General features: G+C 45.4%; 55 protein-coding genes and 1 pseudogene (2 of these 56 cut by a window edge). 39 read left to right on the top strand and 17 right to left on the bottom strand.

Features of this window, described 5'->3' with window-relative positions:
- The 5 genes from murC to lpxC all read left to right on the top strand — a co-directional run.
- A protein-coding gene (gene murC / locus OH458_RS03760; protein ID WP_038190823.1) for a UDP-N-acetylmuramate--L-alanine ligase crosses the window boundary here: on the top strand, positions 1–148 show its 3' end. The gene continues 1,313 nt to the left of window position 1, outside the view; 148 of the gene's 1,461 nt are visible here — the last part of the coding sequence; its start codon lies off the left edge, out of view; its stop codon occupies positions 146–148.
- 185 nt (positions 149–333) lie between these two features.
- Positions 334–1,116: a cell division protein FtsQ/DivIB gene (locus OH458_RS03755; protein WP_038139674.1), complete on the top strand. Its 783-nt coding sequence runs from the start codon at positions 334–336 to the stop codon at positions 1,114–1,116.
- Positions 1,109–2,371: a cell division protein FtsA gene (ftsA, locus tag OH458_RS03750; RefSeq protein ID WP_005476324.1), complete on the top strand. Its 1,263-nt coding sequence runs from the start codon at positions 1,109–1,111 to the stop codon at positions 2,369–2,371. The genes OH458_RS03755 and ftsA overlap by 8 nt, the downstream gene beginning before the upstream one ends.
- Positions 2,372–2,401: 30 nt before the next feature.
- Positions 2,402–3,634, top strand: a complete 1,233-nt coding sequence (ftsZ, locus tag OH458_RS03745; RefSeq protein ID WP_269977311.1) for a cell division protein FtsZ — start codon at positions 2,402–2,404, stop codon at positions 3,632–3,634.
- Between the two features lie 101 nt (positions 3,635–3,735).
- Positions 3,736–4,653, top strand: a complete 918-nt coding sequence (gene lpxC / locus OH458_RS03740; protein ID WP_269977310.1) for a UDP-3-O-acyl-N-acetylglucosamine deacetylase — start codon at positions 3,736–3,738, stop codon at positions 4,651–4,653.
- 51 nt (positions 4,654–4,704) lie between these two features.
- Here lpxC and OH458_RS03735 read toward each other — a convergent pair whose 3' ends face one another.
- The gene (locus tag OH458_RS03735) at positions 4,705–5,169 is read right to left on the bottom strand and encodes a DUF721 domain-containing protein (RefSeq protein WP_039476696.1); all 465 of its coding nucleotides are present in this window, start codon (positions 5,167–5,169) and stop codon (positions 4,705–4,707) included.
- A gap of 341 nt (positions 5,170–5,510) precedes the next feature.
- On the opposite strand from OH458_RS03735, the gene secA reads away from it, so the two are divergent.
- The 6 genes from secA to OH458_RS03705 all read left to right on the top strand — a co-directional run bounded on the left by secA (position 5,511) and on the right by OH458_RS03705 (position 15,571).
- Positions 5,511–8,240, top strand: a complete 2,730-nt coding sequence (gene secA, locus OH458_RS03730; protein WP_269977309.1) for a preprotein translocase subunit SecA — start codon at positions 5,511–5,513, stop codon at positions 8,238–8,240.
- Positions 8,241–8,396: 156 nt separating this feature from the next.
- Positions 8,397–8,816, top strand: a complete 420-nt coding sequence (mutT, locus tag OH458_RS03725; RefSeq protein ID WP_269977308.1) for an 8-oxo-dGTP diphosphatase MutT — start codon at positions 8,397–8,399, stop codon at positions 8,814–8,816.
- 72 nt (positions 8,817–8,888) lie between these two features.
- Entirely contained in the window at positions 8,889–9,698 is an 810-nt protein-coding gene (gene dapB, locus OH458_RS03720; RefSeq protein ID WP_005473506.1) for a 4-hydroxy-tetrahydrodipicolinate reductase, read from the top strand.
- Positions 9,699–10,222: 524 nt separating this feature from the next.
- Positions 10,223–11,362: a glutamine-hydrolyzing carbamoyl-phosphate synthase small subunit gene (gene carA / locus OH458_RS03715; protein WP_269977307.1), complete on the top strand. Its 1,140-nt coding sequence runs from the start codon at positions 10,223–10,225 to the stop codon at positions 11,360–11,362.
- Positions 11,363–11,378: 16 nt separating this feature from the next.
- Entirely contained in the window at positions 11,379–14,612 is a 3,234-nt protein-coding gene (carB, locus tag OH458_RS03710) for a carbamoyl-phosphate synthase large subunit (RefSeq protein WP_005473508.1), read from the top strand.
- A gap of 179 nt (positions 14,613–14,791) precedes the next feature.
- Positions 14,792–15,571 (top strand): TSUP family transporter, encoded by a 780-nt coding sequence (locus OH458_RS03705; RefSeq protein ID WP_269977306.1) that lies wholly within the window; start codon positions 14,792–14,794, stop codon positions 15,569–15,571.
- Here the strand turns inward: OH458_RS03705 and OH458_RS03700 are convergent.
- Together OH458_RS03700 and grcA are read right to left on the bottom strand one after the other, a co-directional pair.
- Positions 15,507–16,367 carry a LysR family transcriptional regulator gene (locus tag OH458_RS03700; protein WP_269977305.1) on the bottom strand — a complete coding sequence of 287 codons (861 nt, stop codon included), beginning with the start codon at positions 16,365–16,367 and terminating at the stop codon, positions 15,507–15,509. The two genes, OH458_RS03705 and OH458_RS03700, sit on opposite strands and share 65 nt — an antisense overlap.
- Positions 16,368–16,505: 138 nt before the next feature.
- Complete coding sequence (gene grcA / locus OH458_RS03695; protein ID WP_005473448.1) at positions 16,506–16,883, bottom strand: autonomous glycyl radical cofactor GrcA; 378 nt, start codon at positions 16,881–16,883, stop codon at positions 16,506–16,508.
- Between the two features lie 323 nt (positions 16,884–17,206).
- On the opposite strand from grcA, the gene nfo reads away from it, so the two are divergent.
- The 3 genes from nfo to OH458_RS03680 all read left to right on the top strand — a co-directional run bounded on the left by nfo (position 17,207) and on the right by OH458_RS03680 (position 19,678).
- Positions 17,207–18,100: a deoxyribonuclease IV gene (gene nfo, locus OH458_RS03690; RefSeq protein ID WP_269977304.1), complete on the top strand. Its 894-nt coding sequence runs from the start codon at positions 17,207–17,209 to the stop codon at positions 18,098–18,100.
- Positions 18,101–18,346: 246 nt separating this feature from the next.
- A complete protein-coding gene (gene ung / locus OH458_RS03685; RefSeq protein ID WP_269977303.1) occupies positions 18,347–19,036 on the top strand; it encodes a uracil-DNA glycosylase in 690 nt (229 codons plus the stop codon).
- A gap of 90 nt (positions 19,037–19,126) precedes the next feature.
- Positions 19,127–19,678, top strand: a complete 552-nt coding sequence (locus OH458_RS03680; protein ID WP_269977302.1) for a hemerythrin domain-containing protein — start codon at positions 19,127–19,129, stop codon at positions 19,676–19,678.
- Positions 19,679–19,717: 39 nt separating this feature from the next.
- On the opposite strand, the gene OH458_RS03675 is transcribed toward OH458_RS03680, so the two are convergent.
- Entirely contained in the window at positions 19,718–19,900 is a 183-nt protein-coding gene (locus tag OH458_RS03675; RefSeq protein WP_038139648.1) for a DUF3545 family protein, read from the bottom strand.
- A gap of 706 nt (positions 19,901–20,606) precedes the next feature.
- Here OH458_RS03675 and OH458_RS03670 point away from each other — a divergent pair.
- The 10 genes from OH458_RS03670 to deoD all read left to right on the top strand — a co-directional run bounded on the left by OH458_RS03670 (position 20,607) and on the right by deoD (position 30,546).
- Positions 20,607–22,037, top strand: coding sequence for an alanine/glycine:cation symporter family protein (locus tag OH458_RS03670; RefSeq protein ID WP_038139645.1), 1,431 nt, complete (start codon positions 20,607–20,609; stop codon positions 22,035–22,037).
- 112 nt (positions 22,038–22,149) lie between these two features.
- Entirely contained in the window at positions 22,150–22,923 is a 774-nt protein-coding gene (gene yaaA, locus OH458_RS03665; protein WP_269977301.1) for a peroxide stress protein YaaA, read from the top strand.
- A gap of 14 nt (positions 22,924–22,937) precedes the next feature.
- Positions 22,938–23,081 (top strand): DUF5363 family protein, encoded by a 144-nt coding sequence (locus OH458_RS03660; RefSeq protein ID WP_269977300.1) that lies wholly within the window; start codon positions 22,938–22,940, stop codon positions 23,079–23,081.
- A 2-nt stretch (positions 23,082–23,083) separates the two neighbouring features.
- Positions 23,084–23,857 carry a TatD family hydrolase gene (locus tag OH458_RS03655; RefSeq protein WP_269977299.1) on the top strand — a complete coding sequence of 258 codons (774 nt, stop codon included), beginning with the start codon at positions 23,084–23,086 and terminating at the stop codon, positions 23,855–23,857.
- A gap of 204 nt (positions 23,858–24,061) precedes the next feature.
- Entirely contained in the window at positions 24,062–25,324 is a 1,263-nt protein-coding gene (locus OH458_RS03650) for a NupC/NupG family nucleoside CNT transporter (RefSeq protein WP_269977298.1), read from the top strand.
- Positions 25,325–25,626: 302 nt separating this feature from the next.
- Positions 25,627–25,797, top strand: coding sequence for a XapX domain-containing protein (locus tag OH458_RS03645; RefSeq protein WP_005473572.1), 171 nt, complete (start codon positions 25,627–25,629; stop codon positions 25,795–25,797).
- Between the two features lie 262 nt (positions 25,798–26,059).
- Positions 26,060–26,836 carry a deoxyribose-phosphate aldolase gene (gene deoC, locus OH458_RS03640; protein WP_005473560.1) on the top strand — a complete coding sequence of 259 codons (777 nt, stop codon included), beginning with the start codon at positions 26,060–26,062 and terminating at the stop codon, positions 26,834–26,836.
- A gap of 223 nt (positions 26,837–27,059) precedes the next feature.
- Complete coding sequence (gene deoA, locus OH458_RS03635) at positions 27,060–28,388, top strand: thymidine phosphorylase (RefSeq protein WP_269977297.1); 1,329 nt, start codon at positions 27,060–27,062, stop codon at positions 28,386–28,388.
- A 127-nt stretch (positions 28,389–28,515) separates the two neighbouring features.
- Complete coding sequence (locus tag OH458_RS03630; protein WP_038139636.1) at positions 28,516–29,736, top strand: phosphopentomutase; 1,221 nt, start codon at positions 28,516–28,518, stop codon at positions 29,734–29,736.
- 90 nt (positions 29,737–29,826) lie between these two features.
- Positions 29,827–30,546, top strand: coding sequence for a purine-nucleoside phosphorylase (deoD, locus tag OH458_RS03625; protein WP_005473519.1), 720 nt, complete (start codon positions 29,827–29,829; stop codon positions 30,544–30,546).
- Positions 30,547–30,634: 88 nt separating this feature from the next.
- Here deoD and OH458_RS03620 read toward each other — a convergent pair whose 3' ends face one another.
- On the bottom strand, positions 30,635–31,240 hold the full coding sequence (locus tag OH458_RS03620; RefSeq protein WP_005473490.1) for a YtjB family periplasmic protein: 606 nt from the start codon (positions 31,238–31,240) through the stop codon (positions 30,635–30,637).
- A gap of 104 nt (positions 31,241–31,344) precedes the next feature.
- Here OH458_RS03620 and serB point away from each other — a divergent pair, with 104 nt between their 5' ends.
- Positions 31,345–32,325: a phosphoserine phosphatase gene (gene serB / locus OH458_RS03615; protein WP_269977296.1), complete on the top strand. Its 981-nt coding sequence runs from the start codon at positions 31,345–31,347 to the stop codon at positions 32,323–32,325.
- A 30-nt stretch (positions 32,326–32,355) separates the two neighbouring features.
- On the opposite strand, the gene OH458_RS03610 is transcribed toward serB, so the two are convergent.
- The gene (locus tag OH458_RS03610; RefSeq protein WP_269977295.1) at positions 32,356–34,701 is read right to left on the bottom strand and encodes a PilZ domain-containing protein; all 2,346 of its coding nucleotides are present in this window, start codon (positions 34,699–34,701) and stop codon (positions 32,356–32,358) included.
- Positions 34,702–34,834: 133 nt separating this feature from the next.
- Between OH458_RS03610 and radA the strand changes: the two genes are divergently transcribed.
- Positions 34,835–36,214, top strand: coding sequence for a DNA repair protein RadA (gene radA / locus OH458_RS03605; protein ID WP_005473514.1), 1,380 nt, complete (start codon positions 34,835–34,837; stop codon positions 36,212–36,214).
- A 62-nt stretch (positions 36,215–36,276) separates the two neighbouring features.
- Here the strand turns inward: radA and csdA are convergent, their stop codons facing one another.
- The 4 genes from csdA to OH458_RS03585 form a co-directional block, all read right to left on the bottom strand.
- A complete protein-coding gene (gene csdA, locus OH458_RS03600; RefSeq protein WP_269977294.1) occupies positions 36,277–37,488 on the bottom strand; it encodes a cysteine desulfurase CsdA in 1,212 nt (403 codons plus the stop codon).
- Entirely contained in the window at positions 37,481–38,086 is a 606-nt protein-coding gene (locus OH458_RS03595) for a DJ-1 family glyoxalase III (protein WP_269977293.1), read from the bottom strand. The genes csdA and OH458_RS03595 overlap by 8 nt, the downstream gene beginning before the upstream one ends.
- Positions 38,083–38,970, bottom strand: a complete 888-nt coding sequence (panE, locus tag OH458_RS03590) for a 2-dehydropantoate 2-reductase (RefSeq protein ID WP_269977292.1) — start codon at positions 38,968–38,970, stop codon at positions 38,083–38,085. The genes OH458_RS03595 and panE overlap by 4 nt, the downstream gene beginning before the upstream one ends.
- 110 nt (positions 38,971–39,080) lie before the next feature.
- Positions 39,081–39,833 carry an outer membrane protein OmpK gene (locus OH458_RS03585; protein WP_038190778.1) on the bottom strand — a complete coding sequence of 251 codons (753 nt, stop codon included), beginning with the start codon at positions 39,831–39,833 and terminating at the stop codon, positions 39,081–39,083.
- A 344-nt stretch (positions 39,834–40,177) separates the two neighbouring features.
- On the opposite strand from OH458_RS03585, the gene OH458_RS03580 reads away from it, so the two are divergent.
- From OH458_RS03580 to OH458_RS03570, 3 genes are read left to right on the top strand one after another with little or no spacing between them, the layout of a single operon-like run.
- Entirely contained in the window at positions 40,178–40,777 is a 600-nt protein-coding gene (locus OH458_RS03580; RefSeq protein ID WP_269977291.1) for an LON peptidase substrate-binding domain-containing protein, read from the top strand.
- 38 nt (positions 40,778–40,815) lie between these two features.
- Positions 40,816–41,400 (top strand): RNA polymerase sigma factor, encoded by a 585-nt coding sequence (locus OH458_RS03575; protein ID WP_269977290.1) that lies wholly within the window; start codon positions 40,816–40,818, stop codon positions 41,398–41,400.
- Positions 41,397–42,062, top strand: coding sequence for a ChrR family anti-sigma-E factor (locus OH458_RS03570; RefSeq protein ID WP_269977289.1), 666 nt, complete (start codon positions 41,397–41,399; stop codon positions 42,060–42,062). Before OH458_RS03575 ends, OH458_RS03570 begins: the two co-directional genes overlap by 4 nt.
- A gap of 51 nt (positions 42,063–42,113) precedes the next feature.
- Here the strand turns inward: OH458_RS03570 and OH458_RS03565 are convergent, their stop codons facing one another.
- The 4 genes from OH458_RS03565 to OH458_RS03550 all read right to left on the bottom strand — a co-directional run bounded on the left by OH458_RS03565 (position 42,114) and on the right by OH458_RS03550 (position 45,870).
- On the bottom strand, positions 42,114–43,505 hold the full coding sequence (locus OH458_RS03565) for an AmpG family muropeptide MFS transporter (protein ID WP_269977288.1): 1,392 nt from the start codon (positions 43,503–43,505) through the stop codon (positions 42,114–42,116).
- Between the two features lie 69 nt (positions 43,506–43,574).
- Positions 43,575–44,120, bottom strand: a complete 546-nt coding sequence (locus OH458_RS03560; RefSeq protein ID WP_269977287.1) for a peptidylprolyl isomerase — start codon at positions 44,118–44,120, stop codon at positions 43,575–43,577.
- A complete protein-coding gene (locus OH458_RS03555) occupies positions 44,120–44,689 on the bottom strand; it encodes a YajG family lipoprotein (RefSeq protein WP_005473590.1) in 570 nt (189 codons plus the stop codon). Before OH458_RS03555 ends, OH458_RS03560 begins: the two co-directional genes overlap by 1 nt.
- A gap of 50 nt (positions 44,690–44,739) precedes the next feature.
- Positions 44,740–45,870: a methyltransferase gene (locus OH458_RS03550; RefSeq protein ID WP_269977286.1), complete on the bottom strand. Its 1,131-nt coding sequence runs from the start codon at positions 45,868–45,870 to the stop codon at positions 44,740–44,742.
- Between the two features lie 138 nt (positions 45,871–46,008).
- Here OH458_RS03550 and OH458_RS03545 point away from each other — a divergent pair, with 138 nt between their 5' ends.
- From OH458_RS03545 to nqrM, 9 genes are all read left to right on the top strand, one after another.
- Positions 46,009–46,317, top strand: coding sequence for a BolA family protein (locus OH458_RS03545; RefSeq protein ID WP_038139605.1), 309 nt, complete (start codon positions 46,009–46,011; stop codon positions 46,315–46,317).
- 432 nt (positions 46,318–46,749) lie between these two features.
- Positions 46,750–48,090: a Na(+)-translocating NADH-quinone reductase subunit A gene (locus OH458_RS03540; RefSeq protein ID WP_038190760.1), complete on the top strand. Its 1,341-nt coding sequence runs from the start codon at positions 46,750–46,752 to the stop codon at positions 48,088–48,090.
- Between the two features lie 5 nt (positions 48,091–48,095).
- Positions 48,096–49,340 carry an NADH:ubiquinone reductase (Na(+)-transporting) subunit B gene (locus OH458_RS03535; protein WP_005473496.1) on the top strand — a complete coding sequence of 415 codons (1,245 nt, stop codon included), beginning with the start codon at positions 48,096–48,098 and terminating at the stop codon, positions 49,338–49,340.
- A complete protein-coding gene (locus OH458_RS03530) occupies positions 49,330–50,100 on the top strand; it encodes a Na(+)-translocating NADH-quinone reductase subunit C (protein WP_005473481.1) in 771 nt (256 codons plus the stop codon). Before OH458_RS03535 ends, OH458_RS03530 begins: the two co-directional genes overlap by 11 nt.
- A complete protein-coding gene (locus tag OH458_RS03525; RefSeq protein ID WP_005473461.1) occupies positions 50,100–50,732 on the top strand; it encodes an NADH:ubiquinone reductase (Na(+)-transporting) subunit D in 633 nt (210 codons plus the stop codon). Before OH458_RS03530 ends, OH458_RS03525 begins: the two co-directional genes overlap by 1 nt.
- Positions 50,733–50,739: 7 nt before the next feature.
- Complete coding sequence (gene nqrE / locus OH458_RS03520) at positions 50,740–51,336, top strand: NADH:ubiquinone reductase (Na(+)-transporting) subunit E (protein WP_005436652.1); 597 nt, start codon at positions 50,740–50,742, stop codon at positions 51,334–51,336.
- A gap of 33 nt (positions 51,337–51,369) precedes the next feature.
- The gene (gene nqrF, locus OH458_RS03515; RefSeq protein WP_269977285.1) at positions 51,370–52,593 is read left to right on the top strand and encodes an NADH:ubiquinone reductase (Na(+)-transporting) subunit F; all 1,224 of its coding nucleotides are present in this window, start codon (positions 51,370–51,372) and stop codon (positions 52,591–52,593) included.
- Positions 52,594–52,735: 142 nt separating this feature from the next.
- Complete coding sequence (locus OH458_RS03510; protein ID WP_269977284.1) at positions 52,736–53,740, top strand: FAD:protein FMN transferase; 1,005 nt, start codon at positions 52,736–52,738, stop codon at positions 53,738–53,740.
- A 21-nt stretch (positions 53,741–53,761) separates the two neighbouring features.
- Entirely contained in the window at positions 53,762–53,995 is a 234-nt protein-coding gene (nqrM, locus tag OH458_RS03505) for a (Na+)-NQR maturation NqrM (RefSeq protein WP_005473545.1), read from the top strand.
- A 64-nt stretch (positions 53,996–54,059) separates the two neighbouring features.
- Here nqrM and OH458_RS03500 read toward each other — a convergent pair whose 3' ends face one another.
- Positions 54,060–55,277 (bottom strand): GGDEF domain-containing response regulator, encoded by a 1,218-nt coding sequence (locus tag OH458_RS03500; RefSeq protein ID WP_269977283.1) that lies wholly within the window; start codon positions 55,275–55,277, stop codon positions 54,060–54,062.
- A gap of 157 nt (positions 55,278–55,434) precedes the next feature.
- Here OH458_RS03500 and dinB point away from each other — a divergent pair, with 157 nt between their 5' ends.
- Positions 55,435–56,496 carry a DNA polymerase IV gene (gene dinB / locus OH458_RS03495; protein ID WP_333482562.1) on the top strand — a complete coding sequence of 354 codons (1,062 nt, stop codon included), beginning with the start codon at positions 55,435–55,437 and terminating at the stop codon, positions 56,494–56,496.
- A gap of 327 nt (positions 56,497–56,823) precedes the next feature.
- On the opposite strand, the pseudogene OH458_RS03490 reads toward dinB, so the two are convergent.
- A pseudogene (locus tag OH458_RS03490) lies at positions 56,824–57,255 on the bottom strand (transposase); the annotation flags it as partial.
- Between the two features lie 182 nt (positions 57,256–57,437).
- On the bottom strand, positions 57,438–57,671 hold the 3' end of the coding sequence (locus OH458_RS03485; protein ID WP_269977282.1) for an EAL and HDOD domain-containing protein. The gene runs 1,029 nt beyond the window's last position; the window shows 234 of its 1,263 coding nt (coding positions 1,030–1,263); its start codon lies off the right edge, out of view; its stop codon occupies positions 57,438–57,440.

Raw genomic sequence — 57,671 nt, 5'->3', positions numbered from 1 at the left:
TCCCGATAGTCAGTCATTACCCTCCGTGCTTGCTAATGTGCTACAAGATGGTGACCTAGTACTGACGCAAGGTGCGGGAGATGTCGGTAAGGTGGCGAAACAGCTCGCGGCTTTTGAGTTAAATATCGATAAGATGCTTAACGCCTAGTAGGAAAGTCAGGTTTTTGGGTATTTGACACACTTATTGCATTTTAAGTGGTGATTTCTCAATATCAGTGTTTGATACTTTTAATCTCACCAGTATAATCCGAAGGTTAAAGTAAGTGCTTTTGCCCCTTTATACGAAATGAGATAGGGAATCGATCAGCGAGCTAACGGCAAGGACTATGGACTTTGATTAAAAGTGCTTTTAATGAAGGCCCTCGTTTAACTTCGAGTCCTCTAGTCAAAGAGCATGCCTTTGGGGCGAGCTTTTTACTGGTGGTCTTATTGTTAATAGGCTCTCTCCTTTACTCGACCGTTTCTTGGATGTGGGATGATCAACGTCTGCCATTGTCCAAAATCGTACTTCAAGGCGATTTGCATTACGTCTCTGCCAATGATGTCCAATTCGCTTTTTCGCGCTTGGAACATGTAGGCACATTCATGTCGCAGGATGTGAATGTGCTGCAAGACGTAGCCGAATCTATTCCTTGGGTATCTCATGCTTCAATCCGTAAACAGTGGCCAGACACCGTAAAAGTGTTTCTGACTGAGCACAAAGCCGAAGCGATTTGGAATGGAAATAGTCTGCTCAATAGCGAAGGTCTGCTGTTTAACGGTGACTTAGGTCAAGTTGAAGGGGAACGCGTCAAGCTTTACGGACCAGAAGGGACAAACGAAGAAGTATTGTCAGTATGGCGAGAGCTTGAACCGAAGTTTGAGGCACTGAGTTTATCGATTACCTCACTGGTTCTTAATGATCGAAGAGCGTGGCAAGTTATCTTGGATAATGGCATCCGCTTAGAGCTCGGTAAAGAATCACTTGAAGAGCGAATCGAACGCTTTTTTGCGTTGTACAAGAATTTAGGTAGTGCAGCTGAAAGAGTGAGCTACATAGACCTCAGGTATGATACGGGAGCTTCCGTTGGATGGTTCCCTGAACAAGAGTTAGAACAAGAGAATACAGATGACTAAGACCGCTGATGACAACATTATTGTTGGTCTTGATATAGGCACTGCAACCGTATCGGCTCTGGTAGGTGAAGTATTGCCTGATGGTCAAATTAATATAATTGGTGCCGGAAGTAGCCCATCTCGAGGGATGGACAAAGGTGGAGTGAACGATCTTGAATCGGTGGTTAAATCGGTGCAAAGAGCGGTGGATCAAGCAGAGCTTATGGCGGAATGCCAGATAAGCAATGTGTTCATCTCTATCTCTGGTCGTCACATTGCGAGCCGTATAGAAAAAGGCATGGGAACCATCTCTGATGAGGAGGTCTCTCAAGAAGATATGGATCGAGCTATCCATACCGCAAAGTCGATCAAAATTGGTGACGAACAGCGCATTTTGCATGTTATTCCACAGGAATTCACCATCGATTACCAAGAAGGAATCAAAAATCCACTAGGTTTATCAGGAGTACGTATGGAAGTTAGCGTGCACCTGATCTCTTGCCACAATGATATGGCGAGAAACATTATTAAAGCGGTTGAGCGTTGCGGACTCAAGGTTGAACACCTTGTATACTCAGGCTTGGCGTCAAGTAATGCAGTGATCACTGAAGATGAGCGCGAACTGGGCGTATGTGTTGTTGATATCGGTGCTGGTACTATGGATGTCTCCATATGGACAGGCGGAGCGCTGAGACACACTGAAGTTTTCTCGTATGCTGGTAATGCAGTAACGAGTGACATTGCATTTGCATTCGGCACTCCAGTAAGTGATGCTGAAGAGATAAAAGTAAAATACGGCTGCGCGTTAAGCGAGCTAGTTAGCAAGGACGATACGGTTAACGTTCCAAGTGTTGGAGGACGACCTTCCCGCAGTTTGCAAAGACAGACTTTGTCGGAAGTGATTGAGCCTCGCTACACCGAGCTTATGGGATTGGTTAACCAAACTATTGATTCTGTTCAAGAAAAGCTACGTGATGATGGTATTAAGCATCACTTGGCTGCTGGCGTTGTACTGACAGGCGGCGCAGCGCAAATTGAAGGGTTGGTAGAGTGTGCGGAGCGAGTGTTCCGCAACCAAGTTAGAGTCGGTAAGCCTTTAGAGGTCAGCGGCCTGACAGATTACGTTAAAGAGCCGTATCATTCTACGGCGGTTGGTTTACTTCATTACGCGCGTGACAGTCAAATTAATGAAGATACTGAATACAACGAGCCCGCTCGTGCTTCAGTAACTGGATTATTTGGTCGTTTGCGTAATTGGATACAAAAAGAGTTTTAACCTGAGCAGCAGGAAAAACGGAGATAACACATGTTTGAACCGATGATGGAAATGTCTGACGACGCAGTAATCAAAGTCGTTGGGGTTGGTGGCGGTGGCGGTAATGCCGTTGAACACATGGTACGTGAGTCCATCGAAGGTGTTGAGTTCATTAGTATTAATACTGATGCTCAGGCGCTTCGTAAAACCAGTGTGAATAGCGTTATTCAGATTGGTGGCGATATGACCAAAGGACTTGGTGCAGGTGCAAACCCTCAAGTAGGTCGTGACGCAGCTCTCGAAGATCGCGATAGAATTAAAGATGAGCTCGATGGTGCCGATATGGTATTTATCGCAGCTGGTATGGGTGGTGGTACTGGTACAGGTGCTGCTCCAGTGATTGCGGAAGTCGCAAAAGAGCTGGGCATCTTGACTGTAGCAGTGGTTACTAAACCATTTAGCTTCGAAGGTAAGAAGCGTCTTGCATTTGCTGAGCAGGGTATTGAAGAACTTTCTAAGCATGTGGACTCATTAATCACGATTCCTAATGAGAAACTTCTGAAAGTACTGGGTCGCGGTATTACCCTTCTTGAAGCTTTTGCCAGCGCGAATGATGTACTGAAAAATGCGGTTCAAGGTATTGCAGAGCTAATTACTCGTCCTGGTATGATCAACGTCGACTTTGCAGACGTTCGTACCGTGATGTCGGAAATGGGTCACGCGATGATGGGCAGCGGCGTTGCTAAAGGTGAAGACCGAGCAGAAGAAGCTGCAGAAATGGCAATTTCTAGCCCGCTTCTAGAAGATATCGATCTGGCTGGTGCACGTGGCGTACTTGTGAACATCACTGCAGGCTTGGATATGCGTCTAGATGAGTTTGAAACTGTGGGTAACACAGTTAAAGCGTTCGCTTCTGACAATGCAACTGTGGTTATTGGTACATCACTTGATCCTGATATGGCGGATGAAATTCGCGTAACAGTGGTTGCGACTGGTATTGGTAACGAGAAGAAACCAGATATCACGCTAGTTGCTGGCGGTAAGGCGAAAGTTGCTCCAGTAGCACAGCCTCAAACTCAACCACAAGCGGCACCGGCACCACAAGCAAGTGTCAATAAAGTGGAAGAAAAACCGGCACCAACTTTGCATGAGAAACCTCAGGTGAATCCGCAACCGACGACAACACCAACAAGTTCTGGTGCAGGTCAAAGTGCAGCACCTAAGGCAGACAAAGAAAGCGGTTATCTCGATATTCCAGCATTCTTACGTCGTCAGGCAGATTAATCAGTTACACTATAATTTGACAGTGTTCAAAATTATGGTAGCATACGCGGTCAATATCGATTATTGACCGTCATTTGTGGCATTTTACTGAGGCAAAGTAGATGATCAGACAACGTACTCTGAAAGAAATAGTGAAAACAACTGGTGTGGGACTCCACTCTGGTCGTAAAGTCACGCTTACTCTTCGCCCTGCCGCTGCAAACACTGGTGTAATCTACCGCCGCACAGACGTCAATCCTCCTGTTGATTTCCCTGCTGATGCGATGTCAGTACGTGACACCATGTTATGTACTGCTTTAGTTAACGATGAAGGCATTCGAATCTCAACCGTTGAGCACCTAAATGCGGCGCTTGCGGGAATGGGAATTGACAACATCATTGTAGAAGTCGATGCTCCTGAAATCCCGATTATGGATGGCAGTGCGAGTCCGTTCGTCTTCCTACTACAGCAAGCGGGTATTGAAGAGCAAAACGCACTTAAACGTTTTATTCGAATTAAAAAGCCAGTTCGCTTTGAAGATGACGATAAATGGGCAGAATTCCTTCCATTCGATGGTTTTAGAATGGACTTTGAGATTGAATTCAACCACCCAGCTATTGACTCAGAAGAGCAGCGCTTGTTGTTTGACTTCTCTTCTAAAGGGTTTGTGAAAGAAATCTCACGTGCACGCACATTTGGTTTCATGCGAGATATTGAGTACCTTCAATCACAAAACCTTGTGTTGGGTGGTAGCTTTGATAACGCGATCGTGCTCGATGAATACCGTATTCTGAATGAAGAAGGTTTGCGCTTCGAGAATGAATTTGTAACGCACAAAGTTCTTGATGCGATTGGTGATCTTTACATGTGTGGTCATCCAATCATCGGTGAGTTCCGAGCGTTCAAATCCGGTCATGGTCTTAACAACCAATTGCTTCGTGCAGTACTGGCTGACCAAGAAGCGTGGGAGTGGGTCACATTCGAAGAAGATGCGACATCGCCGGTTGCGTTTGCAGAACCAAATATGGTTTTAGCATAACCCCTTATTACAGTGAAAAAGCCAGACGTTTGTCTGGCTTTTTTGTGCCCGCTATTCAGGCTTTTTGTTTGCTAATTTTGCAAGGCTCTCGAGTCTTGCTTTTACTTTTGGCGATGCGCCATCGGCAATCATTGCTAAGTATTGGGCTGCGGTTTCAGAGATAGGATCGCGTTTTTTTGAGGCCTGCTCGTCGTTAGATAACTGACGAGAACGGTAGAGCTCAGGGTTAATTTGCACACTAACTGCCATTAATCTGGCGAATCCTCTAGAGCGGAGTTGGTTTAGGATGGATAAACGCTCGTAGTCGATCTTCATTTTGATCGCAGCACTGGCGACTTCTATCACCAATTGACCATCACGAATATTTGCCACACGGCAATGATCTTCCGTTCCTCGCGGTAAGATCGTTTTTAGTTCTTTGTTGATCATCATGATCTCTTTTGCGTGCTGTTGCAGCTGAGAGAGACGAGATTCTGCTAATATTTCGTCGCCAAGGGTTGGACGGTGATCTCTCATGGTGAACCTCTTATCATGCTATTAGAGACATTTTAGTGAATGAGTTTCTAGGAAGATAGCGAAATCTCTTTTATCTTGATGCTATATGCCGGGCAAACTTCCATCATATAACTCGAAAAAATAAAGAGTGCTTCAAACAAATCACCTTGTTATTGGTTGTTGCTAGCAAAATTTCATACACTAAGCGCCACTTATCGATACACAAGCCTTGAAATCTATAGTTCTCATCACAATATCTGAGGAAAGTGATTTATCTCAGTATTCTTAGTTCAAAACTGTTAGAGACTGAAGGCATTAAAAGTAGATCGGGCCCGATCTGAATAAAGAGAGATTCATAGCAAATGATAACTAAGCTACTGACAAAGGTAATTGGCAGTCGCAATGACCGAACACTGCGCCGCCTGAGAAAAATTGTAAAAGAGATCAATAATTACGAGCCAACGTTTGAAGCGTTGAGTGATGAAGAATTAAAAGCCAAAACTGTTGAATTCCGTCAGCGCTTAGAACAGGGTGAGACCCTAGATAAACTACTACCAGAAGCATTTGCTACTGTTCGTGAAGCATCAAAACGTGTTTACGGCATGCGTCACTTTGATGTTCAGCTTATAGGCGGTATGGTTCTTAACTCTGGTCAAATTGCAGAGATGCGTACCGGTGAAGGTAAAACGCTAACCGCTACACTACCAGCCTACTTAAATGCGCTACCAGGTAAAGGTGTTCATGTCGTAACCGTGAACGACTACCTTGCAAAGCGTGATGCCGAGACAAACCGTCCACTATTTGAATTCTTAGGTATGACCGTTGGCGTAAACGTGCCAAATATGCCACCTCAAGAGAAAAAAGAAGCGTACCAAGCAGATATCCTATACGGCACAAACAACGAGTTTGGCTTTGATTACTTACGCGATAACATGGCCTTCCGTGCTGAAGATCGCGTTCAACGTGAGCGTTTCTTTGCTGTCGTGGATGAGGTGGACTCGATTCTAATTGATGAAGCTCGTACGCCACTGATCATCTCAGGCCCTGCTGAAGATAGCTCAGATCTTTATACGCGTATTAACACCCTTATCCCTAATCTTCAGCAACAAGACAAAGAAGATTCAGAGGAATATCGTGGTGATGGTCACTACACGGTGGATGAGAAATCTAAACAAGTTCACCTTACTGAAACAGGCCAAGAGTTTGTTGAAGAGCTAATGGTTAAAAATGGTCTGATGGAAGAAGGGGACACTCTTTACTCTCCTGCGAACATCAGCCTATTGCACCATGTAAACGCTGCATTACGTGCGCATGTGTTGTTTGAAAAGAACGTTGACTACATCGTCAATGAAGAGGGTGAAGTAGTCATCGTTGATGAGCACACCGGTCGTACAATGCCTGGACGTCGCTGGTCTGAAGGTTTACATCAGGCGGTAGAGGCGAAAGAAGGCGTTAAGATTCAAAATGAAAACCAGACGCTAGCATCGATTACTTTCCAGAACTACTTCCGCCTCTACGAAAAACTGTCTGGTATGACGGGTACCGCGGATACAGAAGCGTTTGAGTTCCAATCGATTTACGGCCTTGAAACGGTAGTTATTCCTACCAACAAGCCGATGATTCGTGACGATATGCCAGATGTGGTTTATCGTACTGAAGCTGAGAAGTTCGACGCTATCATCGAAGATATTAAAGAGCGCGTTGCTAAAGGTCAGCCTTCGCTAGTGGGTACGGTTTCTATTGAGAAGTCAGAGTTACTATCAAACGCGCTTAAGAAAGCGAAGATCAAGCACAACGTCCTAAACGCTAAGTTCCACGAGCGCGAAGCGGAGATTGTTGCTGAAGCGGGCACACCAGGTGCTGTAACAATCGCAACGAACATGGCTGGTCGTGGTACGGATATCGTACTAGGTGGTAGCTGGCAAGCGAAAGTTGAAGCGCTACAAGACCCTTCACAAGAGCAAATTGATGCGATCAAAGCTGAATGGAAAGTCGTCCATGATCAAGTCCTAGATGCTGGTGGTTTACATATTATTGGTACAGAGCGTCACGAATCACGTCGTATCGACAACCAGCTACGTGGTCGTTCTGGTCGTCAAGGGGATGCTGGCTCATCTCGTTTCTACCTCTCAATGGAGGACTCTTTGTTACGTATCTTCACCTCAGATCGTATGGCGAGCTTAATCCAAAGTGGTATGGAGCAAGGTGAAGCGATTGAGTCTAAGATGCTATCTCGTTCGATCGAAAAAGCTCAGCGTAAAGTGGAAGGTCGTAACTTCGATATTCGTAAACAGTTACTTGAGTACGATGATGTTGCGAACGACCAACGTAAAGTGGTTTACGAGCTTCGCGATGAGCTGATGAGTGTTGAAGACATCAGTGAAATGATCGATCACAATCGCCAAGACGTGCTTACTGCGGTAATTGATGAGTATATTCCACCGCAGTCATTAGAAGATATGTGGGATATCGAAGGGCTGCAAGAGCGCTTGAAAAACGACTTCGATCTTGATGCGCCAATCAAGCAATGGCTTGAAGAAGATGACAAGCTTTACGAAGAAGCGCTTCGTGAAAAAATCATCACTACTGCAGTTGAGGTATACAAGCAGAAAGAAGAAGTGGTTGGCGAGCAAGTGCTACGTAACTTCGAGAAGTCTGTGATGTTGCAAACCCTCGACACGCTTTGGAAAGAGCACTTGGCGGCAATGGATCATCTTCGCCAAGGTATTCACTTACGTGGCTACGCGCAGAAGAACCCGAAACAAGAGTACAAACGTGAGTCGTTTGAACTATTTGAAGGTTTACTTGATGCATTGAAGTCTGATGTGATTACAATTCTTTCTAAAGTGCGTGTTCAGCAGCAAGAAGAAGTTGAGCGCATGGAAGCTCAACGTCGTGCGCAAGCAGAAGAAGCTGCTCGCCGTGCTCAAGCGCAGCATGCTGCCGCTGAAAACCAGTTGGCAGATAGCGATGAATCTTCTGAAGGGGCTCATCAGCCAATGGTTCGTGAAGAGCGTAAAGTTGGCCGTAACGAGCCTTGCCCATGTGGTAGCGGTAAGAAGTATAAGCAGTGCCACGGCAAAATCGCATAAGGTTTGATGAATCGTTGCTGTAATGCATAGCTTCATGCAAACTTATAAAACTAATTAAGAGTCGCTTAGGCGGCTCTTTTTGTATCTAATGGTTATCTCAGAAAAATAGTCAGCCACAGTACAGGGCATGACAATGGTTAGTAAATAGGAAGTCTGATGAAACGAATTCATATCGTGGCAGGTATTATCTTTAACCAAGATAAGTCACAGGTGTTTATTACAAAACGACCAGATGACAAGCATAAAGGCGGCTTTTGGGAGTTTCCAGGTGGTAAAGTTGAACCCGAAGAAAGTGTCGAGCAGGCCATGGTACGTGAGCTTGAGGAAGAAATTGGGATTGTGACTACTCAGCAACAGCCATTTGAACATTTAGAGTTCGATTATCCAGAAAAATCTCTTAAGTTCGATTTCATTGCCGTGACTCAGTTTGATGGTCAACCCTATGGACGTGAAGGACAGGAAGGGTTATGGGTGAAAATCTCTGATTTGGCTCAATATGCATTCCCTGAAGCGAATGTGCCAATTCTTGAGCGAGTGATTCGCGAGTATTCTGAGCTGGAAAAAGATACCCTCTAGCCAGTCTCTCATATTACTGTTAGTTTTAACCAATACGAACAAGAACACAAATTCGAAAATGGAGAAGATGCAATGGTACGTATTGCAATTGCAGGAGCAGCGGGTCGAATGGGTCGCAATTTAGTGAAAGCGACTTATTTAAATCCTCAGTCTGAAGTTGGAGCAGGATCAGAGCGTCCTGAGTCATCATTGGTTGGCGTCGACATTGGTGAACTTTGCGGAGAAGGAAAATTTGATGTCTTCCTGACCGATGATTTAGCAAAAGATATTGAACGTTTTGATGTCATCATCGACTTCACAGCGCCAGTAAGCACGTTGGCAAACCTAGAGCTTTGCAAGCAGCATGGGAAGAGCATTGTCATTGGTACAACCGGATTTACGGAACAAGAACGCGAAATTATTGACCAAATTGCTCAAGATGTCCCGGTCGTGATGGCGCCGAATTATTCTGTTGGTGTGAATCTAGTCTTCAAGCTGTTGGAGAAAGCTGCAAAAGTGATGGGCGACTATTGTGATGTGGAAATCGTTGAAGCGCATCATCGCCATAAAGTCGATGCACCCTCTGGTACTGCTATTGGCATGGGCGAAGCGATTGCCGGAGCGATGGGTAATAAATTGAGCGACGTCGCAGTATATGCCCGTGAGGGGATTACTGGTGAGCGTACGAAAGACGAAATCGGTTTTGCTACCATTCGAGCTGGTGACATTATTGGTGAGCATACCGCTATGTTTGCTGATATTGGCGAGCGAGTTGAAATTACTCATAAAGCAACAGACCGAATGACATTTGCCAATGGTGCGGTGAAGGCGGCGGTGTGGCTAAACGGCAAGCAGCCAGGTTTCTACACCATGACCGATGTACTTGGACTCAATGACCTCTAAGTTCCGACTCTTTACCACTTCTTATCAAGAGTTGTTGTCAAAATAAATAATTATGCGTCGGGCTTGCCCGGCGCTTTTTGTATCTATTGATAACACTGGTCAATATTAACAGTGTTATGTAGGATAAAAAACCTTGCCTTTTCTTGTTATTGTTGGTCTTTGGTGTTCTTTTCGTGGTTAGTTGCTCAAAAAAAACTGTTTTCTTTAGAGGTGGATCGTTTGCTTAAAATGTTCAAGGAAAAGTGTGAGCTCAGATATGCTCAAAAATCATCATTTCATAAAATTGTTACCTCTTCGTCTATAAATAATGAATAAACTTGATTTTTTGGCGCTCTAGAATCATTTTTCGCTTTAACTGCTCTAAATGTTAGATTTCTTTTTAAGATTATATTGACACATATCAATCACCTCATTAGAATACCGCCAATTTGTCTAAATAACCTAAAAACGCTTTTTTATTGCGTGAAGGAAGGCAGATTTGCAGTTTAATTTATTATTTTTGCATTTTTATTCTGGAGGTTGTCTTGAGTAAATCAGCACTGTTAGTCCTAGAAGATGGGACAGTGTTCCACGGTGTTTCCATTGGAGCAGATGGTTCATCCGTTGGTGAAGTCGTTTTTAATACCTCGATGACGGGGTACCAAGAAATCCTCACTGATCCTTCCTATTCCCAACAGATCGTCACCCTTACTTATCCTCACATTGGCAATACCGGTACCAATACCGAAGACGAAGAATCTTCTTCAATCCACGCACAAGGCCTTGTGATTCGCGACCTTCCTCTTGTCGCTTCTAACTTCCGCAGTGAACAAACTCTTTCTGATTACCTTAAGTCGCAAAATATCGTCGGCATTGCTGACATCGATACGCGTAAACTTACGCGCATTCTGCGTGAGAAAGGTGCACAGAACGGTTGTATCGTTGCAGGTAACAACTTAGACGAGGCTCTAGCTCTGGCTAAAGCGAGAGAATTCCCTGGCCTAAAAGGTATGGACCTTGCGAAAGAAGTTACAACAAAAGAAGCGTATCAATGGAAACAAGGTTCGTGGACGCTTGAGGGTGGACTTCCTGAAGCGCAAGACGACAGCGAGTTGCCATATCACGTTGTTGCCTACGACTTCGGTGCGAAACGTAACATCCTGCGCATGCTTGTTGACCGAGGCTGCCGCCTAACGGTTGTACCTGCAGAAACAAGTGCAGAAGAAGTATTGGCTCTAAACCCAGATGGCGTTTTCCTATCAAACGGCCCTGGTGATCCAGAACCATGTACTTACGCCATTGAAGCAACAAAAGTATTCCTAGAAAAAGGCCTACCAATTTTTGGTATCTGTCTAGGCCACCAAATCCTAGCTTTGGCATCTGGTGCTAAGACAGTGAAGATGAAGTTTGGTCACCACGGTGCAAACCACCCGGTTAAAGACCTAGACCGCAACGTTGTTATGATTACTTCTCAAAACCATGGTTTCGCAGCGGATGAAGCGACACTGCCTGAGAACCTACGAGCAACTCACGTGTCACTATTTGATGGCTCTCTACAAGGTATTCACCGTACAGATAAGCCAGCATTTAGCTTCCAAGGTCACCCGGAAGCAAGCCCAGGTCCACACGATGCGGCTCCGCTATTTGACCACTTTATCGAACTAATCAAACAACACAGCGCTTAATTCGGAGTAGTAGAGAATGCCAAAACGTACTGACTTAAAAAGTATTCTAATTCTAGGTGCAGGCCCGATTGTTATCGGTCAGGCATGTGAGTTTGACTACTCTGGTGCACAAGCATGTAAAGCACTGCGTGAAGAGGGTTACCGAGTTATCCTTGTAAACTCAAACCCAGCAACCATCATGACTGACCCAGACATGGCGGATGCAACTTACATCGAACCAATCCAGTGGGAAGTGGTTCGTAAGATCATCGAGAAAGAGCGCCCTGATGCAGTACTGCCAACAATGGGTGGTCAGACAGCTCTTAACTGTGCACTAGACCTAGAGAAACACGGCGTACTTGCAGAGTTCGGCGTAGAAATGATTGGTGCAACAGCTGACGCAATCGACAAAGCAGAAGACCGTTCTCGCTTCGATAAAGCGATGAAGTCAATCGGCCTTGAGTGTCCTCGCGCTGATACTGCGAAAACGATGGAAGAAGCATACGCCGTTCTTGATATGGTTGGCTTCCCTTGTATCATCCGTCCGTCGTTCACTATGGGTGGTACTGGTGGTGGTATCGCTTATAACAAAGAAGAGTTCGAAGAGATTTGTCGTCGTGGTCTGGACTTGTCGCCAACTAACGAACTTCTTATCGATGAATCACTGATCGGTTGGAAAGAGTACGAGATGGAAGTGGTTCGTGACAAAGCGGACAACTGTATCATCGTATGTTCTATCGAAAACTTCGACCCAATGGGTATCCACACGGGTGACTCAATCACAGTAGCTCCAGCACAGACGCTAACAGACAAAGAGTACCAATTGATGCGTAACGCATCTCTAGCGGTACTGCGCGAAATCGGTGTTGAGACAGGTGGTTCAAACGTACAGTTTGGTATTAACCCGAAAGATGGCCGTATGGTTATCATCGAGATGAACCCACGTGTATCTCGCTCTTCTGCGCTTGCCTCTAAAGCAACAGGTTTCCCAATTGCTAAGATTGCGGCAAAACTGGCAGTGGGCTTCACGCTTGATGAGCTACAAAACGACATCACGGGTGGTGCGACTCCGGCATCATTCGAACCAACCATCGACTACGTAGTGACTAAGATTCCTCGCTTTAACTTCGAGAAATTTGCAGGTGCCAACGACCGTCTGACGACTCAGATGAAGTCAGTGGGTGAGGTTATGGCTATCGGTCGTAACCAACAAGAATCTCTACAAAAAGCACTGCGTGGCCTTGAAGTTGGTGTGAATGGCTTTGATGAAATGGTTGATCTGGATGCGCCAGACGCACTAACAACAATTCGTCACGAGTTAAAAGAAGCGGGTGCTGAGCGCATTTGGTACATCGCAGACGCATTCCGTGCTGGCATGTCTGTGGAAGGTGTATTTAACCTAACAGCAATTGACCGTTGGTTCCTAGTTCAAATCGAAGAGTTAGTTAACCTAGAAAACGAAGTAAAAGCGGGTGGTTTCGCAGGTCTAACTCAAGACGTTTTGCGCAAGATGAAGCGCAAAGGGTTCTCTGATGCTCGCCTATCTACAATCTTAGGTGTGTCTGAAAGTGAAATTCGCCGTCTACGCGACCAGTACGACATCCATCCAGTTTACAAACGCGTTGATACGTGTGCGGCTGAGTTCTCTTCTGATACGGCTTACATGTACTCATCTTACGATGAAGAGTGTGAAGCGCAGCCGACAGATAAAGACAAAATCATGGTTCTGGGCGGTGGTCCTAACCGTATCGGTCAAGGTATCGAGTTTGACTACTGTTGTGTACACGCTTCACTCGCACTGCGTGAAGATGGTTACGAAACCATCATGGTTAACTGTAACCCTGAGACAGTTTCTACTGATTACGACACTTCAGACCGTCTGTACTTTGAACCAGTAACTCTGGAAGATGTGCTTTCAATCGTCCGTGTTGAGAAGCCAAAAGGCGTTATCGTTCAATACGGTGGTCAAACGCCACTTAAACTGGCTCGTGCACTTGAAGCAGCAGGTGTGCCAATCATTGGTACTAGCCCGGATGCGATTGACCGTGCAGAAGACCGTGAGCGTTTCCAAGTTGCTGTTGACCGTTTAGGTCTTCTACAGCCAGAGAACGCAACGGTTACGACGCTAGAGCAAGCGGTTGAGAAATCAAAAGAAATTGGCTTCCCGTTGGTTGTTCGTCCTTCTTACGTTCTAGGTGGGCGTGCGATGGAAATCGTCTACGATGAGCAAGACCTACGTCGCTACTTCAACGAAGCAGTCAGTGTATCGAATGAGTCTCCAGTTCTTCTAGATAGCTTCCTTGATGATGCTGTAGAAGTCGACATCGATGCGATTTGTGACGGTGAGCGCGTAGTAATTGGCGGTATAATGGAGCACATCGAGCAAGCGGGTGTTCACTCAGGTGACTCTGCATGTTCTCTACCTGCTTACACGCTAAGCCAAGAGATCCAAGATGTGATGCGTGAGCAAGTTGAAAAGCTCGCTTTCGAATTGGGTGTACGTGGCCTAATGAACACTCAGTTTGCGGTTAAGAACAACAAGGTTTACCTAATCGAGGTTAACCCACGTGCTGCGCGTACAGTACCATTCGTATCTAAAGCAACGGGTGCACCACTAGCGAAAATCGCTGCACGTGTTATGGCGGGTCAATCTCTAGAGTCTCAGGGCTTTACGAAAGAAATCATCCCACCTTATTACTCAGTGAAAGAAGTGGTTCTGCCATTCAACAAGTTCCCTGGTGTTGACCCACTGTTGGGCCCAGAGATGCGTTCTACTGGTGAGGTTATGGGCGTTGGTGCAACGTTCGCAGAAGCTTACGCGAAAGCTGAATTAGGTTGTGGCGCAGTTTACCCAGAAGGTGGTCGTGCACTACTGTCTGTTCGTGAAGGCGATAAGCAGCGTGTAGTTGACCTAGCATCTAAGCTCACTAAGCTTGGTTACCAGCTGGATGCAACGCACGGTACGGCAGTGATCCTAGGCGAAGCAGGCATTAACCCACGTCTAGTGAACAAGGTACATGAAGGTCGTCCACACATTCTTGACCGTATCAAGAACAACGAGTACACCTACATCGTCAACACGGCTGCTGGTCGTCAAGCGATTGAGGATTCAAAAGTACTACGTCGTGGTGCGCTGGCTGAGAAAGTGAACTACACAACAACCTTGAACGCTGCATTTGCTGTATGTATGGCTCACACTGCAGACGCGAAAACGTCGGTAACGTCAGTACAAGAATTGCATGCAAAAGTTGCAGAGAACGAAGCAAAATAAAAATCAGTAGGCTCGCAAAAGAGCTTATATGACAACCTCATTGCCCACTCATTTGAGTGGGCTTTTTTTTGTGTTTAATGGTGAAAATTTGGAATAAATTTAAGTCGAATGTTTCTCTAAGGGAATTGTTAACTTGGTGGTATTTTGATGGGTAGCGATTGATAACTAATTGATTGAAAATGGAACTTACACTCGAAATACTGACGATTCTTTTCTTTGTTGCGACGGCCGCAGGCTTCATCGATGCGATGGCAGGTGGCGGTGGACTACTCACTTTGCCCGCACTTTTGGCGGCGGGCGTTCCACCGACTCAAGCTCTGGCAACGAACAAACTTCAAAGCTCATTCGGTAGTTTCTCTGCAAGCTGGTATTTTATCCGCAATGGTATTGTCAGCGTTAAAGAGATGCGCCTTGCTATTGCCTGCACGTTTATTGGCTCAGCGGTGGGGGCTGAAGCTGTACAGTATATAGACGCGGGTGTACTGACGAGTCTGATCCCGATTCTACTGGTCGCTATTTCGCTTTACTTTCTGCTGATGCCAAAAACCAAGCAACACTCTGGTGAAGCGAAGGTTTCGGAAGCTATGTTTGCGTTCAGCGTTGGTGGTGGGGTGGGCTTTTATGATGGTTTCTTTGGCCCTGGAACAGGCTCCATTTTTACGGTCTGTTTTGTCGCTTTTGGTCTCTTCTCTCTGGTGGACGCAACGGCTCGAACTAAGGTGCTTAACTTTACGTCAAATATCGCCGCGCTACTCTTTTTTATACTTGCAGGTTTACCTGTGTGGGAGTTAGGTTTGGTGATGGCGATCGGCGGATTTATGGGGGCTCAGTTGGGCGCTAAGGTTGTCGTCACTAAAGGCCAAAAATGGATTCGCCCTTTGGTGATTACCATGTCTATGCTAATGGCGCTGAAGCTACTTTGGGAACAACATCAGCAATGGCTTCTGTCAGTGATTTAATGCGCGGATTTCGGTATGAGGACGGCCGCATACAGATATGAATCGGTCGATATAAAGGCGTGAGCTGTTCAAAATGAAAGCAGTATTCTGGTTCGATCTTCATCGCCTTGATTACTGACAGTGGAATGAGGGCAGGGGCGATGCCTGAGATCGCCAACTGAGTGGATGCAGTATAAGAGTCCATTTGCATCACAGGCTCTACATTGAGTTTACTCAGTATCTCGATTTGATAAGTGTTAGCTGGATTGCTGAGATCATTGGTGATGATGGTGTGAGGCATATGATGAATCTGTTGCTTTGAAACGACATAAAACGGCTCGTCAATTAAATGAAATTGAAGCAGGTTTGGGTGTTTAGGTAGATAGCCAGCGCAAATGCCGATATGCGCTTTCCCTGATTGAACATGCTCAATGATTCTTGGCGTATGGTTTGTCGTCAGCGTGATATGCGGATCTAGCTCGACGTAATTGCCTAGAATCGAGTGAAGGTAGCCTGCGACTAAGGTTTCAGAACAGTCTAAACGTAGCGGCGTTGAATCTGGAAGTGCTTGTTGCTCGTTGATAAGCCCTTGGAGCTCTTTAAATGTCGGGCTAATACTTTCGATAAGGTTGATGGCATCTTGAGTGAGTTGAATATTTCGACCCGCAGGCACAATCAGCTTTTTGCCCATTTTTTTCTCTAAATTGGCAATGCGCTTACTCACGGCTGATTGACTAATGTAAAGCAGACTGCCGGCTCGACTCATTGTTTTGGCTTTGCTTAATACAAGTAGGGTTTCGATGCCTTCCAGAAGCATAGTTGGTTATCCGTCCATTGAGATGCGGTTGATCAATGTAACTGATTTGCTGATGCTATGCACCATTGAAGAGAGTGGCATGCTTAAATAAAAAAACGGCGCCGAATGGCGCCGTCTTTGTATTCTAGACTCTAAAACTTATAGAGATTCAGTGAACGTACGTGCGATAACGTCACGTTGCTGCTCTTGAGTTAGAGAGTTGAAACGAACCGCGTAGCCAGAAACGCGAATCGTTAGCTGTGGGTATTTCTCTGGGTTTGCAACTGCATCTTCTAGCGTTTCGCGCTTAAGAACGTTTACGTTTAGGTGTTGACCACCTTCAATACGTGGAGCCGTTTCGATAGCAACTTCGCGGCTTTCGTAGTCACCGAGATCGTTGATCGCTACAACTTGGTCAGCTTCGAAGCCTGCGTTTGCTGCGACACAACGTGCTTCGTTCTTTTCGCTATCAAGTAGCCAGATCGAGTTTAGTAGGTCATCGTTAGCTGCTTTAGTGATTTGAATACCTTGGATCATTACCGTCTCCTAGTCCACTTACGTGGTGTTATTGGTGTTAACTTTCGAATTTTGTTGAGTTACGTATTATATAGCGAATATCCCTTATGATAATATTGATTTAAGTCAAAAAACAACTAAAAACACTATTTTTATGAAGGTTATTTTATTGTTTTAAATCAATAAACTCTTTAAAAACAATATGGTTACAATAAATTTGATAATATAAAAAATAGTTAATAACTCAATTTGTAGTAAATTTACTACAGATTGAGTTTAAATGTTGACCTGTCGCCGAAAAAAAGCGGTAAATGGTTCGTATATTGAAAGTGTAAAGTGATTAAATGACAATGTTAAAAAGAGAGCTTGGAAGTAAGTTTATTGGAGCGCACGTTTCCGCTGCGGGCGGCGTTGATCAGGCTCCGCTCAGAGCAAGTGAGATCGGTGCAAATGCGTTTGCACTGTTTACCAAAAATCAGCGCCAATGGGCAGCGAAGCCATTGGAGCCCAAAATCATTCAAGCATTTAAGGCGAACTGTAAACGCTTAGGGTTCGACGCAGGGCAGATTTTGCCTCACGACTCCTATTTGATTAATTTAGGTGCCCCTGAAGATGATAAGCTCGAGAAATCGCGAGCAGCGTTTATCGATGAAATGAAACGCTGTCATTTGTTAGGGCTTACTTTGCTTAATTTCCACCCTGGGAGTCATTTAAAGAAAATTTCGGAACAAGATTGCCTCTCGAGAATTGCCGAGTCCATCAACCTTGCCCACAAAGCGGTACCTGAAGTGATTGCGGTGATCGAAAATACGGCAGGGCAGGGAACCAACCTAGGTTGGCGGTTTGAGCATTTGGCACAAATCATTGATCAAGTAGAAGATAAATCTCGTGTCGGTGTCTGTATTGATACGTGCCACACCTTCGCAGCTGGCTATGATTTAAGGGATTTTGACGCTTGTGACGCCACCTTTGCTGAGTTTGATCGCATTGTTGGTATGGACTATTTACGCGCAATGCACATCAATGACTCAAAAGTTGCCTTGGGCGGCAAAGTTGACAGGCATCACTCACTCGGTAAAGGCGAGATTGGTTGGGATTGTTTTGAGTATATCTCCAAAGACCCCAGATTTGATGATATCCCTTTGATTTTAGAAACGATCGAACCTGATCTTTGGCCGCAGGAGATTCAATCAATGCGGCAATTTCACCTTCAATCGATAGCTGATTCCACTTCATAGTGAGAAGGTGGCACCATTCTTTCATAGCGTAGTCTGTGTTTTACCAATGAGGGTGCCACTATGCCTTTTACCTCTTATCATATTCCTGTTCGTGTTGTTCGACTACCAGCGCCTAATCGTCATATTACTGGACAGGGGCATTATCGTACGCCACAGAAAAAGTAGTTATCACAGTCATTAACTCCTTTGTTCCTTCTTCTATATTTGCGACAATTTGTGCGACTTAAATAGAAGAAGGAACGGGATATGACTCAGTCATTAACTTGGCATGATGTTATCGGCAAAGAAAAGCAGCAAGCCTACTTTCAAGACACATTGAGTTTTGTTGAGGCAGAGCGTCAATCAGGTAAGGTCGTCTTTCCTCCGGCGCAAGATGTCTTTAATGCCTTCTGCGCCACTGAGTTTGGTGATGTGAAAGTGGTGATACTTGGTCAAGACCCTTACCACGGACCAAACCAAGCGCATGGTCTCTGTTTCTCCGTGTTACCTGGTGTCAAAACGCCGCCTTCTCTTGTCAATATGTATAAAGAGCTCGCACAAGATATTGAAGGCTTCCAAATTCCCCAGCATGGCTATTTACAAAGTTGGTCTGAGCAGGGCGTGCTTTTATTGAATACCGTATTAACGGTTGAGCAAGGTAAGGCGCATTCGCATTCTAAATCGGGCTGGGAAACATTCACAGACCGAGTGATTGAAGCGATCAATCAGCATCAATCCGGCGTTGTCTTTTTATTGTGGGGGGCTCATGCTCAGAAAAAAGGCCGCTTTATCGATCGAGATAAGCATCATGTGCTAGCTGGGCCGCATCCTTCTCCATTGTCTGCACATCGAGGTTTTTTCGGATGCCGACATTTTTCACAAACCAATGCGCTATTAGCTCAACAGGGTAAATCTGCTATTGATTGGCACCTGCCACTAGAGGTCGAATTGTCATAACTATTTGCTCTGCTTAAAATTCGAACAGCGTCAAAGTGTCATCAAACCATCTGCTATACACTTATAATAAGTAAGTGTAAGGAGAGCGCTATGATGATTGAAAGGATAAGAAGAGAGCACGGCTACATGGTTCGTTTGTTGGCCGTTCTCAAGCACAAGATGGCTCAACTTGAAAACGAGCAAGCGATAAATTATTCCTTGCTGTACGAGATAGTTGCCTATCTTGCGGAGCATTCAGAGCGGGTTCATCACCCTAAAGAAGACATTATTTATCAATATTATCTCGATAAATTTGGTCATCTTGAATCCATTGAAAATTTGGAAGCCGAACATAAACAGCTCTCTGAGAAGACTCACGAGTTTTTGGCGACTGTTGAGATGATTTTGCAAGACGCGGTAGTACCACAAGATATATTCTTGGAGCAACTGAAAGACTTCATCGGCTCTCAGTATCAACACCTAGATATGGAAGAGCGGTCAGTTTTGCCGATAATCCTGAGAAACTTTACGGTCAAAGATTGGCAAGCGGTTGAGGCGATGTGGAGTGTCAATGAAGACGATCCAGTGTTTGGAGAGACGATTGCAGAGCAATACCAGCAACTGGCAAGTCGTGTAAGGCAGAACGAAACAGAAGCTTTGTAATAGCGTAGAAACAAAAAAGAGGCATTGCGCCTCTTTTTTTTAGAATTCTAAATCCGCAGAGTCTTCAAAGCCGATATCCATTTCTTTGAGTTCTCTTTGTAGGCGTTGCCTATCTTTAATTGCCTCTATTTCTCGCCATTTGCGTTTTACCGGTTTCGAACGCGTCGCACGCGCTTTTGGTAAACCCATTTCCATCATTTCTTCAAAGTTTAAGCCATCCATAAGCTACCTCTTTTTTAAATTATTACTCTTTGAAGGGGTACTATCTAAATACCATTCTCACTGAAGCGTATCTTTGATTCGTTTCTCATTTGTTACGATTCAATGAAGATTTCCTAAAAAAACTGACATCGGCTCACACTATTTTCCGTATGGTGTGGTTTTTTTTGTGCAAACGAGTTAACGAAAACGATTAAATTCTCAAAATATGATTGTTAATCTCGTGTTTAAAAAAAGAGCATTTTTCACCAATGTGCAAAGAGTTGCTTTACGTACAAAAAGTGACGTCTAAGCGACGAAATAACACATGAGCGAGATTTTATGCGAGACCTTGGCGGGTAAGGGGTGCGACCTGCATGTAAGAAAGAGGTTCTTTGTTGGGGCGGAATATCTGTTATGTTGTTAATAAATTATGTTGATGTTCTGGTTTTGTGTTTTTGATGTTCTCTCTTGTGTTAATTATTGGTGATTTTATAGTGAAAAATAACATAAAAATGAACTCGATTGCATATTGATTTTTGCGAGTCTTCGCTGCATTATCCGCCCGTCAAAAAATACGCTGATACGTAAAATGGAAGCATGAGGCGAGTTTTACAGGTCTAAACTGCATAATTAAACAACAATGCACTAAGCTATCTTGACACTTAGTCAGGCAGTTAGATGGATGGCAGGGACGCGATGATCAGCGAAATCTCACTATGAGGAACTTATGACAGATTTAATCAATTTGATGAATGACCTACTTTGGGGTTCCATTCTCGTTTACCTTCTTGTCGGAGTTGGAATTTACTTCACTGTCCGTTTGGGATTCATCCAGTTCCGCCACTTTGGCCACATGTTTTCTGTTCTAAAGAACAGTCGTAAAGCAGACAAAGCTGGTATCTCATCTTTCCAAGCGCTTTGTACCAGTCTTGCTGCTCGTGTTGGTACCGGTAACATGGCTGGTGTTGCGGTTGCCCTAACCGCTGGTGGTCCTGGCGCGATTTTCTGGATGTGGCTAATTGCGATGCTCGGTATGGCAACATCGTTTGCTGAGAGTACCTTAGCACAGCTATATAAAACCAAGGATGACGACGGAAACTACCGTGGCGGTCCAGCATATTACATGGAAAAAGGCCTAGGTATGCGTTGGATGGGCGTACTGTTCTCAGTATTCCTAATTATCGCTTTTGGTCTTGTATTTAATGCGGTGCAGGCGAACTCAATTGCCAACGCGATGCACAATGCGTTCGGCTGGGAAGATACATATGTTGGTATCTTCGTTGTTCTGCTTTCGTCGGTGGTTATTTTTGGTGGCATTAAGCGTATCGCGCGCGTGGCTGAGTTAGTTGTTCCAATCATGGCGCTTGCTTACTTACTGCTTGCTCTATTCGTAATGATGATGAACATCGAAAAGTTACCGGACATCTTAGTGCTTATCTTTAAGAGCGCATTCGGCCTGCAAGAAGCGGCTGCAGGTGGTCTGGGTTACGCAATTGCGCAAGCGATGATCAACGGCATTAAGCGTGGTCTATTCTCGAACGAAGCAGGTATGGGTTCTGCGCCAAACGCAGCTGCATCAGCAACGCCTTATCCTCCGCACCCAGCGTCTCAAGGTTACGTGCAAATGCTTGGTGTGTTTATGGACACCATCGTGATTTGTTCGGCGACGGTTGCGATTATCTTGATGTCAGGTGAGTATGTACCACACGGTGAAGTGACAGGTATCGAGCTAACTCAAACAGCCTTAAGCTCTCAGGTTGGCGAGTGGGGTGGTATCTTTGTTGCGGTTGCGATTTTCTTCTTCGCATTTACCTCAATCATTGCTAACTACTCTTACGCAGAAACGAACCTTATCTTCCTTGAGCATAACCACAAAGCGGGTCTTGGAATCTTCCGTGTGATTGTTCTTGGTATGGTTATGTTTGGTGCGGTTGCCTCGCTGCCAGTTGTTTGGGCGTTAGCAGACGTATCAATGGGCTTAATGGCGATTGTTAACTTAGTGGCGATCATCCTACTGTCTGGTATCGTGATTAAGCTAGCAAAAGACTACAACCGTCAGCTTGATGAAGGTAAAGTGCCGACATTTGATTCGAACGATTTCCCTGAACTGAAGTCTCAGCTTGAAGATGGGATCTGGGATCAGAGCAAGAAAGATTAATCGTTCACTATAGCGTTTACCTATTAATACGATTCAAAAAGCCATGCAGACAATGTGTGGCTTTTTTTGTACCCTAAACGTTATAAATAATAGAGAAGGGTTAAGTAAAGTCATGTTAATTGTCGTATCACCTGCGAAAACGTTAGATTATGAATCTCCTCTTGCGACAGAGACGTTCACTCAGCCTGAGTTGATTGATTACTCAAAAGAGTTGATAGAGGTTTGTCGTAAACTGACGCCGGCAGATGTGGCGAGCTTGATGAAAGTCAGCGACAAGATTGCCGATTTGAATGTTGGTCGCTTTCAAGAGTGGAGTGAAGAATTCACCACGGACAACGCTCGACAAGCTATCTTGGCGTTCAAAGGGGATGTGTACACAGGGTTAGATGCAGAATCTTTGACAGAGGCGGATTTTGAGTATGCCCAGAAACATCTTCGTATGTTGTCCGGTCTATACGGATTGCTAAAGCCGCTAGATTTGATGCAGCCATATCGCCTCGAGATGGGGACTAAGCTAGCAAATGATAAAGGGACTAACTTGTATCAGTTTTGGGGTAACGTTATTACCGACAAACTGAATGAGGCGATTGCTGCACAAGGTGATAATGTCCTCATTAACTTAGCGTCCAACGAATACTTCAAAGCGGTAAAACCAAAAGTGTTGGATGCGCAGGTGATTACGCCTATCTTCAAAGATTGTAAGAATGGTCAGTACAAAGTGATCAGTTTTTATGCGAAGAAGGCTCGCGGCATGATGGCGCGCTACATTATTGAAAATCAGATCTCGAGTGTCGAACAGCTCACCAAGTTTGATGTAGCCGGCTATTACTTCGTTGAAGAAGAGTCAACGCCAACAGAATTGGTCTTCAAGCGCGAAGAGCAATAATCAAGGAGTCAGCCATGCTGGGATGGATTAAGCGTTTGGTAGAAAAATATGATGCTTGGTGTTTGTCGATGGGTTTAACACCTGAAAACAAGCGTAGCTGCGTTCCATATCGACGCGATCCAAACAGCCAAGACAAGACTTGTGATAAGGCGCAGTAACCATGCGCCTTTTTGATACTCATTGCCACTTCGACTTTGAACCATTCGCCGACAACTTTTCTGACAATCTCGCCCAGGCAAACCAGTGCGGCGTAGAACGCTTTGTTATTCCCTCAGTGGGTCCACAAAATTGGCAAGAAGTAGAAGCCTTATCTTCTCAGTTTCACGGTGTTTATCATGCGCTAGGCTTACACCCTTATTTTCTGACTGATGAAAGCAGTGATTACCTTATTGAGCTAGAAAATCGGCTTCGGGCCCGAACGAAGTTCTGTGTTGCCGTTGGCGAATGTGGCTTAGATGGCCTTGTTAATATCAGTGCCGCTGAGCAGGAACACATTTTTATCGCTCAGGTGAAATTGGCAACATTATTTCAACTTCCTCTGATTCTCCACAGCAGAAAAACGCACAACCGAACTCTACAAATATTGAAGCAGTGTCGTTTCCAATTTGGTGGTGTTTTACACGGCTTTTCGGGCAGTTATCAGCAAGCGATGCAGTTTATAGAGCTGGGATTTTATATCGGTGTTGGTGGTGTAATTACTTACCCGAGAGCGAACAAAACGAGGCAAACTGTGGCTCAGTTGCCCCTTGAGAAATTGGTCCTGGAAACCGATGCTCCCGACATGCCACTAAATGGACACCAAGGCAAGGCCAATCATCCGAAGATGATAGGTGAAATAGTGTCCTGTCTCGCATCGTTAAAAGGAATGTCAGAGCAAACGATTGCTGAAAACGTTTGGAAAAATAGCAATTCGGCGTTCGGTATTTGTGAATAAATTCTAAATAAAATGTGTTTTTAGTGATTACCCAGAGAGTGAATGGTGATCTTGTTCACGTAAATGAGTGAACGTATGATGAATCTTCGCAGAAACTGTGAGGATGGCATTACTTTATCAATGGACGGATGAGTATAATTGCCTCCGCTTTTGAGCTCCATTTTGTAACACGCCAACAAATAACATATAAGGAAGTCATAAACTATGAGCCTGTTTATGAGCCTAGTCGGCATGGCAGTATTGCTAGGAATTGCATTACTACTGTCAGATAACCGCAAAGCTATCAATCTAAGAACTGTGGGTGGCGCTTTTGCTATCCAATTCATCATCGGTGGTTTCGTTCTGTACGTACCATGGGGTCGTGATCTTCTAGCTGGTTTCTCAGCTGGTGTACAAAACGTGATCGATTACGGTAAAGACGGTACTGGTTTCCTATTCGGCAGCCTAGTTAACTTCTCAGTTGACGGTATCGGTTTCATCTTTGCTTTCCAAGTACTACCAACGCTAATCTTCTTCTCTGCGCTAATTTCTGTACTTTACTACATCGGTGTGATGCAGTGGGTTATCAAGATTCTTGGTGGCGGTCTACAAAAAGCACTAGGTACTTCTCGTGCCGAGTCAATGTCTGCAGCAGCTAACATCTTCGTAGGTCAAACAGAAGCACCTCTAGTGGTTCGTCCGTTTGTTCCTAAAATGACTCAATCTGAGCTATTTGCAGTAATGTGTGGTGGTCTTGCGTCAGTTGCTGGTGGTGTACTAGCGGGTTACGCATCTATGGGTGTACCTCTAGAGTACCTTGTAGCAGCATCATTCATGGCAGCACCAGGTGGTCTACTATTCGCTAAGATCATTAAACCAGAAGTTGACACTCCAGACGAAGATTTGGACAGCAACATTGATGGTGGTGACGACAAGCCAGCTAACGTTATCGACGCAGCAGCAGGCGGTGCATCAGTTGGTCTACAACTAGCACTTAACGTTGGTGCAATGCTACTAGCATTCGTTGGTCTAATCGCATTAGTTAACGGCATCCTAGGTGGCGTTGGCGGTTGGTTCGGTATGGAGAACCTAACTCTAGAACTACTACTAGGTTGGTTGTTCGCACCTCTAGCATTCCTAATCGGTGTTCCATGGGCTGAAGCAACATTCGCTGGTTCTTTCATCGGTCAAAAACTGGTTGTAAACGAATTCGTAGCTTACCTAAACTTCGTACCTTACGTTGGTGATGCAGCACAAGTTGTTCCAGCAACTGGTGAAGTAATGTCTGAGAAGACTCAAGCAATCATCGCATTCGCACTATGTGGTTTCGCAAACCTTTCTTCTATTGCGATTCTACTAGGTGGTCTAGGTAGCCTTGCTCCTGCACGTCGTCACGACATCGCTCGTATGGGTGTTAAAGCAGTGTGTGCTGGTACACTATCTAACCTAATGGCGGCGACAATCGCTGGCTTCTTCCTATCTTTCTAATTAAGTAGATAGATTATATAGACGCCGTTTTATAAAGCCCCGTAGCAAGTTTCTTGCTGCGGGGCTTTTTGTTTTTCTGTACCTAGCTGCAGTAAAAACAATCTCAAGGTTATAAAACGCCTTGAGTGCGACACTCTTAGTCAGCTGAGTGTCCAGTTGGATAAGGTTTGCCGATGCACTGAATCGAGCAAACGTTAACCAACGACTTTTTTGAGATACAAACCGTTTGCGCTCTATGAGCCACTACAGTTTTGCGACAAATATCTATAATGTATATATCTATAGAAAGTAGGACTTAACTTATGAATGAAGTTATCCTCGCAACCCTTGCTGGGTTTGTTGTCGGAATCCTGTTTTCCGCCATCAAGTTGCCAATACCCGCTCCACCTGTGTTATCAGGAATCATGGGCATTGTCGGTGTTTACTTAGGTGGCATAACTTATCAATGGATTATTGAGAAGTTTTTTAGCTAGCGCTACTGAGTACAAGGAGTATGATGAGCGTTGGTTGCAGCATGTCTGCATACACGTTAGACACTTCAATCGCAGATTGTTGTGCCATAGACCAAACTGGTACTGTGCGGTGACAAGGATAGCAATTAGGGGGCAATTCGCTGTTTACCCCTGAGTCTTCAAGGAACCAAGTCCGTTCATTAATGACTGCAAGGCTAGCTTGATTTGAGTCGAAATCATCAAGCTGGGCAGTAAAATTTTTGAATATTGATCGGAGATAGAAATGAGCGATTTAAAAGCAGCAGCACTACGTGCACTTAAACTAATGGACCTAACTACGCTGAATGATGACGATACTGACGCGAAAGTTATTTCACTATGTCATGACGCAAAATCAGCAGTAGGTAACACAGCTGCAATCTGTATTTACCCTCGCTTTATTCCTATTGCTAAGAAGACACTTCGTGAGCAAGGTACACCAGAAGTTCGCATCGCGACTGTAACTAACTTCCCACACGGTAACGACGACATCGAAATCGCCGTTGCTGAGACAAAAGCGGCAGTGGCTTACGGTGCAGATGAAGTAGACGTCGTATTCCCTTACCGTGCCCTAATGGCAGGTAACGAAGAAGTTGGCTTCGAGCTAGTGAAGCAATGTAAAGAAGCGTGTGGTGACATTCTTCTTAAAGTGATCATCGAAACCGGTGAGCTAAAAGAAGAAGCGCTAATCAAGAAAGCTTCTGAAATCTGTATCAAAGCAGGTGCAGACTTCATTAAAACTTCAACGGGTAAAGTGCCAGTAAACGCTACACCAGAATACGCTCGCATGATGCTTGAAGTGATTCGCGATATGGGCGTTGCAGAAACGGTTGGTTTCAAACCAGCGGGTGGCGTGCGCACAGCTGAAGATGCACAAGCGTACTTGGCAATGGCTGATGAAATCCTAGGTGATAACTGGGTTGATGCACGTCACTACCGTTTCGGTGCGTCAAGCCTGCTAACTAACCTTCTTAATACATTAGAAGTAACAGACGAGACTGCTGATCCAGCAGCTTACTAATTCTCTCGTCCTATTTGACGCCGCAACGTTGTTGACTGCGTAAGTTCATCCTAATCACATAGAGCCTCTATGCTCATAGGAATGAACTTACTTGTCGCCTAGCTGCAACGCCAAATAGTTTGAGAGTAAATAATGACAAAGTCTGTTTGGTGGAGTAGTGATTCGCTGCTCCACATTACCTCTTTACCTTACAACCTTGCTATTCAAAGCATGGGAGGATCTAATGTACTTACCTCAAGAAATTATTCGTAAAAAACGTGACGGCGAAGTTCTAACTGCCGAAGAAATCAACTTCTTCATTCAAGGTGTTGCAAACAATTCTGTATCTGAAGGTCAGATCGCGGCGTTTGCAATGGCAATCTTTTTCAACGAAATGACAATGCCTGAGCGTATCGCACTGACGTGTGCAATGCGTGACTCTGGCATGGTGATTGATTGGAGCCACAAAGAGTTTGGCGGACCTATCGTTGATAAACACTCTACCGGCGGTGTAGGTGACGTAACTTCACTAATGCTTGGCCCTATGGTGGCGGCATGTGGTGGCTTTGTTCCTATGATCTCTGGTCGTGGTCTTGGCCATACTGGTGGCACCCTAGACAAACTTGAGTCTATTCCAGGCTACAACATCACACCTACCAACGAAGTATTCGGTGATGTGACCAAAGACGCAGGCGTGGCAATTATCGGTCAAACTGGCGACTTAGCACCTGCAGATAAGCGCGTATACGCAACTCGTGATATTACTGCGACAGTCGATAACATCTCGCTAATCACAGCGTCAATCTTGTCCAAGAAGCTGGCAGCGGGCCTTGAGTCTCTAGTCATGGATGTAAAAGTAGGTTCAGGCGCGTTTATGCCAACTTACGAAGCCTCTGAAGAGCTAGCAAAATCGATCGTTGCAGTAGCAAACGGCGCAGGCACCAAGACAACCGCTATTCTTACTGACATGAACCAAGTACTGGCTTCTTCGGCGGGTAACGCAGTAGAAGTTCGTGAAGCGGTTCAGTTCCTAACCGGTGAATACCGTAACCCTCGTCTTCTAGAAGTTACCATGGCGTCATGTGCGGAAATGCTGGTTCTTGGCAAGCTGGCTGAGAATACGGAAGACGCGCGTAACAAACTGATGGCAGCTCTGGATAACGGTAAAGCGGCAGAATGCTTCGGTAAGATGGTTGCAGGTCTTGGTGGTCCAGTAGATTTCGTTGAAAACTACGATAACTACCTAGAAAAAGCAGAGATCATCAAGCCAGTATTTGCTGATGAATCTGGTGTCGTTTCAGCAATGGATACTCGTGCGATCGGTATGGCTGTTGTGGCTATGGGTGGTGGTCGCCGCGTAGCAACCGACGAAATTGACTACGCTGTTGGTTTTGATGGCTTTATTCGCTTGGGTGAACAAGCGTCTAGTGACAAGCCTTTAGCGGTCATCCACGCTCGTAATGAAGAGCAGTGGCAAGAAGCGGCTAACGCACTGAAAGCGGCGATTACAATCGGTGGTGAATATACGCCAACGCCAGAAGTGTATCGTCAGATTCGCGCAGAAGATTTGTAATCTTGTCATACGTGAAGCTGCAGCAGCTTTCTTGTGTCTGCTGCAACTTCTACTAGGCTGGGTTAAATAATTACAATTAGATTGGTCGATTGAGCACTTGTTCTCGGCCAGTTATAGGAAGAGAGCAATGAAAAGAGCATTTATTTTAGTCTTAGACTCATTTGGTATTGGCGCAACGGCTGATGCGAAAGATTTTGGTGATGTGGGTTCAGACACGCTAGGTCATATCGCTGAGCAGTGTGACAAAGGCTTGGCTGACAATGCGGATCGTAGCGGCGCACTCAAGCTACCTAACCTATCTAAACTGGGTCTTGCGATGGCGCACAAAGAGTCAACAGGTAGCTTTGCACCTGGCCTTGACGCTGACGCGGAAATTATCGGTGCTTACGGCCACGCGGCTGAGCTTTCTTCTGGTAAAGATACTCCATCAGGCCACTGGGAAATTGCAGGCGTGCCTGTCTTGTTCGACTGGGGCTACTTCACTGATAAAGAAAACAGCTTCCCGAAAGAGCTGACAGACCGCATTCTAGAGCGTGCAGGTCTTGATGGCTTCCTAGGCAACTGCCATGCGTCGGGTACACAAGTTCTTGATGACTTGGGTGAAGAACACATGAAGACGGGGCAGCCAATTTTCTATACTTCTGCTGACTCTGTTTTCCAAATTGCGTGTCATGAAGAAACGTTTGGTTTAGACCGCCTATTAGAGCTGTGTCAAATCGCACGTGAAGAGCTTGAAGACTACAACATTGGTCGTGTTATCGCGCGTCCATTCATCGGCCCAGGTAAAGGCCAGTTTGAACGTACCGGTAACCGTCGTGACCTATCAGTTGAGCCGCCATCAGCAACGATTCTTCAAAAACTAGTTGATGAGAAGGGTGGTGAAGTTCACTCAATCGGTAAGATCTCTGATATTTATGCTGGCTGTGGTATCACTAAGAAGACCAAAGCAACAGGCATTCCTGCACTATTTGATGCAACAAAAGATGCCATCAAAGAAGCGGGTGACAATACTATCGTATTCACAAACTTCGTTGATTTCGACTCAGCTTACGGTCACCGCCGCGATGTTGCGGGCTACGCTGCAGCGTTAGAGTACTTTGATGGGCGTATCCATGAAGTCATGGAGCTGATGGAAGAAGATGATCTGCTAATTCTTACTGCTGACCACGGTTGCGACCCTACATGGCCAGGTACAGACCACACTCGTGAACATATTCCAGTGATTGTTTACGGCGCTAAAGTACCAGCGGGCTCTTTAGGTCTTCGTGATACGTTTGCTGATATTGGTCAGACGCTAGCAAGCCACTTTGGTACTTCACCAATGGATTACGGTAAAAACTTCCTGTAATTCTAATTCGTTACTATCAATAGAGGGCATGTCCCTCTATTGTTTTGTTTATCGCTTACTTATATCCGATTAAGAAAAGGAAATGAAATCATGGCAACTCCACATATCAACGCAGAAATGGGTGCATTCGCTGATGTCGTTTTAATGCCGGGTGATCCACTACGTGCGAAATACATTGCAGAAACGTTCCTGGAAGATGTTGTACAGGTATGTGACGTACGTAACATGTACGGTTTCACGGGTACTTACAAAGGCCGTAAGGTATCAGTAATGGGCCACGGTATGGGTATTCCATCGTGTTCAATTTACGCAACTGAGCTTATTAAAGATTTTGGCGTGAAGAAGATTATCCGTGTCGGTAGCTGTGGTGCGGTGAGTGAAGATATTAAAGTGCGCGACGTTGTGATTGGCATGGGCGCGTGTACGGATTCTAAAGTAAACCGTATTCGTTTCAAAGGTCATGACTTTGCGGCTATCGCAGACTACAAAATGGTTCGCGCGGCAGAAGATGCAGCGAAAGCTCGTGGCATTGAAGTGAAAGTGGGTAACCTGTTCTCGGCAGAATTGTTCTACACGCCAGATCCAGAAATGTTCGACGTAATGGACAAGTACGGCATCGTAGGCGTAGAGATGGAAGCGGCGGGTATCTACGGCGTATGTGCTGAGTATGGCGCTAAAGCTTTGACTATCTGTACGGTTTCAGACCACATCAAAACAGGCGAGCAAACCACGTCAGATGAGCGTCAAACAACGTTCAACGATATGATGATCATCGCGCTAGATTCTGTGTTGTTAGGTGATGCAGAATAATCAAGCTGAGTGAAGGAGAGAGCTCCTTACCTTGATTCTCGACGATTTAATCAAACAGGGTTGGTATTATGCCAACCCTGTTTTGTTTCTACTGCATATCTTTGAGCAGTAAGTTTTCGCTTTTCGATTTGGGTTTACGACGAATCACAATAGCTAGCAGCAAGCCTGCGATAAAGCTCATTCCCACCATGGTGTACATATAGCGATCACTTTTTCTATAGTAGTGATCAGAAAAGGCAGTTACACGGCCGGTCTCAAAGGTGATGCGAACAAAGCCTAAGACGACGTTATCGCGAATAATGGGTTCGACTAACTGCTGTTTACCAATGCGTGCCGTTTCAAGTGGAGTATCTAAGCCTAGGATCTGACGTACAGACTTGGCACTCTCACTCGAGGCGAGACGAATGCCTTCAGCGTCATAGATTGCGGCGTCATACACAAGTGCATCTTTAGCTAACTGATTAGTTAACTTAAGCAAGCGCTCTTGGTCTTGAGCGACGATCATATCGCCAGCAGATAGAGAGGCTTGGGAAATCAAAATTTGGGTGAGAGTCTCCAACTGATTCTGTTGGATCTGCTCGTTCCCTTTGGTGATCTTGACGCTATTTACGCCAATAATCGCAACCATTGCTACCAAGGAGAGGATGGCAAGTGCTCGTATTGCGTTTCGAAATGAAAACAGAGATGAGTCCATTTGGCACCAAAATATCCATTAAATAAGCGGATCAACATATTGAGACTTGCGCTTTCAAATTGCAATAGGTTAACGTGTTGCAAGGTTTAATAAGGATTCTAAACATGGACAGGTTTAATACATTACCCATTCGTCGTCACATTCCTCTTCTCAATCGCTTACCAGAAACTCGCCTTTCTACACGGTTTGATAAAGCCAATGCAGGTTGGGTTGTCTACAGTACACATCTTTCTGCTGCAAGCTTTGAAGATATAGACTTCTTCACTGGATTCTACAATTCTGTGGTCGATGTATGGAAAGTCGGTCAGTATGAAGTTGCCTTGATGGAAGGTCAGTTGACGCCGGAGCATGAAGAGATTCTCCAAGCATTAGAGCTAGATTATGCTCGACTGCAAGACATTCCGGATCTATCCAAGCCAGGTTTGGTTGTATTCGACATGGATTCAACCGCCATTCAAATTGAGTGTATTGATGAAATTGCCAAGCTTGCCGGTGTTGGGGAAGAAGTGGCCGAAGTAACCGAACGCGCGATGCAGGGGGAGCTTGATTTTGAACAAAGTCTTCGCCAGCGTGTGGGCAAACTGGCTGGCGCAGATGAAGCCATTTTGGAGCAAGTTCGTTCTGTTTTACCACTGATGCCTGACTTGCCGGAGCTGATTCAAACGCTTAAACGCTTCGGTTGGAAAACTGCGATTGCTTCCGGTGGATTTACTTACTTTTCAGATCATCTGCAAGAGATGCTTTCACTGGATCATGCTCAGTCAAATCAGTTGGAGATTGTCGATGGCAAATTGACGGGCAACGTGATTGGTGAGGTGGTGAGTGCGCAAACCAAAGCCGACATTCTTGTTCAACTGGCAGAGCAATACGACATCGAGCTACATAATACGATTGCCGTCGGTGATGGTGCCAACGATTTAACCATGATGGCGGCAGCGGGTTTAGGCGTTGCTTACCACGCGAAACCGAAGGTTGAACAGCAGGCTCAAACAGCGATCCGTTATCATGGTTTAGGAGGGCTGATCTGCGTATTGTCCGCGATCTTGGTCAAGCAAAAGCGAGTCAGCTTTTCTCCACTCAAATAAACAAAAAGGCGAGGAAATCCTCGCCTTTTTCTATTGAGTCAGTTCAAGTCTTATTAAGATCTCTTCCGTAATGTCGGTGAGTTCACCGTAACCAATAATGCCGTTAATTTCTTTTTCTAAGCTGCGTGCTTTGTGCAGGCTAATTTGGGAGAGTTCTTGCAAATCTTTGCGTACTAATGCGGTCATTGGATCAAATACAGGGGCGCCACAAATTCTGATCGCATAAAACTCACCGATATTCTGCGCATTTTTAATGAACTCAATCCGTTCTTTGATGCCACTGAAATCACTTAACAGTTTTGATTCAACAGATTGAATGCGAGTCCCAAACTTTACGGCGCTTAAGTAGAGCTCGTGATATTGGGGCTCGGCACCTTCAATGTGCTTCATAGGTTCTGCCAGTAGCGTAGCAGAACGCCCCTTGTATATAGGCTCTAGTGAATAAGTTTGCCCGTTGCCCAATTTTGCAAACAGCGTCAAATAGGCAGGGATTGGGTAGTGTACCCCTATCACTTTTGGCCTCATGTTGCTGCCTTTCTTCTCGACAAAGACCGGAGCGCTTACCGCTTTGTCGAGCAAAATATCATGCAGTCCTTCCAACAAATTATTGCTTGGCAATAGCTCTTTTTTCGCTATCAATTTTTCTTGGTTGTGAGATATCAATTTGCCAAAGAACGCAATGACACGCATGGTGTGGCTTTCTTCAATTATCGCAAGTTGAAGCTGCTTGCCACCAGGACTAATGCGGATAACCTTATAAGGCACAGCATCAAGCGGCAGTTTTTTATCATAGAGCTGAAGTTCTTTGAAGTTGATATTACACAGCTCGCCCGCTTTCATTCGACTAGGCTCTGCAAGTTGAATGCTCGCCCCATGCTTTGATAGATCTAATGTTGCGCCTTGAAGTTTCTCGCCATTTTCGCTGGTGAGCTCCACTGGCGACTTAAATTGGTACCTTGGCTCTTTTCGACGAGACTTAGCATCAAAGTACAAACAAATCGGGTTGTAGCTAGGATTACGAGCGTGGCGAAATGGATTTAATTCACTGCTTGGAAGTCGAGGCTTGTCGGTCAACAAATAATCTTGGCGACTACGATGATCGGATATCTCTTGCAGCATGCCACAATGGGTTAGGCAGTTAGGTTCTAACCCCAACTCAGTGGAATGAGCCGATAGCTCTTGACGTTCCTCTTCCGATAGCTCAAAAACGGATAAACGGAACGCTTTCCAACTCTCTTTTTTGGCTCCAATGTGCCAAAACAACTGGCGAACTTCGCGAGAGGCTTCAGGCATCATCATAGAGAAAAACAGTTGCTGACCTTTGTGGTCGTGCGTAAACGAGTAAAGAACGTTATTGCTGCCCTTCATCCCAGGGGTAGTGAGATTAGCCATTCGCTGACTATTGAACAGACTGCTTAACGTTTGCTGGTTTCGTTCGTCCTGCCAATATTGCCATATCGAGTGGTTATTCTCTGTCATCAAGACCAGTTTGAGTTCGTCCCCACTAAAGAACACGGGCAGATTACAAGTGTGCTTAAGGTAGGTGTGCTCAAAGCCACGCGAGCGTGCGCGGATGATTTTGTCTTGATTATCATGACGTGCTTTTTGAGCGTCACTCTTGAGGTACTGCTCAATGACGATGCTAAGTGTGTTGGTCTCATCGAGCTTGAGCAGTCGTAAAAATTTGACCGCATCGTTCTCGTACGATTCGTCTACACCCACAATTCGGTAAGGAATGGCATCGTGAATGCCTTCGATATCACTGTTTTTCTCTAGTTCGACAAAGCGAACATTGACGATTTCCCCAAGTTTGTAGCCAAACGCTGAGGGCACTTTGAATTTTGCGCCTGAGGGGGAGAGATCGACGGTCACCGCGTGAACAATTTGCTTGTTGGCTAGCTTTATTTCGATTTGGGAGCAAATTCTTAAGCGGTTTTCACGACGTTTTAAGTCATATCCTAGGTTGATGGGTTCGACTTCAAACGGCGAGCTTTCTGCCGTGTTGCCGCCTTTCAGTGATTGACCGCGTTGTTTCATCACGCGGAAGTTGTTGTGCGTGTTGCACAGTGCTTCCCAAACCCCTTCGGTGTAGCCACCGAATTTTCGGGTATTCTTGTGGTAGGCGTTGAACGCTACGTCATCGAGCCAGTGTTTTAGGCCATCTAATTCGTATTCTCGGCATTCGCCATTGACGCGTCCACGTAGGTCAATACTCTTAGTGCATGGAGCCATAACGCGGTTCAGTTCCATTTTGACCAAGATTTTAACCGACGGCGGTTCGCCCTCTGTCATCTGACCAAGAAGAAACTCGAAATCGTCCGCGTGATAAGCAGGAATAAGTCTTTCTGCTATAGAAAGGATTTCAGGCTGCTGCATATTTATTGTTTGAAGTACTCCATACCTAAACTATCGACCTTGATATAAAGATCTTTAGTGATATGTTGTCGCGAATCAAGCAAAATTAAGCACAAACCAATATCTCAGTTCACAAATACAAATATGAGGCGACATGGCTAAGGCGAAAAGAGCATATGTATGCAACGACTGTGGAGCAGATTTCCCTCGTTGGCAAGGTCAATGCAATGCATGTGGGGCATGGAATACGATCAGTGAAGTGCGACTAGCGGCATCTCCAGCGGCGGCGCGCAACGAACGATTGTCGGGCTATGCGGGCAATAGCGGCGAAACTCAAGTTCAGACATTGTCAGAAATTGATCTGCAGGAAGTCCCTCGTTTTACCAGTGGGTTCAAAGAGTTTGACCGAGTATTAGGTGGCGGTGTTGTACCTGGGGCGGCGATACTGATTGGTGGTAACCCTGGCGCGGGTAAATCCACATTGCTGTTGCAAACCATGTGTTATTTGGCAGCGCATATGCCGACGCTCTATGTCACCGGTGAAGAGTCATTGCAGCAAGTTGCGATGCGGGCTTCTCGACTGGGGTTACCAAAAGACAATTTAAAGATGTTATCGGAAACCAACGTCGATAGAATTTGCCAGATTGCGGAGAAAGAGCAGCCGAAAATTATGGTGATCGACTCTATCCAAGTGATGCATGTATCTGACGTTCAATCATCACCGGGCAGTGTCGCTCAAGTAAGAGAGTCGGCCACCGCGCTGACGCGCTACGCTAAGCAGAACAATGTCTCTGTATTTATTGTTGGACACGTCACTAAAGATGGCACTTTGGCAGGACCAAAGGTTCTCGAACACATTATTGACTGCTCGGTGCTTTTAGATGGCGGAACAGATAATCGCTTCAGAACCATGCGCAGCCATAAAAACCGTTTTGGTGCCGTCAATGAGTTAGGGGTTTTTGCCATGACGGGGCAAGGTCTCAAAGAAGTGAGTAATCCATCGGCTATCTTTTTGTCTCGAGGTGAGGAGGAGACTTCCGGCAGCTCTGTGATGGTCGTTTGGGAGGGTACTCGTCCACTCTTGGTTGAGATTCAAGCTTTGGTCGATTATTCCCAATTGGCAAACCCTCGTCGTGTTGCTGTGGGGTTAGAGCAAAACCGGCTTTCCCTGTTACTTGCTGTGCTGCATAAACACGGCGGTTTGCAGATGGCGGATCAAGATGTCTTTGTGAATGTGGTAGGTGGGGTCAAAGTGACCGAGACCAGTGCAGACTTAGCATTGGTGATGGCGTTACTCTCTAGCTTCAGAGACCGCCCTCTACCGAAGGATGTCGTGGTGTTTGGTGAAGTTGGATTAGCGGGGGAAATTCGCCCAGTGCCAAGTGGTCAAGAGCGCTTAAATGAAGCGTTTAAGCATGGATTTAAGAAAGCCATTGTACCTGCGGCCAACATGCCTAAAGGGGGAATCCCGGGCATGCAAATTCATGGAGTGAAGAAGCTTTCTGAAGCGATAGAAGCGTTTGATGAGCTATAGACGAGACATGGCGAAGTGAGGGCAAGGGTTGATGCGTCATATACATCAACCCTTATCTTGAGTTAAAGCATATCAACGGCTTTCTCAACGGCGGCGACCAAACGCTTTACATCGTCCATTGTATTGTAGATGGCGAATGATGCTCGGATAGTCCCTTTCACGCCAAGTGCATCCATCAACGGGTGAGCGCAATGGTTACCCGCTCGAACGGCAATGCCTTGTTGATCGAGTAGGGTCGCTACATCTTGATGATGAACCCCTTCAATGACGAAAGACAGCACTGATGCGTCCGGTTGATATCCCAGAATCGTCACATCGTCGATGCTATTCAACGCTTGGTATGTCTTACTGACCAAATCATGGACATGGTGTTCGACCGTGGAATGATCGAACTGTGTATACCAATCAATTGCGGTTGCGAGGGCAATGGCACCGGCGACATTCGGCGTACCTGCTTCGAACTTCCCTGGTACTTGGGTGAAGGTGGTGCCAGAAAAAGAGACCTTTTCAACCATCTTGCCTCCACCATGCCACGGCGGCATTGCTTCTAATAGCGACATCTTTCCATATAAAACGCCGATTCCTGCAGGGGCATACAATTTATGGCCTGAGAAGACATAAAAATCCGCATTCAGAGCAGTCATATCTAGCTGCTCATGAACTATCCCTTGAGCGCCGTCTACCACGACCACGGCACCTACTTTATGTGCCCGCTGGATAATAGCTTCAATGGGCTGACGGGTACCCGTGACATTGGTGATATGCGCTACAGCGACAATTTTCGTCTTGCTGCTTAACTGCTTTTCGAACTCAGCCATGCCCAACTGACAGTCATTGGTCATTGGAATCTTGACGACCGTTGCGCCAGTTTGCTGTGCGACAATTTGCCAAGGAACAATGTTGGCATGATGCTCCATTTCCCCGACCAGTATTTCGTCACCGGGTTTAAGCGTATTTCTTGCGTAAGTTTGGGCGATCAAGTTGAGCGCTTCTGTCGCACCGCGAGTCCATATTACTTCGTTTGGCGAGGCTGCGCCGATAAAGCGAGCAACTCTTTCGCGTGCGGCCTCAAACTGTGAGGTGGCTTCAGCCGTTAGACGATGACTTCCGCGATGCACGTTCGCATTTTGTCGCTCATAGTATTGGCTGATGGCCTCAATCACGCATTTCGGTTTTTGAGTCGTGGCGGCACTGTCTAAATAGACTAAACGTTGATCGTTAATGGTTTGTGTTAAAGCCGGAAACTGCTTTGCGACAAGCTGTGCATCAAACATCTTCATCACCCAGTTTGTGATATTGCAAGGTTGGAATGGTTACCATTGGCTCTGCAACGGTCCAAGCGTGCCCTTTGCCTGAGAGGTTAATGATGATTTCCATCGCGAACTCAAGGGCAGTTCCAGGGCCTTGGCTTGTGAGTAGGTTGTGATTGATGTCGTAAGTCACGCGTTTAACACGGCGGTACTTCTCGGCAATCTGCTCTTGAAAGCTTGGGTGGCACGTCATCAAAGCTTCTGTGTAGAGGTTGTGGTGCAGCAGAACTATAGCTGGCGCTGCACAGATGGCCGCGACCAGTTTGCCTTCATACATTTGTTGACGAACAATTTCGACCAATACCGTGCTGTCGCGAAAGGTTTCTGAGCCTTCAACGCCACCGGGAAGGATCACGGCGTCAAACTCGTCATCGGCAACATCGACTAACTTACACTCTGCGGTTAGGGTTACACCGCGAGAAGCTTTCATGGTTAATTGGCCATCAAAATCGGCACTCGCCAAAACTACGTCATAGCCCGCTCGGACCATCATATCTATGATGGTTACCGCTTCCATCTCTTCGGTGCCGGGTGCGATAGGGATCAGTACTTTCTTGTTCATGATGTCCAACTTTTTTCGATTCGTTTGATTTGTTGATAAAGCGCCTCGTTGCTAGGTACATCCAGCTGGTGGTCGCGCGCTCTTTGTATTAAATAACCAGTAATAAAGTCGATCTCGCTTGGTCGATGATGGTAAATATCTTGATGCATCGATGATCGATTTTCCGCGGTCGCCTGAATCACATTATATACATGCGTATCGAGCTCGTTGCGGGAAAGCGTTAGCCCTTCACAAGTCATCACTCGATGTACTTCATCCAACAACTGGTGCAAAGTGGGCTGGAATGCCTCGTCTGCAAGCTGGCCATTTTTGACTTGATGAATCGCGGTCAACGGGTTGATTGCGCAGTTGATCGCCAGTTTTAACCATAATGCGTCAAGAATATTTTCGTTCCAGTAGACATCGGGTAAGGCGTGAGCAAAGACCTGTTGAAGAAAATCGCATTGATTGCCTTTCGAATTATAGCCTCCTAACTGAGTGCTGCCTTGCCCCGTATGCAACACCTGATGGCGTGATTGGCGCAGAGCTCCATGTGTCGTGGTTGCCAGTACAAGAGGGTTATTCGGTAGACGTGATGCAACTATCTCGGCGGTTCCCATCCCGTTATGCATCAGTACCACAATACAATCTGGATGAAGGTCGCTTCGCAGTACCTCAAGTGCGGGGATGACTTGTGGAGCTTTAACGGTCACAAGCAGTACATCGGCGTTTTGAAGGGTGACTGGTTGGTTATTTGCCAGAGTAATCGGAGTGTTGTTATCAAGCTGAAGGGGTAGCTTGTCATGCTCTTGCTTGGAGTAAAGGGCGACGGTATGCCCAGCCTGATGTAAAGAATACGCCCATAGCGAACCAATGGCACCTGGGCCTAATACTACGATATTCATCTTAATTCTCTGGCAATAGAGGGGATGGCCAAGAGGATAAAGTGATCAAAAGAGAAAGCCAATAAAAATGGCACCCGAAGGTGCCATTTAACATTCGTAGACTTCTAGAATTAGAAGTTGTACTGAACGCGGTAGATTACTAGATCTTCGTAACCTTCGCGAGCTAGCTTGTTCACTGTGTAGCGGTAAAGAACGCCAGCAGACCAATCTTTGTGGAAGTTCCACATTGCGTTTACGCTACCGTTAAGACCGTAATCGCCACCTTGTACGTCAGAATACTCATCGTTACGAGCGAATTCATATTCACCCCATGTAGAGAAAGTAAAGTTCTGACCCGCGATGTCAGTGTTGTAGTAACCAACCCAACCTAGCATACCGCCATTGTTGCCGCTGATGTCACCACTGTTGATCTGGTGAGCTCCCAAGAATGGAGTGAAGCCCCAGTTGTCACCTTTAAGGCCTGTGTAACCAAGACCTAGAACACGGTTTTGTTCATGGAAACCAGAACCGTCAGCGTCAGTGTTGTAAACCTGAGCGTAAAGCGATACGCCTGATTCGGTTAGGTTGTAGTGGATAGTACCTTTGGTTGATGCACCACGGTCATCACCAGCACGATCAACACCTTCGTAATCGTAGAAGCCGTAGATTTGGCCCCAATCGAATACTGCACCGCCTTCGATACCGATTACCGCTTGGTTGCGATCTGAGATTTCACCGCCGAAGTTATCATCATCGTTACCAATACCATGATCCCATACTTGATAGTCGGCATACATGCTACCAAAACCGAAAAGATACTCTGCTTGAGCTGGTACTGCTGATACTGCTGCCACAACACCAAGAGCTAGAAGTGATTTACGCATAGTGGAACTCTCTATGTTTGTTAATTCAATTATTCATTGGATATTTGTTTAAGTGCACACTCTTTGTTGTGCTTTATAGGGCTGCATAATATCGATAAAAATCTCAAAAGCCATGTGCAACACATGTAAAAAAATCTAAAACTAGCGATCTAGATCTCATTAACAAGTTAAAAATTACAATGTAACGGAACTAAATTTTAGTTGCATAAAAAATGTTAGGGGTAACGATTACGCAAACGCTTCACTTTTATTTGATGGTTATCACATGTTCAATTGATTGTTTCTCTGATCTTTCCTAAATTCGTTGCGTACCTGTAATTAAAATGTTTACAGGAATTAAGTTGATGCAAGAAGTAATGCTGTTCCCGCTAAGTTCTATAGTTTTACCCGAAGGTAAAATGCGCTTAAGGGTGTTTGAAGCAAGGTACAAACGGTTGGTCGTTGAGGCGTTGAAAGGCGATGGCACGTTTGGTATCTGCTTGTTCCAAAAGCAGGCGAGCGCAGAGAACAGTGAGTTGTCAGTAGGCGGTACCTTGGTCAAAATCGTCGACTTTGAGCAGTTGGACGATGGTTTATTGGGTATTACTGTCACTGGTCTTCATCGTTTCATGATACGAAAAGTGAGAACAGAGCACGACGGGTTGCGCTTTGCAAAGATAGAACCGTTGGCAAACTGGCCTTTAACGCCGCTTTCAAAGCAGGGTGCCTCGCTCAGTCAGCAACTGCAGCAAGTTTATGCTCAGTTTGAACAGTTAGATGAGCTGTACGACCAGAAATTTTTTGATGATGAATGTTGGGTTAGCCAGCGTTGGTTAGAAATTCTCCCCTTGTCAAATAAGCAATTTGATCTCCTTGCATTAGAGTTAGATTGTACGGTAACAATAGAGTACTTGAGCCGAGCGTTAATAAATGACGAGCAAAGTGATCTCGACACTCGGCTTTAACGTACAAAGTGAATCTTAAGGGTGCAAAGGACAGTCGAATGAGCAACGTGGATACGCAAAACTTTTCGAAATCCGATTGGGCTTCGTGTATGGAGCGCGTTAAACAACAAGACAAGAAGGCGTTCGCATTAGTTTTTACACACTTTTCTCCTCGCTTGAAGCAGTTCACTTATCGCCATGTCGGTAATGAGCAAGTCGCTATGGAGATGGTGCAGGAAACGCTCGCCACGGTCTGGCAGAAAAGTGCTCTGTTTAACAGCGATAAAAGCTCTTTATCTACATGGATTTTTACTATAGCGAGGAATCTCTGTTTTGATATGTTACGCCGACAAAAAGGACGTGATCAGCATATTCACTCAGAAGATATTTGGCCAAATGATTATTGCCCGCCTGATATGGTAGAGCATTACTCTCCCGAAGCTGACAGGATGAAAGAGCAGGTGGTTAAGTTCCTCGATACTTTGCCTGAAGCACAAAGAAAGGTGGTACAAGCGGTCTACCTGGAAGACTTGCCCCATCAGCAGGTTGCGGACATGCTTGATATACCTTTGGGGACAGTAAAGTCACGACTTAGACTTGCTGTCGAAAAACTACGAATTTCAATAGAGGCGGATAAGTTATGAGTTATCACCCACAAAGCGATATTTTACAAGCCTACGTTGAAGGTTCGTTGGACGACGTGACGGCGTTTACCGTTGCTATACACCTAGAGTCTTGCCCGCAGTGCAAACGCAAAGTTGCGCTTGCAGAGCAGCAGTGTGGTGAAGCACTGAGTCACGCTCCGATTGAGCAAACCCCAGACAACTTTGATGACATGTTCGCTCAAATTGTGACGTTAGAGCAAAACAGCGAACCATTCCGTGCGCCACAGCAAGCAAAACCGATCACTGTAAATAACAAGACGTTTATGCTGCCAAGAGCTCTAGGACGTTTTAGTGACCAAATTGGTGATTGGAAAAGCTACGGCGGTAAAGTGTTTAGTGCGCCGATAGAGATCGCAGATTCATGTCGAGTCAATTTGATGTACATTGCTGAAGACGTTCAAATCCCTCAACATACGCACAAAGGCATTGAGTCCACCCTAGTCTTACATGGGGGCTTTAGTGATGAAGATGGTCACTACGAAGTGGGGGACTATCTAGTTAAGGATGCTTCCATCAAACACAGCCCATTTACTAAACCAGGGGAAGATTGTTTATGCTTGGCTGTGCTTACCGAGCCAATGATATTCACTCAAGGCGTCGCGCGTCTGTTTAACATGTTCGGCAAGGGGATGTACCCGTAATCATTCGTTACGAATAAGAAAAAGGCTTGGAGATCCAAGCCTTTTTTACGTTTATGATTCGGTTGTTTCCCTTTGCGCCGACTCTTCGGCGTCACGCTTGCGTGCTTTATCCAACATGTCCGAGAAATAGTGTCGCAGCGAGTAGAGCATTAACAAACTTGGAATGACCATTACCGCGGTCAAGATAAAGAACATTGACCAATCATTGAGGTAATCGACCAATTCACCAGAGAAAGAGGCGAGAGTTGTTCGGCCAAAGTTACCGAGTGAAGCAAGCAAGGCATACTGTGTTGCCGAGAAGGCTTGTCCTGTTACCACGGTCAGGAAGGAGACAAACGCCACGGTCGAAAATGCAGAGGTAAAGTTATCCACGACTAAGGTCGCTAAGAAGAGCTGTTCATTCGGTCCAACTTTCGCCATCCAAGCAAACATGAGATTGCTTGATGCCATTGCGATACCACCAATCATCAAACCACGGACAATTCCGAACTTCACGTTGACCATACTGCCGATCAATGTGAATAGAATGGTGAGTCCCCAGCCGATCAGTTTCGAATAGTAGCCGATTTGCTCGTTGGAGAAACCGATCTCTTTATAGAAGGTGATCGACATACGACCAAGGAATGCTTCGCCAATTTTAAATAGGAAAACAAACAACAACAGAGTGAGAGCCACACGAAAACCATTTCTCTTAAAGAAATCAAGGAAAGGTTCGACAACCGTTACGGTGATCCATGCAAGCACTTTATTCCCAACAACTTGGCTATGACGTTTCTCTGCTTCTGCTTGCAGCGACGCGCGATGGGTCTTCGGTTCGCCAACTAGAAGCGTAAAGATCATCAGTAAACCAACAATGGCCGCCATGCCGTAGTAAACACCATTCCAACCGATCGCATCTGCATTAATAAAGGCGATGTAACCTGGCAGCGAATAGCCTGTCCACCACCCAACTACCGCCATGGCAGAGGCTTGAGGCAATTTTGAAGGCTCAGATTTTGGGAAACTATCGATACGAAAAGCGTCAATGGCAATATCTTGGGTCGCAGAAGAGATCGCAATGCCAAGTGCAAGCATCGACGTTAGCATTAAGTTCTGAGAAGGATCGACACCAGCAATAAAGAGTGTGCAAACCAGAACGATAGATTGACACAAGAAAATCCAGCTACGACGTTGACCTAAAAAGGAGTGTAAAAGAGGTAAGCGGACACGGTCGACAAGTGGAGCCCAAAGAAAGTTAATGGCATAAACGGCAAACACACTGCCAAAGTAGCCAATTGCTGCGCGAGTTAATCCGGCATCTTTCAGCCAGCCTGACATGTTTGAACCAATAAGTACCCAGGGGAAGCCACTCGAACAGCCGAGCATAAACACCCAAAGTAGCCGCTTGTCCATATAGCTTTGAATGGTTTCTCGCCAAGTCATGGAAGGGGAGCCAGAAGACATACGCAATTCCTTTTAAGAATGTAGAGTGGATAGGCTCAGGATTATCGAGAGCCTATCTTTTGTGAGAGCTTAACGAATGAGAGTTGCGCTGGTGATGATGATAGGTTCAACAGGTACATCACGATAACGTCCAACCGAATGAGTGCGTTTTTGGCTCATGTCTTGAATAATATTGAACCCGTCAGTGACTTTGCCAAATACGGCGTAACCCGGTGGGCGTTGATCATAGTCGAGGAAGTTGTTGTCGACGAAATTAATGAAGAATTGGCGAGTGGCCGAATTTGGATCGTTGGTACGAGCCATTGCAACGGTAGCCGCTCGGTTCTTCAAACCGTTTGACGCTTCGTTTTTAATTGGTGCGTACGTTGGCACCATGTTCATCTCTTTATCAAAACCACCACCTTGAGCCATAAAGCCTGGGATAACGCGGTGGAATTGAGTACCGACATAGCTGCCATCTTCAACGTAACGAATAAAGTTCTTTACTGTAATTGGTGCTCGTTCTTCGTTCAGTTCAATGGTAAACGACCCCATTGTGGTACCAAATTCGACTTTAGGGCCAGCAAACGCCAAGCTGGTAAAAAGCGCTAAAGAGGCTATTGCAAATTTACCCATTAGAAACGCTCCTGCATGTAGTTTTGCAGCTCACGATCATTCGCCACTTCTTGTAACACTAGGTTGACGACATCAGAAAGAACGACTTCGATATCTTCGTTAGACGCACTCAACGCGCCAGTACGCTTCGCAGTCCCCGTGTATGTCTTAACTAATTTGCCTTGTGGGTTTTCAGCGGTAATTTCGATCACCACTTTACCATCCATTTCGTTTTCCATGATGGTGTGTTTTACCGATACCAACGCTTCTTGCACTTCAATTTGAATGCTGTTTTCGCTGGTTACTGTGTTTCTAAACCCTTGTGACTGGAACTGTTCGAGTAGGGCATTTTCGATCGAAATACGTACGTTCTGCTTTGAATGAATCGGTTCAATGTTAGAACGGCCACTGTCAACGAGTGCGACGTATTGTGCTGAGCGAACATCCTTGCTGGTCAAGCTAAATGTCGCATCTTGAACGAGATCACCATTACTCAATACCGCTTTTGGCATAAAGTTGATCTGTTCTTGTTGAGGAGCTGCGCACGCAGTGAGAAGTGCCATTGATGCGGCTAAAACCAGTTTTCTCATTGTAATTTCCTTTATTCGAAACTCTATAATCCTAGAGTTAGGATAGTGAACTATTTAGTTGCTTGTAAAATAACAAATTTCTTGTTTGCCGCAACTTGCTTAACGTTCGACTTACCAAACAGCCTTGCTAATTTTCCATCGTAGCCGAGGTGACGGTTACCGATAACTAATAATTGCCCACCAGTACTGAGAACATGCTTTGCATCACAGAACATTTGCCAAGCGATATGATCGGTAATGGCTTGTTGTTGATGAAAAGGTGGATTGCAAACGACAAGATCGGCGCTGTGGGCTTCAAATCCATCTAAACAGTTGTTGGTTAGACATTTGGCATTTGTGCCGTTTGGAACATTCCTATCTAGATTACGCTGCGCTGAGTGTATTGCCATAAAGCTTTCGTCAACACAGGTCAGCGTGATGTCAGGATTGAGCTGCGCAAGCTTCACGGACAACACCCCATTGCCACAGCCGAGATCAATCACTCGCTTGTTGCCAAGTCCTGTCGGTAGATTAGGCAACATAAAACGGGCGCCGAGATCGAGACTCTCTCCGGAATAAACGTTTGGTAAGTTATCAAGCTGAATATCGTGTTCCTCGATTTGCCACGAGGTAAATGGCTCAACATCCAAAGCCTTTGGTGAATTGGCGTTGGCGAAGACTAAGCGATGTTTTTTCCAAGCTAGGGACGTTGTCGTCGCCCCCAAATATTTCTCGAACAGTTTTAACGTCGAGGTATGGATCTCTTTGGCTTTGTTAACCGCAATAACGGGCACATCGGCGGGTAGAGCGAGCCTTAATTGCGTTAACAGCCAGATGAGATGACGATTACTTTTTGGCAATTGCATCAAAACAAGATCAACATCTTTAGGAATCGGATCAAACGTTGAGGCCATTGTGATTGGGTCGCATTGATTTTGTTCTAGATTGACCAAAGTTGCTTGATGAGAAATGAATGAGTCACTCATCATCGTCACCTGGTGTCTTTGTGAGAACCAACAACTTAATGCGCCAAAATGATCATTAAGAATCAATACATTCTGGCCATGAGCAAGAGCTAATTCTTCAACATGATTGATGAGATATTCGTCGCCAGCATCCCATGCTTGAAGGGTTTCGTTGTTTCGTTTAGGGAATCGATGGAGAGAAAGGGTGCGCTGATGTAACGTAAGCTCAGTTTTCATAATTGAGTAATTAGCTAATAAACAGTGGTTAAATTGTCGCAGATGCTAGGCAAACAGGAAACTAAAACCTTTTGCTTTACGGTGAGTACGATTATTATCTGTTCTTTAACACTGTTCATAATTAGATGGTGACACACAATGCTGGAAGAAGTGATTGAAACCAAACTGCATACAGAATTTGAGCCTGAGTACCTTAAAGTTATTAATGAAAGCTACATGCACAATGTTGCTCCAGGTTCAGAAAGTCACTTCAAAGTGATCATCGTGAGTGAGAAATTTGAAGGCGTTCGATTGATCGGCCGTCATCGACTTGTCAACCAAGTGCTCGCAGATGAGTTAGCCAATCATATCCATGCTCTTTCGATTCACACTTACACAAGCTCTGAATGGAAAGAGCAGAACGGTTTAGCACCTGATAGCCCAATGTGCTTAGGTGGTTCAAAGTAGAGAGATAGAAGGGCAGCGAGAGCTGCCTTTTTAGTGGCAGTTCAGCGTACATGTGTTAACAATGTATAAACAAATAAACTGCCCGATTAGTTTTAATTCAGAATGTTTCACGATATGAATGGATAGAAACATTGCTCAGTTTGTGTATATTGGGGTTTGTGCGATGGCTCAAAGTTATGACTATTCCTTAGCCTTTTAAACTCAAATCCTTCGAAATATCTACCTTATTACCTGCATTGGTCATGGCATCAACTTCCCAAAAGATGCTAGACTATCGCACCTGATAAATCTCGCCGTTTTCTTGTAGCGAGGTTTTTAATAGGATGTTGCGATTTTGGTGTTTGAAACGATACCAAAACCGGACACTAGTGTCGTGTCTAAAAGTTACGCAATCAAAGAATCTTTTTCCCGATAAAAGTAGTGCAAGTGCGTATGATTACAATAAAGAAGGGTTTGGACCTGCCTATCGCAGGAACTCCTACCCAGGTGATTAATGATGGTAAGACCATCAAAAAAGTCGCCTTGCTTGGCGAAGAGTACGTCGGCATGCGTCCTACTATGCATGTCCGCGTAGGCGATGAAGTAAAGAAAGCTCAAGTTCTTTTTGAAGACAAGAAGAATCCTGGGGTGAAATTTACTTCACCAGCAGCTGGTAAAGTGATCGAAATTAACCGTGGCGCTAAGCGTGTCCTTCAATCTGTTGTGATTGAAGTGGCAGGCGAAGAGCAGGTAACGTTCGATAAGTTTGAAGCTGGCCAACTAGCAAGTCTTGACCGTGAAGCGGTGAAAACTCAGTTAGTTGATTCAGGTCTTTGGACTGCTTTACGTACTCGTCCGTTCAGCAAGGTTCCAGCAATTGAGTCTTCTACACAGGCTATCTTCGTAACTGCTATGGATACTAATCCACTAGCGGCACAGCCTGAGTTGATCATCAATGAACAACAAGAAGCGTTCGTTGCCGGTTTAGATGTGCTTTCAACTCTGACTGATGGCAAGGTTTACGTATGTAAATCAGGCGAAAGTCTTCCTCGTTCTTCTCAATCTAACGTTGAAGAGCATGTATTTGATGGCCCTCACCCAGCAGGTCTTGCTGGCACCCACATGCATTTCCTATACCCAGTAAATGCAGAGAATGTGGCGTGGAGCATCAACTACCAAGACGTTATTGCGTTTGGTCAGTTGTTCCTAACTGGTGAACTTTACACTGATCGCGTTGTTTCTCTGGCTGGTCCAGTAGTGAACAACCCTCGTCTTGTTCGTACGACTCTAGGTGCTAGCCTAGAAGACATCACGGACAACGAGTTGATGCCTGGTGAAGTTCGTGTGATTTCCGGTTCAGTACTAACTGGTACTCATGCAACTGGTCCTCACGCTTACCTTGGTCGTTACCACGTACAGGTTTCTGTATTACGTGAAGGCCGTGAGAAGGAACTGTTTGGCTGGGCAATGCCTGGTAAGAACAAGTTCTCGGTAACTCGCTCATTCCTTGGTCACATCTTTAAAGGTCAGTTGTTCAACATGACAACAACGACTAATGGTAGTGATCGTTCTATGGTTCCAATCGGCAATTACGAGCGCGTAATGCCGCTAGATATGGAACCTACTTTGCTCCTTCGCGATCTATGTGCTGGTGATACTGACAGTGCAGCGGCACTAGGTGTACTAGAGCTAGATGAAGAAGACGTAGCATTGTGTACCTTTGTTTGTCCTGGTAAGTACGAGTACGGTGAACTACTTCGTGAATGCCTAGATAAAATCGAGAAGGAAGGGTAATTTTCATGGCTCTTAAAAAGTTTCTTGAAGACATCGAGCATCACTTTGAGCCAGGCGGCAAACATGAAAAATGGTTTGCTCTGTACGAAGCTGTCGCGACAGTTTTCTACACACCTGGTCTAATTACAAAGAAGAGCTCACACGTTCGTGATAGCGTTGACCTAAAACGTATCATGATCATGGTTTGGTTCGCGGTGTTCCCAGCGATGTTCTGGGGTATGTACAACGCGGGTGGCCAAGCTATCGCAGCGCTTAACCACATGTATGCTGGTGAGCAACTTGCAGCTGTAGTTGCAGGTAACTGGCATTACTGGTTAACCGAAATGTTGGGCGGCACGTTAGGTGCAGAAGCCGGCATTGGCAGTAAAATGCTATTAGGTGCGACTTACTTCCTACCTATCTACGCAACGGTATTTATCGTCGGTGGTTTTTGGGAAGTGTTGTTCTGTATGGTGCGTAAGCACGAAGTTAACGAAGGTTTCTTTGTTACTTCTATCCTGTTTGCACTTATCGTTCCACCAACGCTACCTCTATGGCAAGCAGCGCTAGGTATTACCTTCGGTGTTGTTGTTGCTAAAGAGATCTTCGGTGGTACAGGTCGTAACTTCCTAAACCCAGCACTTGCTGGCCGTGCTTTCCTATTCTTTGCTTACCCAGCGCAAATCTCGGGTGACGTAGTTTGGACTGCAGCTGACGGCTTCTCTGGTGCAACGGCGCTTAGCCAATGGGCACAAGGTGGTAACGGTGCACTAGTGAATACAGTAACTGGCGCTCCAATCACTTGGATGGACGCATTCATCGGTAACATTCCTGGCTCTATTGGTGAAGTATCAACACTTGCACTTATGATTGGCGCAGCGATGATCGTTTACATGCGAATCGCTTCTTGGCGCATCATTGCTGGTGTGATGATCGGTATGATTGCAACAGCAACGCTGTTTAACGTAATCGGCTCTGATACTAACCCAATGTTCAACATGCCATGGCACTGGCACCTAGTTCTTGGTGGCTTTGCATTCGGTATGTTCTTTATGGCAACAGACCCTGTATCCGCTTCATTTACCAACAAAGGTAAGTGGTGGTATGGCGCGCTAATTGGCGTGATGTGTGTACTGATTCGTGTAGTTAACCCAGCGTACCCAGAAGGTATGATGCTGGCGATTCTATTCGCGAACCTGTTTGCACCTCTGTTCGACCATGTAGTTATCGAGAAGAACATCAAGCGGAGACAAGCACGCTATGGCAAGTAATAACGACAGCATTAAAAAGACGCTGGGTGTTGTTATCGGGTTGAGCCTTGTTTGTTCAATCATCGTTTCAACAGCAGCCGTGGGTCTACGCGATAAGCAAAAAGCTAACGCTGTACTAGATAAGCAAACTAAGATCGTTGAAGTTGCTGGCATTGACGCTGAAGGTAAGAAAGTACCTGAGTTGTTTGCCCAGTACATTGAACCGCGTCTAGTTGACTTCAACACAGGTGATTTCCTTGATGGTGACGCAGCAACTTACGACCAACGTAAAGCGGCTAAAGATCCTGCTGAATCTATCAAGCTAACGGCTGAAGAAGATAAAGCGAAGATCCTACGTCGTGCAAACACTGGTGTTGTATACCTAGTGAAGCAAGGCGATGAAGTATCTAAGATCATCCTTCCAGTACACGGTACTGGTCTATGGTCAATGATGTACGCTTTCGTTGCAGTTGAAACTGACGGTAACACTGTGTCAGGTATCACTTACTACGAGCAGGGTGAAACTCCTGGACTTGGTGGTGAAGTTGAGAACCCAACATGGCGTGCTCAGTGGGTTGGCAAGAAACTGTTCGATGAAAACCACAAGCCTGCAATCAAGATTGTTAAAGGTGGCGCTCCGCAAGGTTCTGAGCATGGTATCGACGGTCTTTCTGGTGCAACACTAACTGGTAACGGTGTTCAAGGCACATTTGATTTCTGGTTAGGCGATATGGGCTTTGGTCCATTCCTAGCAAAAGTTCGTGACGGAGGTCTGAACTAATGTCTAGCGCACAAAACATTAAAAAGAGCATCTTAGCGCCAGTATTGGATAACAACCCAATCGCGCTACAGGTTCTTGGTGTATGTTCTGCTCTTGCAGTAACAACTAAACTAGAGACTGCATTCGTTATGACTCTAGCGGTTATCTTCGTAACTGCGCTGTCTAACTTCTGTGTATCTCTAATCCGTAACCACATTCCTAACAGTGTGCGTATCATCGTTCAGATGGCGATCATCGCATCTCTAGTAATCGTGGTAGACCAAGTGCTGAAAGCTTACCTATACGATATCTCTAAACAGCTATCTGTATTCGTAGGTCTGATCATCACGAACTGTATCGTAATGGGTCGTGCTGAAGCATTCGCAATGAAGTCTGCGCCACTACCATCTCTAATCGACGGTATTGGTAACGGTCTTGGTTACGGTTTCGTTCTTATCACTGTTGGTTTCTTCCGTGAACTGTTTGGCTCAGGCAAACTGTTCGGCATGGAAGTACTTCCTCTAGTGAGCAACGGTGGTTGGTACCAGCCAAACGGTCTGATGCTACTCGCACCGTCTGCATTCTTCCTAATCGGCTTCCTAATCTGGGCAATCCGTATTCTGAAACCAGAACAAGTAGAAGCGAAGGAGTAAGGACGTCATGGAACATTACATTAGTCTGTTAGTTAAATCGATTTTCATCGAAAACATGGCTCTGTCTTTCTTCTTAGGTATGTGTACATTCCTTGCCGTATCTAAGAAAGTTAAGACTTCATTTGGTCTGGGTGTAGCGGTAGTAGTAGTACTAACCATCGCTGTTCCAGTAAACAACCTAGTTTACAACCTAGTACTAAAAGAGAACGCTTTAGTTGAAGGTGTTGATCTTAGCTTCCTAAACTTCATCACCTTTATCGGTGTAATCGCGGCACTTGTACAGATTCTAGAAATGGTTCTAGACCGCTTCTTCCCACCTCTGTACAACGCACTAGGCATCTTCCTACCGCTGATCACAGTAAACTGTGCAATCTTCGGTGGTGTATCTTTCATGGTACAGCGTGACTACAACTTTGCTGAATCTGTTGTTTACGGTTTCGGTTCTGGTGTGGGCTGGATGCTAGCTATCGTCGCTCTTGCAGGTATCCGTGAGAAGATGAAGTACTCTGACGTACCTCCTGGTCTACGTGGTCTTGGTATCACGTTCATCACTGTAGGTCTTATGGCGTTAGGCTTTATGTCTTTCTCTGGTGTTCAACTGTAAGTCGGGTAAACCGCAACAATTAAGGAATAGTCAATGGACATTATTCTTGGTGTAGTGATGTTTACTCTGATCGTACTTGCGCTAGTACTAGTGATTCTTTTCGCTAAGTCTAAGCTTGTGCCAACAGGTGACATTACAATTTCTGTGAACGGTGACGACTCGCTTGCTATCGTTACACAACCAGGCGGTAAGCTTCTGAGTGCTCTAGCTGGTGCTGGCGTATTCGTATCTTCTGCTTGTGGTGGCGGTGGCTCTTGTGGTCAGTGTCGCGTAAAAGTTAAATCAGGTGGTGGTGACATCCTACCAACCGAGCTTGACCATATTACTAAAGGTGAAGCACGTGAAGGTGAGCGTCTAGCGTGTCAGGTTGCAATGAAAACTGACATGGACATCGAACTTCCTGAAGAGATCTTCGGCGTTAAGAAGTGGGAATGTTCTGTTATCTCTAACGATAACAAAGCGACATTCATCAAAGAGCTTAAGCTACAAATTCCAGATGGCGAATCAGTACCTTTCCGTGCTGGTGGTTACATCCAGATTGAAGCGCCTGCTCACCACGTGAAATACGCTGACTTCGACGTACCAGAAGAGTACCGTGAAGATTGGGACAAGTTTAACCTGTTCCGCTACGAGTCTAAGGTAAGTGAAGAAACAATCCGTGCTTACTCAATGGCTAACTACCCTGAAGAAGAAGGCATTATTATGCTAAACGTGCGTATCGCTACGCCGCCGCCTAATAATCCTGATGTACCACCTGGTATCATGTCTTCGTTTATCTGGTCTCTTAAAGAAGGCGACAAGTGTACTATTTCTGGTCCATTTGGTGAGTTCTTCGCGAAAGACACAGACAACGAGATGGTCTTCGTTGGTGGTGGTGCGGGTATGGCGCCAATGCGTTCGCATATCTTCGACCAACTTAAGCGTCTGAAGTCTAAGCGTAAGATGTCTTTCTGGTACGGTGCCCGTTCGAAGCGCGAAATGTTCTACGTAGAAGATTTCGATGGCCTAGCAGCTGAAAACGACAACTTCGTATGGCACTGTGCACTGTCTGATCCTATGCCAGAAGATAACTGGGATGGTTACACAGGCTTCATCCACAACGTACTGTACGAAAACTACCTGAAGGACCATGAAGCGCCTGAAGATTGTGAGTACTACATGTGTGGTCCACCGATGATGAACGCTGCTGTTATCGGCATGCTGAAAGATCTAGGTGTAGAGGATGAAAACATCCTACTGGATGACTTCGGTGGTTAATCTACCTAAGTGATTGAATCTATGGCTGGCTCGATTGAGTCAGCCATTTCTTTTTCGGTTTTCCGAATTGATAGAGGCAAGGTTGATTGGCTTTAGTCTCATTCCCTCTATCCATTTAATACACGACAATAGGAGTTAACAAGTGAAAAAGTGGCTTGTTGCATTTGCTTCTCTATTGGTTTTAGCGGGTTGTGAAAAGCCGGCTGAACAGGTACACCTAACTGGCCCAACAATGGGCACGACTTACAATATCAAGTATATTTCTGCTGATGGCGTTCCTTCACCTGAGGTATTGCAAAAAGAAGTCGATCGTTTACTGGAAGAAGTGAACGATCAAATGTCGACGTATCGTAAAGACTCAGAGCTGAGTCGCTTCAACCAGAGTCAATCTGCGGATGCCTTCGAAGTTTCGCCGCAAACCGCGACGGTAGTGAAAGAAGCAATCCGTTTAAACGGTCTTACTCAAGGTGCATTAGATGTGACAGTTGGACCATTGGTGAACTTGTGGGGATTTGGCCCTGAAGCTCGTCCAGAGGTTGTACCGACAGATGAAGAGCTGGCTGCGCGTAAAGCGATGACGGGCATTGAGCACCTATCTGTCGTAGGCAACACTCTTCAAAAATCGATTCCAAATCTGTATGTGGACTTGTCTACGATAGCAAAAGGGTGGGGCGTGGATGTGGTCGCAGATTACATTCAATCTCAAGGTATCCAAAACTACATGGTTGAAGTCGGTGGTGAGATGCGTCTCAAAGGACTAAACCGTGAAGGTGTCGCTTGGCGAATTGCAATAGAGAAACCTTCGGTGGAAGAGCGCGCTATTCAAGAGATCATTGAACCGGGTGCCATGGCCATCGCGACATCAGGCGATTACCGCAACTATTTTGAGCGAGATGGAGTTCGTTATTCGCACATTATTAACCCAGCAACAGGCAAGCCTATCAACCACAAAGTGGTATCGGTTACGGTGCTCGATAAATCATCGATGACAGCCGATGGCCTAGCAACAGGGCTGATGGTGCTTGGTGAAGAGCAGGGCATGAAAGTTGCCGAAGAAAACAATATCGCCGTATTTATGATTGTGAAAACTGATGACGGATTTAAAGAGTTAGCTTCATCCGCTTATAAACCGTACATGAACAAATAAGACCTAAGTGAGCATGTCAGTATGAATACATTTCTAATTACCTTTGGTGTGTTTATGGCCGTGATTGGCGCAATGTCAATTGGCTATATTATCCAAAAGAAAGTTGTAAAAGGGAGCTGTGGTGGCTTAGGTGCAGTTGGTATCGAAAAAGTCTGCAACTGCCCAGAGCCGTGTGATGCGCGTAAAAAGCGCGAAGCTCGTGAAGCAGCCCGTCAAGAAAAGCTGGCGGCGTGGGAAAAAGACCGCATTGCTTAACGAAAAACGCCCAAGTTTAACTTGGGCGTTTTTGTCTCTATGTCATAGTGGGCTAAACGCATAGTCAACCGGTCGCGACAATCTGATTACGCCCTCTTTCCTTCGCGACGTAGAGGCGGTCATCGGCGATTTTAATCTGCTCGTTCAGCGAGGCTTCAAGTGAGCAGACCCCGATACTGATGGTCACCTTTATTTCTTGCTGGTTGTGCTTGATTGGCGTCTTTTGGAGTCGTTTACGCATCTGCTCTAGCCGAGCAATGAACTCTTTATTATCCGAGCATGATTGAATGCAAAACTCTTCACCACCAAAGCGAGCAACGACATCGTCAGGGAAGTAGATTTTTAAGATATTGGCGACAGTAACGAGCGCGGCATCCCCACCATCGTGACCATAGGTGTCATTGACCTTTTTGAAATGATCGATATCTAACATTGCGATACTGCGCTTCTCACATCCAGAACAAACCTGATTGAATAAGAAACGACGATTCCAAAGCCCAGTCAAAGCATCTTGGTTGGCCATGCGGTAGAGATTATCTGTGGCTTCTTTCATATCCAGCAACTGGTGAACGCGGCAGTAAAACTCTTCATGATTAAACGGTTTATTCAGGTAGTCATTGGCACCCGCTTTAAGAAATCGAGCCGTCATCGTACTATCATCGCTACCAGAAACCCCCAGTATCGCAAGGCTGTTTTTATCATACTGCTGGCGAATCTCACGAGTCATGGTAATACCATCTTTGCTAGGCATGTCATGGTCAGTAATGATGAAAGTGATGTCACTGTTTTCTGCTAGCTTGTGCAGAGCGTCGCTGCCATTGACGGCTTGGGTCGTTCGTATGTACTGATGCTCGAGAAGTTGGCTGACGTGACGACGCACAGTTTGAGAGTCATCCACGACCAAAGCGTGATGGTTGACGTTGTTGATCAGACGCTTAGCCAACGGAAGTAAGTAAGACACCGAAGCCATACTGTCTTTAAGGATGTAGTCAACAACGCCCTTTGCTAGGAAATAATCGCGGGTTTGCTCGTTAAAAGTCCCGGTAAGAACAATCACTTTTTGCTGATGCTCTAGAACAAGATCGATGACTTCCCCATCTTGAGCATCGGGCAAGCAATAATCGAGCACCGCAAAATGGAACTCACCATGAGTTTCCAACGCTTGTTGCGTCTCTTGATAAGTCTCACACCCTATGACATGACAACCTAATGACTCCAGCTGTTGAACAAGATAATTTCGGTAAGTTCGACTATCCTCGACCACCAATACTTTGTTGCCCAAGCGGCGACTCCCCACCTCTAGATTCTGTTTTCTAATAATAACTGGATATTTTGATACTTCTATAAGCACAGTACAAAAATTGGCTTTTCACCACGCTATTGGCGACAAGGGGAGAAAGGTTTATACTGTTTTTATATACAGCTCTTGGTGTGAGTGTATGAGCGAAGAAACGATCAGAAAAATCATCCATGTGGACATGGATTGCTTTTATGCCGCAGTTGAAATGCGCGACAACCCCAGTTATCGAGGACGCCCTCTTGCCGTCGGTGGTCATGAAAAGCAGAGGGGGGTATTGAGTACGTGCAATTACGAGGCGAGAAAATTCGGTATTCGCAGCGCTATGCCCACAGCTAGAGCGCTGCAACTATGCCCCCACTTGCTGGTTGTTCCGGGGCGCATGCAAGTCTATAAACAAGTATCTCAGCACATTCGAGAGATATTTTCTCGTTACACTTCTCTTATCGAACCTTTGTCTTTGGATGAAGCATTTCTGGATGTCACTCACTCAAAGCAATGTCGCGGCAGTGCTACCCTGATCGCAGAGGCTATTCGGCGAGACATTTTTGAAGAACTTCAATTGACGGCGTCGGCAGGCATCGCGCCCGTGAAATTTCTGGCCAAAGTCGCATCGGATATGAATAAGCCCAATGGGCAATATGTCATTACCCCTGATCGAGTCCAAGAAGAAGTCGATAAGTTGCCACTTGAGAAAATTCCGGGTGTGGGCAAGGTGAGTTTGGAGAAACTGCATCAAGCGGGCTACTTTGTGGGTAAGGACATCAAGGAGAGTGATTATAGGGAGTTATTGCTTCGCTTTGGGCGTTTGGGTGCGTCGTTGTGGAAAAAAAGCCATGGCATTGATAATCGTGAGGTCATTGTTGAGCGTGAGCGAAAATCGGTTGGCGTAGAGAGAACATTTTCTGAAAACATTTCGAGTTACGATCAATGTTGGCGTGTGATTGAGGAGCGATTGTTCCCCGAACTCGAAAAGCGCCTGATAAAAGCTTCACCAAATAAAGCCATCATTAAGCAAGGCATCAAGCTGAAGTTTGCCGATTTCCAATTTTTTCCCAATGCGCCCATTATTGCCGATTTCTTGTCAATTGATAGGAGCAACTTGCCAAAGCTGATTGAGTGTAGCGCGTCGCTTCAGACGCATAGCGGAACGAAGAGTATACACCGTAAAGAAATTGCGCCATGTTTTTTAGCTACAACTTAATAAATGAATAATATATGCATAAAAATGCAATAAATTTATTCATTTAAATGTAGTCTAAAAACTGGTACGGATTGGTCCTGCATAGTTCTGATTGGTTTAAACGGATACCTTGGTGATCACACTGTCAGCCGATACTAAGCTGGCACGACGTTGGACAAAACTGTTTCTGCGGCTTTGCTAATTTAGTAAATTATGAATTGCTTCAGATGTGGAAAGCCTCCTAAAGGCGTGTCTAGCATAGGTGGTACAGTTCTGTACTTACCCGAATTAGCTGTAGGCTCTTAATATAGTTTTTTTGCAAGACCACTACAGTCTGATCGAGTTAGTGGGGAGCACTTCGGCATCGGTTACGTTAGATATGCTCAGCTCTGCTGCCACTATTTCGTAGGTACTTGTATCTACGAAATAGTGCAACTTTCTCCAGGCTCTGCTCTTCCCGCTAGTACCATGCTTCTTGACCTACCCATTCACTTTCGTCTTCGCCATAAATATTGAGACCAGTCGCATCAGTGGTGAGATGACTATTGTGCCTTTGGTGATACAAACCTCAACTACCTTAGCTCGGGGGCTCATACGGGCAAACAAGCAGGATGCTAGCTAGTCTAAATACAGAGCTTAGAAACCTTACAGCGCTCTCAATGTCATAGAGAAAATACGTTTCACCATTAGAGCGGTGGTAATGGCTAAGCTACTGAATACGCTAGGTTTGCCACGCTTGCTTTGTTTGGTCAGTTTCCACTCGAGTATGGCGTCTTCATTGTTTCAGAAAGCGAGTTAACTACGATTTAATACAGTTTACTTGTACCGCTTTCTGTTAGTTGTGTTGTAACGAGGCTAGGTCGAACAATTAGTGTAGCCAAATCAGCTTGTAACTTCTCTATCTGGCTCAATCGATTTAAGAAATAAAGCCGAGTTAAGGGTAAAATGACTAATCCGCAGTACTAACAGTTTTCTTCGTTAATTGGTTCTTCTAAAATTATTTCTGCTGCTTTTGACGCAATTTCTGCGCAACTAATGATTTGTTGTAACGACAAGTTCATACTCTTAGACGTTTTATTTAATTGATCCCAGTCTTCATTTTCGAGGGCTTCAGAAGACTGCAAACAGAGGCCAAGAAAACCAGTTTTCATTAGTAATGCGACCTTTACCGAGCATTCGATACTCAACTCCGAAGT

The sequence above is a fragment of the Vibrio sp. MarTm2 genome, from assembly GCF_027587055.1.
Taxonomy (GTDB): domain Bacteria; phylum Pseudomonadota; class Gammaproteobacteria; order Enterobacterales; family Vibrionaceae; genus Vibrio; species Vibrio sinaloensis_D.
The sequence above is the reverse complement of the archived record's forward strand: the minus strand, read 5'-3'. Positions and strand labels throughout refer to the sequence as shown.

Excerpts from the sequence above, each read along its gene's own strand:
- ftsZ (WP_269977311.1), top strand. The coding sequence starts at position 2,402 with ATGTTTGAACCGATGATGGAAATGTCTGACGACGCAGTAATCAAAGTC.
- lpxC (WP_269977310.1), top strand. The coding sequence starts at position 3,736 with ATGATCAGACAACGTACTCTGAAAGAAATAGTGAAAACAACTGGTGTG.
- mutT (WP_269977308.1), top strand. The coding sequence starts at position 8,397 with ATGAAACGAATTCATATCGTGGCAGGTATTATCTTTAACCAAGATAAG.
- nqrE (WP_005436652.1), top strand. The coding sequence starts at position 50,740 with ATGGAACATTACATTAGTCTGTTAGTTAAATCGATTTTCATCGAAAAC.
- OH458_RS03645 (WP_005473572.1), top strand. The coding sequence starts at position 25,627 with ATGAATGAAGTTATCCTCGCAACCCTTGCTGGGTTTGTTGTCGGAATC.
- grcA (WP_005473448.1), bottom strand. The coding sequence starts at position 16,883 with ATGATCCAAGGTATTCAAATCACTAAAGCAGCTAACGATGACCTACTA.
- OH458_RS03650 (WP_269977298.1), top strand. The coding sequence starts at position 24,062 with ATGAGCCTGTTTATGAGCCTAGTCGGCATGGCAGTATTGCTAGGAATT.
- OH458_RS03525 (WP_005473461.1), top strand. The coding sequence starts at position 50,100 with ATGTCTAGCGCACAAAACATTAAAAAGAGCATCTTAGCGCCAGTATTG.
- ung (WP_269977303.1), top strand. The coding sequence starts at position 18,347 with ATGACTCAGTCATTAACTTGGCATGATGTTATCGGCAAAGAAAAGCAG.
- OH458_RS03580 (WP_269977291.1), top strand. The coding sequence starts at position 40,178 with ATGCAAGAAGTAATGCTGTTCCCGCTAAGTTCTATAGTTTTACCCGAA.
- OH458_RS03585 (WP_038190778.1), bottom strand. The coding sequence starts at position 39,833 with ATGCGTAAATCACTTCTAGCTCTTGGTGTTGTGGCAGCAGTATCAGCA.
- secA (WP_269977309.1), top strand. The coding sequence starts at position 5,511 with ATGATAACTAAGCTACTGACAAAGGTAATTGGCAGTCGCAATGACCGA.
- OH458_RS03700 (WP_269977305.1), bottom strand. The coding sequence starts at position 16,367 with ATGCTTCTGGAAGGCATCGAAACCCTACTTGTATTAAGCAAAGCCAAA.
- OH458_RS03545 (WP_038139605.1), top strand. The coding sequence starts at position 46,009 with ATGCTGGAAGAAGTGATTGAAACCAAACTGCATACAGAATTTGAGCCT.
- radA (WP_005473514.1), top strand. The coding sequence starts at position 34,835 with ATGGCTAAGGCGAAAAGAGCATATGTATGCAACGACTGTGGAGCAGAT.
- OH458_RS03655 (WP_269977299.1), top strand. The coding sequence starts at position 23,084 with ATGCGCCTTTTTGATACTCATTGCCACTTCGACTTTGAACCATTCGCC.
- OH458_RS03680 (WP_269977302.1), top strand. The coding sequence starts at position 19,127 with ATGATGATTGAAAGGATAAGAAGAGAGCACGGCTACATGGTTCGTTTG.
- OH458_RS03570 (WP_269977289.1), top strand. The coding sequence starts at position 41,397 with ATGAGTTATCACCCACAAAGCGATATTTTACAAGCCTACGTTGAAGGT.
- deoC (WP_005473560.1), top strand. The coding sequence starts at position 26,060 with ATGAGCGATTTAAAAGCAGCAGCACTACGTGCACTTAAACTAATGGAC.
- OH458_RS03560 (WP_269977287.1), bottom strand. The coding sequence starts at position 44,120 with ATGGGTAAATTTGCAATAGCCTCTTTAGCGCTTTTTACCAGCTTGGCG.
- OH458_RS03705 (WP_269977306.1), top strand. The coding sequence starts at position 14,792 with ATGGAACTTACACTCGAAATACTGACGATTCTTTTCTTTGTTGCGACG.
- nfo (WP_269977304.1), top strand. The coding sequence starts at position 17,207 with ATGACAATGTTAAAAAGAGAGCTTGGAAGTAAGTTTATTGGAGCGCAC.
- OH458_RS03735 (WP_039476696.1), bottom strand. The coding sequence starts at position 5,169 with ATGAGAGATCACCGTCCAACCCTTGGCGACGAAATATTAGCAGAATCT.
- dapB (WP_005473506.1), top strand. The coding sequence starts at position 8,889 with ATGGTACGTATTGCAATTGCAGGAGCAGCGGGTCGAATGGGTCGCAAT.
- OH458_RS03595 (WP_269977293.1), bottom strand. The coding sequence starts at position 38,086 with ATGAACAAGAAAGTACTGATCCCTATCGCACCCGGCACCGAAGAGATG.
- dinB (WP_333482562.1), top strand. The coding sequence starts at position 55,435 with ATGAGCGAAGAAACGATCAGAAAAATCATCCATGTGGACATGGATTGC.
- nqrF (WP_269977285.1), top strand. The coding sequence starts at position 51,370 with ATGGACATTATTCTTGGTGTAGTGATGTTTACTCTGATCGTACTTGCG.
- OH458_RS03555 (WP_005473590.1), bottom strand. The coding sequence starts at position 44,689 with ATGAGAAAACTGGTTTTAGCCGCATCAATGGCACTTCTCACTGCGTGC.
- yaaA (WP_269977301.1), top strand. The coding sequence starts at position 22,150 with ATGTTAATTGTCGTATCACCTGCGAAAACGTTAGATTATGAATCTCCT.
- OH458_RS03620 (WP_005473490.1), bottom strand. The coding sequence starts at position 31,240 with ATGGACTCATCTCTGTTTTCATTTCGAAACGCAATACGAGCACTTGCC.
- OH458_RS03550 (WP_269977286.1), bottom strand. The coding sequence starts at position 45,870 with ATGAAAACTGAGCTTACGTTACATCAGCGCACCCTTTCTCTCCATCGA.
- OH458_RS03530 (WP_005473481.1), top strand. The coding sequence starts at position 49,330 with ATGGCAAGTAATAACGACAGCATTAAAAAGACGCTGGGTGTTGTTATC.
- OH458_RS03540 (WP_038190760.1), top strand. The coding sequence starts at position 46,750 with ATGATTACAATAAAGAAGGGTTTGGACCTGCCTATCGCAGGAACTCCT.
- OH458_RS03660 (WP_269977300.1), top strand. The coding sequence starts at position 22,938 with ATGCTGGGATGGATTAAGCGTTTGGTAGAAAAATATGATGCTTGGTGT.
- carB (WP_005473508.1), top strand. The coding sequence starts at position 11,379 with ATGCCAAAACGTACTGACTTAAAAAGTATTCTAATTCTAGGTGCAGGC.
- OH458_RS03575 (WP_269977290.1), top strand. The coding sequence starts at position 40,816 with ATGAGCAACGTGGATACGCAAAACTTTTCGAAATCCGATTGGGCTTCG.
- OH458_RS03630 (WP_038139636.1), top strand. The coding sequence starts at position 28,516 with ATGAAAAGAGCATTTATTTTAGTCTTAGACTCATTTGGTATTGGCGCA.
- OH458_RS03675 (WP_038139648.1), bottom strand. The coding sequence starts at position 19,900 with ATGGATGGCTTAAACTTTGAAGAAATGATGGAAATGGGTTTACCAAAA.
- ftsA (WP_005476324.1), top strand. The coding sequence starts at position 1,109 with ATGACTAAGACCGCTGATGACAACATTATTGTTGGTCTTGATATAGGC.
- OH458_RS03610 (WP_269977295.1), bottom strand. The coding sequence starts at position 34,701 with ATGCAGCAGCCTGAAATCCTTTCTATAGCAGAAAGACTTATTCCTGCT.
- deoA (WP_269977297.1), top strand. The coding sequence starts at position 27,060 with ATGTACTTACCTCAAGAAATTATTCGTAAAAAACGTGACGGCGAAGTT.
- nqrM (WP_005473545.1), top strand. The coding sequence starts at position 53,762 with ATGAATACATTTCTAATTACCTTTGGTGTGTTTATGGCCGTGATTGGC.
- OH458_RS03670 (WP_038139645.1), top strand. The coding sequence starts at position 20,607 with ATGACAGATTTAATCAATTTGATGAATGACCTACTTTGGGGTTCCATT.
- deoD (WP_005473519.1), top strand. The coding sequence starts at position 29,827 with ATGGCAACTCCACATATCAACGCAGAAATGGGTGCATTCGCTGATGTC.
- serB (WP_269977296.1), top strand. The coding sequence starts at position 31,345 with ATGGACAGGTTTAATACATTACCCATTCGTCGTCACATTCCTCTTCTC.
- csdA (WP_269977294.1), bottom strand. The coding sequence starts at position 37,488 with ATGTTTGATGCACAGCTTGTCGCAAAGCAGTTTCCGGCTTTAACACAA.
- panE (WP_269977292.1), bottom strand. The coding sequence starts at position 38,970 with ATGAATATCGTAGTATTAGGCCCAGGTGCCATTGGTTCGCTATGGGCG.
- OH458_RS03535 (WP_005473496.1), top strand. The coding sequence starts at position 48,096 with ATGGCTCTTAAAAAGTTTCTTGAAGACATCGAGCATCACTTTGAGCCA.
- OH458_RS03565 (WP_269977288.1), bottom strand. The coding sequence starts at position 43,505 with ATGTCTTCTGGCTCCCCTTCCATGACTTGGCGAGAAACCATTCAAAGC.